51 protein-coding genes and 1 pseudogene are annotated in these 52,797 nt (G+C 51.3%); 26 read left to right on the top strand and 26 right to left on the bottom strand.

Annotation, left to right across the window (positions count from 1 at the left end; genetic code table 11):
* The coding region (locus ACO0LI_RS28310) for an IS3 family transposase (protein ID WP_423034746.1) at window positions 1-93 on the top strand (93 nt) is incomplete at its 5' end.
* A gap of 18 nt (window positions 94-111) precedes the next feature.
* Here ACO0LI_RS28310 and ACO0LI_RS28305 read toward each other — a convergent pair.
* The 8 genes from ACO0LI_RS28305 to ACO0LI_RS28270 all read right to left on the bottom strand — a co-directional run bounded on the left by ACO0LI_RS28305 (window position 112) and on the right by ACO0LI_RS28270 (window position 7,557).
* Window positions 112-576, bottom strand: a complete 465-nt coding sequence (locus ACO0LI_RS28305; RefSeq protein ID WP_423036965.1) for a tetratricopeptide repeat protein — start codon at window positions 574-576, stop codon at window positions 112-114.
* 175 nt (window positions 577-751) lie between these two features.
* Window positions 752-1,507, bottom strand: coding sequence for a hypothetical protein (locus tag ACO0LI_RS28300; protein ID WP_423036963.1), 756 nt, complete (start codon window positions 1,505-1,507; stop codon window positions 752-754).
* Window positions 1,507-2,316 carry a hypothetical protein gene (locus tag ACO0LI_RS28295; RefSeq protein WP_422954062.1) on the bottom strand — a complete coding sequence of 270 codons (810 nt, stop codon included), beginning with the start codon at window positions 2,314-2,316 and terminating at the stop codon, window positions 1,507-1,509. The genes ACO0LI_RS28300 and ACO0LI_RS28295 overlap by 1 nt, the downstream gene beginning before the upstream one ends.
* A complete protein-coding gene (locus ACO0LI_RS28290; RefSeq protein WP_422954063.1) occupies window positions 2,313-3,209 on the bottom strand; it encodes an ATP-binding cassette domain-containing protein in 897 nt (298 codons plus the stop codon). Before ACO0LI_RS28290 ends, ACO0LI_RS28295 begins: the two co-directional genes overlap by 4 nt.
* A 283-nt stretch (window positions 3,210-3,492) precedes the next feature.
* Window positions 3,493-4,011, bottom strand: a complete 519-nt coding sequence (locus ACO0LI_RS28285; protein WP_423036961.1) for a hypothetical protein — start codon at window positions 4,009-4,011, stop codon at window positions 3,493-3,495.
* Between the two features lie 122 nt (window positions 4,012-4,133).
* Window positions 4,134-4,982, bottom strand: a complete 849-nt coding sequence (gene dapF / locus ACO0LI_RS28280; RefSeq protein ID WP_423036959.1) for a diaminopimelate epimerase — start codon at window positions 4,980-4,982, stop codon at window positions 4,134-4,136.
* Between the two features lie 88 nt (window positions 4,983-5,070).
* Window positions 5,071-6,387 carry an energy transducer TonB gene (locus tag ACO0LI_RS28275; protein ID WP_423036957.1) on the bottom strand — a complete coding sequence of 439 codons (1,317 nt, stop codon included), beginning with the start codon at window positions 6,385-6,387 and terminating at the stop codon, window positions 5,071-5,073.
* Between the two features lie 213 nt (window positions 6,388-6,600).
* Window positions 6,601-7,557: a quinone oxidoreductase family protein gene (locus ACO0LI_RS28270; RefSeq protein WP_423036955.1), complete on the bottom strand. Its 957-nt coding sequence runs from the start codon at window positions 7,555-7,557 to the stop codon at window positions 6,601-6,603.
* Window positions 7,558-7,657: 100 nt separating this feature from the next.
* Between ACO0LI_RS28270 and ACO0LI_RS28265 the strand changes: the two genes are divergently transcribed.
* The 3 genes from ACO0LI_RS28265 to ACO0LI_RS28255 all read left to right on the top strand — a co-directional run bounded on the left by ACO0LI_RS28265 (window position 7,658) and on the right by ACO0LI_RS28255 (window position 9,158).
* Window positions 7,658-8,110: a MarR family winged helix-turn-helix transcriptional regulator gene (locus ACO0LI_RS28265; RefSeq protein WP_162042761.1), complete on the top strand. Its 453-nt coding sequence runs from the start codon at window positions 7,658-7,660 to the stop codon at window positions 8,108-8,110.
* A gap of 81 nt (window positions 8,111-8,191) precedes the next feature.
* Window positions 8,192-8,344, top strand: coding sequence for a hypothetical protein (locus ACO0LI_RS28260; protein WP_423036953.1), 153 nt, complete (start codon window positions 8,192-8,194; stop codon window positions 8,342-8,344).
* 319 nt (window positions 8,345-8,663) lie between these two features.
* Window positions 8,664-9,158 carry a hypothetical protein gene (locus tag ACO0LI_RS28255; protein WP_423036951.1) on the top strand — a complete coding sequence of 165 codons (495 nt, stop codon included), beginning with the start codon at window positions 8,664-8,666 and terminating at the stop codon, window positions 9,156-9,158.
* 79 nt (window positions 9,159-9,237) lie between these two features.
* Here ACO0LI_RS28255 and ACO0LI_RS28250 read toward each other — a convergent pair whose 3' ends face one another.
* The 4 genes from ACO0LI_RS28250 to ACO0LI_RS28235 all read right to left on the bottom strand — a co-directional run bounded on the left by ACO0LI_RS28250 (window position 9,238) and on the right by ACO0LI_RS28235 (window position 12,314).
* A complete protein-coding gene (locus ACO0LI_RS28250; protein WP_423036949.1) occupies window positions 9,238-10,485 on the bottom strand; it encodes an amino acid--tRNA ligase-related protein in 1,248 nt (415 codons plus the stop codon).
* Window positions 10,486-10,599: 114 nt separating this feature from the next.
* Window positions 10,600-10,758, bottom strand: coding sequence for a hypothetical protein (locus ACO0LI_RS28245; RefSeq protein ID WP_423036947.1), 159 nt, complete (start codon window positions 10,756-10,758; stop codon window positions 10,600-10,602).
* Window positions 10,759-10,766: 8 nt separating this feature from the next.
* The gene (locus ACO0LI_RS28240) at window positions 10,767-10,928 is read right to left on the bottom strand and encodes a hypothetical protein (protein WP_423036945.1); all 162 of its coding nucleotides are present in this window, start codon (window positions 10,926-10,928) and stop codon (window positions 10,767-10,769) included.
* Between the two features lie 222 nt (window positions 10,929-11,150).
* Window positions 11,151-12,314: a serine hydrolase domain-containing protein gene (locus ACO0LI_RS28235; RefSeq protein WP_422954074.1), complete on the bottom strand. Its 1,164-nt coding sequence runs from the start codon at window positions 12,312-12,314 to the stop codon at window positions 11,151-11,153.
* Between the two features lie 173 nt (window positions 12,315-12,487).
* Here ACO0LI_RS28235 and ACO0LI_RS28230 point away from each other — a divergent pair, with 173 nt between their 5' ends.
* On the top strand, window positions 12,488-13,531 hold the full coding sequence (locus ACO0LI_RS28230) for a hypothetical protein (RefSeq protein ID WP_423036943.1): 1,044 nt from the start codon (window positions 12,488-12,490) through the stop codon (window positions 13,529-13,531).
* 99 nt (window positions 13,532-13,630) lie between these two features.
* Here the strand turns inward: ACO0LI_RS28230 and ACO0LI_RS28225 are convergent, their stop codons facing one another.
* A complete protein-coding gene (locus ACO0LI_RS28225; RefSeq protein WP_423036941.1) occupies window positions 13,631-14,272 on the bottom strand; it encodes an FMN-dependent NADH-azoreductase in 642 nt (213 codons plus the stop codon).
* Window positions 14,273-14,385: 113 nt separating this feature from the next.
* Between ACO0LI_RS28225 and ACO0LI_RS28220 the strand changes: the two genes are divergently transcribed.
* Together ACO0LI_RS28220 and ACO0LI_RS28215 are read left to right on the top strand one after the other, a co-directional pair.
* Window positions 14,386-15,300, top strand: coding sequence for a LysR family transcriptional regulator (locus ACO0LI_RS28220; RefSeq protein ID WP_423036939.1), 915 nt, complete (start codon window positions 14,386-14,388; stop codon window positions 15,298-15,300).
* Between the two features lie 481 nt (window positions 15,301-15,781).
* Window positions 15,782-18,688 (top strand): ligand-binding sensor domain-containing protein, encoded by a 2,907-nt coding sequence (locus ACO0LI_RS28215; RefSeq protein ID WP_423036967.1) that lies wholly within the window; start codon window positions 15,782-15,784, stop codon window positions 18,686-18,688.
* 192 nt (window positions 18,689-18,880) lie between these two features.
* On the opposite strand, the gene ACO0LI_RS28210 is transcribed toward ACO0LI_RS28215, so the two are convergent.
* Window positions 18,881-19,471, bottom strand: a complete 591-nt coding sequence (locus tag ACO0LI_RS28210) for an ester cyclase (protein WP_423036937.1) — start codon at window positions 19,469-19,471, stop codon at window positions 18,881-18,883.
* 378 nt (window positions 19,472-19,849) lie between these two features.
* A complete protein-coding gene (locus tag ACO0LI_RS28205) occupies window positions 19,850-20,746 on the bottom strand; it encodes a LysR family transcriptional regulator (RefSeq protein WP_423036935.1) in 897 nt (298 codons plus the stop codon).
* A 136-nt stretch (window positions 20,747-20,882) separates the two neighbouring features.
* Between ACO0LI_RS28205 and ACO0LI_RS28200 the strand changes: the two genes are divergently transcribed.
* A complete protein-coding gene (locus ACO0LI_RS28200; protein ID WP_423036933.1) occupies window positions 20,883-21,098 on the top strand; it encodes a hypothetical protein in 216 nt (71 codons plus the stop codon).
* Between the two features lie 302 nt (window positions 21,099-21,400).
* Here ACO0LI_RS28200 and ACO0LI_RS28195 read toward each other — a convergent pair whose 3' ends face one another.
* The 3 genes from ACO0LI_RS28195 to ACO0LI_RS28185 all read right to left on the bottom strand — a co-directional run bounded on the left by ACO0LI_RS28195 (window position 21,401) and on the right by ACO0LI_RS28185 (window position 27,770).
* The gene (locus tag ACO0LI_RS28195) at window positions 21,401-25,639 is read right to left on the bottom strand and encodes a hypothetical protein (RefSeq protein ID WP_423036931.1); all 4,239 of its coding nucleotides are present in this window, start codon (window positions 25,637-25,639) and stop codon (window positions 21,401-21,403) included.
* Between the two features lie 590 nt (window positions 25,640-26,229).
* Window positions 26,230-27,171 carry a hypothetical protein gene (locus ACO0LI_RS28190; protein WP_423036929.1) on the bottom strand — a complete coding sequence of 314 codons (942 nt, stop codon included), beginning with the start codon at window positions 27,169-27,171 and terminating at the stop codon, window positions 26,230-26,232.
* Window positions 27,172-27,443: 272 nt separating this feature from the next.
* Entirely contained in the window at window positions 27,444-27,770 is a 327-nt protein-coding gene (locus ACO0LI_RS28185) for a hypothetical protein (protein WP_423036927.1), read from the bottom strand.
* Window positions 27,771-27,960: 190 nt separating this feature from the next.
* Here ACO0LI_RS28185 and ACO0LI_RS28180 point away from each other — a divergent pair, with 190 nt between their 5' ends.
* Entirely contained in the window at window positions 27,961-28,185 is a 225-nt protein-coding gene (locus ACO0LI_RS28180; RefSeq protein ID WP_423036925.1) for a hypothetical protein, read from the top strand.
* Here ACO0LI_RS28180 and ACO0LI_RS28175 read toward each other — a convergent pair.
* The 6 genes from ACO0LI_RS28175 to ACO0LI_RS28150 all read right to left on the bottom strand — a co-directional run bounded on the left by ACO0LI_RS28175 (window position 28,172) and on the right by ACO0LI_RS28150 (window position 32,629).
* Entirely contained in the window at window positions 28,172-28,435 is a 264-nt protein-coding gene (locus ACO0LI_RS28175; protein WP_423036923.1) for a hypothetical protein, read from the bottom strand. The two genes, ACO0LI_RS28180 and ACO0LI_RS28175, sit on opposite strands and share 14 nt — an antisense overlap.
* A 204-nt stretch (window positions 28,436-28,639) precedes the next feature.
* Window positions 28,640-30,022 carry a hypothetical protein gene (locus ACO0LI_RS28170; RefSeq protein ID WP_423036921.1) on the bottom strand — a complete coding sequence of 461 codons (1,383 nt, stop codon included), beginning with the start codon at window positions 30,020-30,022 and terminating at the stop codon, window positions 28,640-28,642.
* Window positions 30,023-30,265: 243 nt separating this feature from the next.
* Window positions 30,266-30,778, bottom strand: a complete 513-nt coding sequence (locus ACO0LI_RS28165) for a DUF2247 family protein (RefSeq protein WP_423036919.1) — start codon at window positions 30,776-30,778, stop codon at window positions 30,266-30,268.
* A 230-nt stretch (window positions 30,779-31,008) separates the two neighbouring features.
* Window positions 31,009-31,548: an SMI1/KNR4 family protein gene (locus tag ACO0LI_RS28160; RefSeq protein ID WP_423036917.1), complete on the bottom strand. Its 540-nt coding sequence runs from the start codon at window positions 31,546-31,548 to the stop codon at window positions 31,009-31,011.
* Window positions 31,549-31,744: 196 nt separating this feature from the next.
* On the bottom strand, window positions 31,745-32,095 hold the full coding sequence (locus ACO0LI_RS28155; protein WP_423036915.1) for a hypothetical protein: 351 nt from the start codon (window positions 32,093-32,095) through the stop codon (window positions 31,745-31,747).
* Window positions 32,096-32,122: 27 nt separating this feature from the next.
* On the bottom strand, window positions 32,123-32,629 hold the full coding sequence (locus ACO0LI_RS28150) for a DUF4240 domain-containing protein (protein WP_423036913.1): 507 nt from the start codon (window positions 32,627-32,629) through the stop codon (window positions 32,123-32,125).
* Window positions 32,630-33,767: 1,138 nt separating this feature from the next.
* Between ACO0LI_RS28150 and ACO0LI_RS28145 the strand changes: the two genes are divergently transcribed.
* The 4 genes from ACO0LI_RS28145 to ACO0LI_RS28130 all read left to right on the top strand — a co-directional run bounded on the left by ACO0LI_RS28145 (window position 33,768) and on the right by ACO0LI_RS28130 (window position 39,643).
* On the top strand, window positions 33,768-36,059 hold the full coding sequence (locus ACO0LI_RS28145; protein WP_422954089.1) for a pre-peptidase C-terminal domain-containing protein: 2,292 nt from the start codon (window positions 33,768-33,770) through the stop codon (window positions 36,057-36,059).
* 414 nt (window positions 36,060-36,473) lie between these two features.
* Complete coding sequence (locus ACO0LI_RS28140; RefSeq protein WP_423036911.1) at window positions 36,474-38,192, top strand: SH3 domain-containing protein; 1,719 nt, start codon at window positions 36,474-36,476, stop codon at window positions 38,190-38,192.
* Between the two features lie 190 nt (window positions 38,193-38,382).
* Window positions 38,383-38,847 carry a hypothetical protein gene (locus ACO0LI_RS28135; RefSeq protein ID WP_423036909.1) on the top strand — a complete coding sequence of 155 codons (465 nt, stop codon included), beginning with the start codon at window positions 38,383-38,385 and terminating at the stop codon, window positions 38,845-38,847.
* Window positions 38,848-38,911: 64 nt separating this feature from the next.
* The gene (locus ACO0LI_RS28130) at window positions 38,912-39,643 is read left to right on the top strand and encodes a hypothetical protein (protein ID WP_423036907.1); all 732 of its coding nucleotides are present in this window, start codon (window positions 38,912-38,914) and stop codon (window positions 39,641-39,643) included.
* 327 nt (window positions 39,644-39,970) lie between these two features.
* On the opposite strand, the gene ACO0LI_RS28125 is transcribed toward ACO0LI_RS28130, so the two are convergent.
* Complete coding sequence (locus ACO0LI_RS28125; protein WP_423036905.1) at window positions 39,971-40,990, bottom strand: DUF6891 domain-containing protein; 1,020 nt, start codon at window positions 40,988-40,990, stop codon at window positions 39,971-39,973.
* A 462-nt stretch (window positions 40,991-41,452) separates the two neighbouring features.
* Here ACO0LI_RS28125 and ACO0LI_RS28120 point away from each other — a divergent pair, with 462 nt between their 5' ends.
* From ACO0LI_RS28120 to ACO0LI_RS28060, 13 genes are all read left to right on the top strand, one after another.
* Window positions 41,453-42,100 (top strand): LysE family translocator, encoded by a 648-nt coding sequence (locus ACO0LI_RS28120; RefSeq protein WP_423036903.1) that lies wholly within the window; start codon window positions 41,453-41,455, stop codon window positions 42,098-42,100.
* Window positions 42,101-42,432: 332 nt separating this feature from the next.
* The gene (locus ACO0LI_RS28115) at window positions 42,433-43,152 is read left to right on the top strand and encodes a paraquat-inducible protein A (protein WP_423036901.1); all 720 of its coding nucleotides are present in this window, start codon (window positions 42,433-42,435) and stop codon (window positions 43,150-43,152) included.
* Window positions 43,145-43,801 carry a paraquat-inducible protein A gene (locus ACO0LI_RS28110; RefSeq protein ID WP_423036899.1) on the top strand — a complete coding sequence of 219 codons (657 nt, stop codon included), beginning with the start codon at window positions 43,145-43,147 and terminating at the stop codon, window positions 43,799-43,801. Before ACO0LI_RS28115 ends, ACO0LI_RS28110 begins: the two co-directional genes overlap by 8 nt.
* Window positions 43,794-45,539 carry an intermembrane transport protein PqiB gene (locus ACO0LI_RS28105; protein ID WP_423036897.1) on the top strand — a complete coding sequence of 582 codons (1,746 nt, stop codon included), beginning with the start codon at window positions 43,794-43,796 and terminating at the stop codon, window positions 45,537-45,539. The genes ACO0LI_RS28110 and ACO0LI_RS28105 overlap by 8 nt, the downstream gene beginning before the upstream one ends.
* Entirely contained in the window at window positions 45,536-46,153 is a 618-nt protein-coding gene (locus tag ACO0LI_RS28100; protein ID WP_423036895.1) for a PqiC family protein, read from the top strand. Before ACO0LI_RS28105 ends, ACO0LI_RS28100 begins: the two co-directional genes overlap by 4 nt.
* A gap of 53 nt (window positions 46,154-46,206) precedes the next feature.
* Entirely contained in the window at window positions 46,207-46,527 is a 321-nt protein-coding gene (locus tag ACO0LI_RS28095; protein WP_423036893.1) for a hypothetical protein, read from the top strand.
* A gap of 427 nt (window positions 46,528-46,954) precedes the next feature.
* The gene (locus tag ACO0LI_RS28090; RefSeq protein ID WP_423036891.1) at window positions 46,955-48,082 is read left to right on the top strand and encodes a hypothetical protein; all 1,128 of its coding nucleotides are present in this window, start codon (window positions 46,955-46,957) and stop codon (window positions 48,080-48,082) included.
* A gap of 93 nt (window positions 48,083-48,175) precedes the next feature.
* Window positions 48,176-48,679, top strand: a complete 504-nt coding sequence (locus ACO0LI_RS28085) for an ankyrin repeat domain-containing protein (protein ID WP_423036889.1) — start codon at window positions 48,176-48,178, stop codon at window positions 48,677-48,679.
* Window positions 48,660-48,992 (top strand): DUF2185 domain-containing protein, encoded by a 333-nt coding sequence (locus ACO0LI_RS28080; RefSeq protein ID WP_423036887.1) that lies wholly within the window; start codon window positions 48,660-48,662, stop codon window positions 48,990-48,992. The genes ACO0LI_RS28085 and ACO0LI_RS28080 overlap by 20 nt, the downstream gene beginning before the upstream one ends.
* 106 nt (window positions 48,993-49,098) lie before the next feature.
* Window positions 49,099-49,521, top strand: coding sequence for a hypothetical protein (locus ACO0LI_RS28075; protein ID WP_423036885.1), 423 nt, complete (start codon window positions 49,099-49,101; stop codon window positions 49,519-49,521).
* Between the two features lie 272 nt (window positions 49,522-49,793).
* Window positions 49,794-50,921, top strand: coding sequence for a hypothetical protein (locus ACO0LI_RS28070; protein WP_423036883.1), 1,128 nt, complete (start codon window positions 49,794-49,796; stop codon window positions 50,919-50,921).
* Between the two features lie 79 nt (window positions 50,922-51,000).
* On the top strand, window positions 51,001-52,128 hold the full coding sequence (locus tag ACO0LI_RS28065; RefSeq protein ID WP_423036877.1) for a hypothetical protein: 1,128 nt from the start codon (window positions 51,001-51,003) through the stop codon (window positions 52,126-52,128).
* 87 nt (window positions 52,129-52,215) lie between these two features.
* On the top strand, window positions 52,216-52,638 hold the full coding sequence (locus ACO0LI_RS28060) for a hypothetical protein (protein ID WP_423036875.1): 423 nt from the start codon (window positions 52,216-52,218) through the stop codon (window positions 52,636-52,638).
* Between the two features lie 52 nt (window positions 52,639-52,690).
* On the opposite strand, the pseudogene ACO0LI_RS28055 reads toward ACO0LI_RS28060, so the two are convergent.
* A pseudogene (locus tag ACO0LI_RS28055) lies at window positions 52,691-52,797 on the bottom strand (IS110 family transposase); the annotation flags it as partial.

The raw sequence follows: 52,797 nt of genomic DNA, 5'->3' as shown, positions 1-52,797 counted from the left end.
GATTATATTCACTACTATAATCACGACCGGATCAAGGTCAAACTAAAAGGACTGAGTCCTGTGCAATACAGAATTCAGTCCTTGGCTACTTAAATAATTAAACGTCCAACTTTACGGGGTCACTTCAAAACTGCATGGCGTCGTTTTTTTGTAGGGTGCGTCTTGACGCACCATCTCTTCAATGATCAGGAAAGCGTAGAAAAACGGTGCGTCAAGACGCACCCTACTGGCTGACTTGCGAAACCAGTTCAATGCTTCGGCATCGTTTTTTGTCACGCCCAAGCCTTGGGCATACATAGTGGCGAGATTGCTTTGCGCGACTGCATCCCCTTGCTCTGCAGCTTTCCTTACCCATTTCAATGCCTCGGCATAATTGGCTTTTCCGCCTATGCCTTTAAGATGCATTGTCGCAAAGATGTTCTGCGCATCAATGTCGCCTTGCTCTGCACGCTGATGCAAAATATTGTAAGCAGACTTGTCACCAGCACTTGCCCTGGCAATCAAGGCCCGTTTTTCAGCATCGCTTGTTTGCGCTAGTCCAGGTAGGGATGCCAGCCGGATAGCGCTACTATGCATACAACACACAAGGTTTTAGACACAGGAGCAATCTTCATATGGCAAAGCCTTTAAAAAATACCCGTTGTCAGGGAAATTAATTGCCATAAGTCACCCTGACTCTGGAGCACAGGCAAATGAATTGATGCTGCAGCAAGATTAAAACCTGCTGCAGCATCATTTCACTCAGCTCTACTCAGGATTTGTCGGGCACAAAACGCGCCAATTTAAAAAACTCGCGCCTGCCGGATATCTGCACATCTTCCCCCACATCCAGCAGGATTTGCTGTGGCAAGCGCTCTGGATGTATATCCAGGTTACCAAAAGGCATCTGCACTTCAAGCTTTGTGACCCGCATGTCTTTGTTCAAAGAATAAGTCATCGAACAGCATTCTTTTGTCGGTGGTGGCACACAGCGAGACACCAGCCTAAGCTGGCTTACCTGCAAATCTCCGATGTCGGTACGAGAGCCGCAATCTCGCATGGACAATTCCAGCGCAGTCTCAGGTGCAGGGAAGCTACCCGAGATTTCTGCGCCAGAATCACCTGCAAATTCCAGCTTTCTGACGCTCACTGGCAAGTGGATTTCTATTTCCTCAGATCGATGGTACCTCAATTCTGACTTACTTGAACTTAGTCTAATATGAAAAGCATCACTGGCCGCCTGCATGCTGACAGCAATCTGCAAATTGGGATTATTGACTTTTACCTGCGTCAAGCCAGGCTCAAAGATGAGTTTGAGCTTACCCACATCCCGGCGGCTATCAACCTGAGTATCCAGCACCACCCTGGTATGGTTGCCCAGATCAGCATATTGTTCCCTGACATGGATGATCTCAGCTTCAGCCAACCGCTCTTTGCTCAGGTGGTCAAGCATATAATTGCCTGCGAGGTACCAGACAAAGGCGAGAGCAAATAACCAGGCACCTGCTTTAGAAAAATGACGTGACATCATGCGACCTCCCTTTCCCGGATATGGAAATAGAGTGCACCCCATAACAACACGGGCACGCCCAGCCACAGACCAAAGGAGAGTACATATTCCACCGGCCTGTGAACGTAAGCTTCGGTGTAGCGCCAGTTCCTCATGAATATACCCGCTTGCGGCACAATACCTGTCAGCAGGGTCAGTGTGCCCAAAAAGAACGTGACCAGTGCCGTACGCAGCACGGGAGAGCGTCTGAAATAAACCGCCCCACCAGCAACAAGTGCCTGCGAAAAAGAGAGTAGCAAAAACGAATAGGTATGGAACAAAAAGGAGTGGTCATCCCCCGTTGTACTGCCGCTTGTCAGGAAAGGGAAGAAAAAACGAAAATCGCGGTCACAATGCTCACAGACTGGCATGTTGGCCACGACAGCCTTGGCCAATTGCACAGCAGGATAATGCAATATGACGTACAGCAAACTGTAAGCCAGCGGATAAAGAAGACCGATGACCAGAAACGCCATGAGCCATTTTTCAAATACCGAAGCCGGGCGCATCAGGCCGATCAGACAAGCGCCGGGGTTTTGCAGGTATTTGAAATACCGCCATGTAAAGATCGGGGCAGAGCACCACAGGCCGGTAAAATACCAGAATGACTGCGCATTATATGTAAACTGATCATTTCGGTGCTCGACATCAAGAGCAACCATCACGACCATGATCACCAAATCCAGTATCGCCAGCACCCCCGCAAACCACGCATATTCGCGCCAGCTCTCGGCCCAGTGTGCGCGCAGCAGGCGGCCAAAACGTTGTATGTCAAAAAAATCTGTCATTGCAAATCCTTGGCAGCTTGTAACTGAGGTTGAGACTGAAGCTGGGATTGAGGTTGCCGATAATTCGCCACCGCATCCAGCACACCCTGTTTATTGATGCTCAGCGCCTTGTACAATAATTCGAGATTAACAGCGCCCGGTTCACCCGTGGTATTGCGCGCTATATACGCCCATTGCTGGCCATAAGCTTCCTGGTAAATGCTGCCGGCGGTATCTGCCTGGTCGTCTGCGACGCCGAGTTGCAGCGCATGTTGCAGTGTCTGCATGCTGGCCGACAGGGCGAGTTTGCCGCCATCGACGAACAGCACATGGTGCATCAGGCTCTCAAGATCATGTGCCTGATGGGTGCTGATGATCACGGTACGGTTCGCATGTTCATTGCCACCAAGGATAGTCTTGAATTGTGAGCGTCCGACAATGTCGAGGCCATTGGTGGGCTCATCCATCAGCAACAGGGGCGTGTGGGTTGCCAGGGCAAAGGCAATCACTGCCTTCTTCTTTTGCCCCAGGCTCATCGCGGCAAAGCCCTTGTCGCGCGGGATTTCAAAGATGTCGGCATACTGCGCAAAATCACTGCCTGAAAAACGCGGATAAAACGGTGCATGCGTCTTTTGCAGCACGGCCATGCTGATATCGGGCAGATGAAATTCTTCCGGCACGACATATACCTGCTCCAGAAAAGTCGGCAAGCGCGCTGCTGGCTTGTAGCCCAGCACCTCCACCTGCCCACCATGCGGGAACAGCAAACCTGACAAAATCTTCAGCAGCGTCGATTTGCCACTGCCATTGCGGCCAAACAGGCCATACACGCCGGGCTTGTCCAGCGTCAGCGAAAACTCGTCATAGACGCGCTTCTTGCCATACTCAAATTGTAGTTGCGAGACTTTGATCATCAATTTCCTTAAAGTGCTTTTTATATGTCATGTTGCGTCATGGTGCATGTTGTGCATGAAGCTGGCCGCGAAAACAATGGGATGAATATAAGCATCCATGCCGGCAACAGTTTGCGTATCAAAGGCAGAAGTGTATTACTATTTTGAAAACAGTGGGAGATTTTGGTCGCAGTTGCGATCATCGAAGTTGACAAGCGCGAGACCAATGAAAGCGCCATCCCCAATGAAAACATTGATCTGAACGTGTGATGATCTCAAATGGTGTTGTGGGATGTATGCTGAATCAGGGATTTTCTATCATCTCAAGCCATGCAATATCTGCGCCACAGCGCTGCATCCTTACGTGAAGACCATCTCTCAATATCCCGCCATTGCCTGCGGCCTGGTGAAAACCGTGTGAGGAATCAAAAGCTGAGTAAGCCAGGTGGGCATTGCCAACGTCAAAACTTTCATTTCCCTTGCCTTTCGCATGCAGGCCTGGATGAAAATTTCTTATCGTGCCATCAATCAATTCACAGCTTCTGCTCTCGTAGGCCGAACGCAATGACGCGTATTCGTAATATGTTTTTGCAATGATCAGCACACTGAGTAGTGCACCTGCACCCATGACCTTGAACGGGAAAGCAGGTCCAGACTCAGCTCCCCGGCGGCGCCAATTCATACGAGGATAACCAAGGCGTTTTCGCCATGCATCGACAAAGAGCATCAAACACGCAATTACAACAAGGACGAACCCGGCGTTGAAAAACAGCGTCACATCATAGCTAGTCTTTGTTATATCGAAAAGGACAATTGAGCGCATGTTCTTGTGTCTTGCAAAAATTCGTGATCTAGCAATACGATAGGTCAGGCTACCACGGAGCGCAAGAGAAAATTACGACACAGTACGATACGATGTGGGCGTCATTTGCTGCGGCGAGTAAGTCAGGCTGACTCCCGCGTTACAAGCTCGCCACGGCATACCACAAGCACAGGCCCGGTCATAGTCACTTCAAATTCAGGCGAGATGGCAATCGTGATGTCGCCACCCCGCATGCGCACCGTCAGGTTAGCATCAACCAGCCCCAGCCTGTGCGCTACGGCGGCAGCGGCGCAACTGCTGCTGCCGGATGCATGGGTGTAGCCTGCGCCACGTTCCCAGATTTCCAGTTGTATATTCTGGCGATCAAGCACGCGCAGGAACTGCACATTGCTCCGGTTCGGGAAGAGTGGATGATGTTCCAGCAAAGGACCAAGTTCTCTCGCCAGGGCTTCAGTAGGCTCTGTTCCCAGCGTATCCATCAGCACCACACAATGCGGATTGCCTATGGTCGCGCAAGATACCTGTACGCTGCGTTGACCAACAGCGATTTCTTCCAGCAAAACTTCCCGCGCAGGCCCCAGCACCGGTATCTGCACAGCATCAAAACTGACCTGCCCCATCGACACTTCCACTAACTGCTGCTCAGGAAAAACCCTGGCCCGCACGATGCCGCCCCTGGTCTTGACAGTGAACACCTGCGTGCCGACCAGCTTCTGGTCATACAGATACTGGCAAAATATGCGCAAGCCATTGCCACTCTTCTCAGCTTCGCTGCCATCCGGGTTGATGATGCGCAAACCAAAATCTGCATCATCAGGATAAGTAGGGCCAAACAACACACCGTCGCTGCCTATGCCAGTACGAAAATCGCACAGACGCCTGATCTCGTCTGTGCCAATTTCCATTGCAGAGGCATCCACAACCAGATAGGCATTGCCGAGTGCCTGGTATTTTGCGAAACTGATTTCCATGCTGGTATCCACCATTTGCATCAATTGTATATTCAGGATATGTGCAAACTGTTCAATACTTAACCGTTCCTTAAAAAAATACGGCACGCTACTGCGACTGACTGATTTTTTCTTTATCGGCAGCCTGCTTACGGATAAAACGCATGCTCGCCTTGTTGCCTCTCACTTCACCATCAATCACAGTTGGTTTGAACCTGCATTGTAGGAGTACGTCGAGTAGTTCACCATACAGATTTCCATTTCCTTTGAAGTTCCCGCTGTGCATACCGTGAGGCTCTCCTTCAATATTGATCTTGAAGCTGATATCGTTGTCTTGCGGTTTGCCAGTGGCGAGTGTCACTTCAAAACCGTCTGATTTACAACTGGCGTCGATCAACTCTGGTTTTGGATAGGGCTTGCCGCCAGGATTGGTCTTCCATTCATATTCATAATACGCCCATCCCACGGTAGGGCGGCCTTCATATGTTGGCACAGTAAATTTGCATTGGGCTATGGTCTCGAGTGCAAGATCATCCAGGCGCTTCCAGTCACTGCTTCTGGAAGCATATTTACCAACCACCTCGCCATCTTCTGCGATCAGGAAATTCAAGCTCATCGAACCATCCATTTCGTATCGGGTAGTTTCAGGCGGAAACGGCGGATTCTTGCAACTCTCTTTGACCAGGGTCGGGCCTTTGTATTTTGGGTCGAGCGCTACTTTCCATATGACAGCCGGGGGATTTAACAGCTCTTGCTTATCAGCTTCCACCTGCTTTGCCAGGTCACCACGCTTCGTCTCTTGATAAACCTTGATCAGATCAAGCGTCGCGTTTTTTTTGTAAGTATTATCCACGGCAGACCCTCGTTTTTCCTTGTTAAGAAAAACGGCAAGTCTCAAATAACTCTCGGCTTTATCCCACTCTTTCTGGCGCATGTATATGCTACCAAGGAAGGCAAACTCTTCATCCAGTCTGGTTCCTATTTTTTCACTGCTGACTTTTCCAAATCCATCGATAGCTTGAAGAGACAGCTTTTCTGCTTCTGGAAGCTGCCCCTGTAGTACGAGCAATTGAGCATATTTGCTCAAGAAATCAGAATACGAATAGCCTGCCATTTGCGGTTTTTTCTCTTTAAAAGCAAGTATCTGTGTACAAACTTTTTGAGCTTCATCAAGCTGCCCGGATTTGATATACAGATCCATTTTTTGGGTAAGGACTCTTAGCAGCAATAGAGGTATTTTGTCCTGCACCTTTTCAGCAATGACGAGTGCCTGCTGATTCAATGACCAGCTGTTGTCAGATTTCCTCGCATTGCGGGCCCACTTCCCTGCCGTCGAGAGCAGTTCATTAACATTATCTATCGTATTTGCACTAGCAGTGTTTGATAATAAGACGAGTGTGGATGCAAAGAGAAAATTCTTCATCATGGAAAGAGGCGTTTTTAAAAAATAGAGATAGGAAGGCAGTAATATATCTCAAAACACCAGACATAAAGACGCAAATTTGTGAGAAATGGAAGCTGCAAAATAAGTCACGCGATTGAAAATTGCTTTTCAATCGCAATGACAGCATGTGCACCCTTGAGATAGTGAAATTTTGAGTAAGTACAAAAAAATAAAACTCAATTCTTTAAAAAGTCATCACGTCATCGTAAACACCAGCCTCGGCATGTTGGCATCTTTGGCCCAGTTTTCTGCCACCGCAGACAAGGGTGCCGTCTCTACCGCAATGTCGAACCCGCCTGGCACGGCAGCATGCAAGACTTCGCCTATCGATTTGAACAGGCGCTGGGGCGGGATGCTGCCTATGCCGCTGCCCATGAGCACGATAGCGGATGAACGCAGTACCGCACTTGGCAAATTGATGTCTTCGCCACTGACCGAACCCACCTGCACAAAGCGCACGGGCACGGCTTCTTTGCCTGCCTTGGCAGCGGCGATGAGCAGCAATTCTGCGCTCTGCCCCCACAGGTAATCGACGACCACATCAATACCTTGTGCAAATTGCTGTTTGAAGACTTCTTCCATGGCTTGCTTGTCATCATCCAGAGGGATCACCACGTCTGCACCTATGGTTTGCAGTGCTTGCAACGCCTGTTTGTTGCGGCCCGTGGCAATCACCTTCTTTGCGCCCAGGTACTTTGCAATCTGCACTGCCAGGCGGCCTGCTGAGCCAGTTGCGCCATTGATTAACACGGTTTCGCCGGCCACCAGCTTTGCCCTCTCCTGCATCGCGGCCCAGGCAGACATGCCAGGATTGGCAATGGCTGCCGCCTTGATATCATCAAGCGCATCTGGCAAGGCGATGCATTGCGCAACCCTGACTGCGGTCTTTTCTGCCATGCTGCCAAACGGCGCTTGCGGCAGGGCAAAATAGACGCGGCTGCCGTCTTCCAGACGACCTACGCCATCAATGCCCACGACAAATGGCAGGCTGCCTGCAGAGCTGTAATGCCTGCCCGAGGCCCGGCTTTTGACCACAGGGCTGAGCGCTGCTGCCGTCACACTGACCAACACCTCGCCGTCACCTGCGGCTGGTTCCCTGAAATCACCATAGACGGGCGGCTTGCCTGCTTCTACTACTATTGCTGCTTTCATATCTGCTATCCTTTGCTGAAATTATTCAGGCTTGCTCAAATTGGACGCACTGAATATCCGTGCATTATACACATATATTGACATACGCAAGGACTACCACATGAAGAAAGAAATTGGCGAACTGCGCGGTGCCCTGATGGATATCACCGGCGTGCTGAATCGCCCGCAGCCAGATGCCGCCCTAATTGCGGCAGCGGGCATTGATCTTGACCGCGCTCTCTTCCCCTTGCTGGTACGCATAGAACGCCTGGGGCCCATAGGCATAGTCGAGCTGGCAGAACTGGTGGGGCGCGACCACAGCACCGTCAGCCGCCAGATCGCCAAGCTCGACAGCCTGGGCCTGGTCAGCCGCTGCCCCAGCCCGCAAGATGGCCGCGTCAAAGCCGCCATCATCACCGAGCAGGGCCGCGTCATGACGGATGCGCTCGACAGTGCGCGACAAAAGATCATAGAAAAAATGCTGAGTGACTGGAAAAAAGAAGACGTGCGCGAACTGGCGCGCTTGCTGCGACATTTTGCGGATGATGCACTGGCCTGGGTGGGGACTTTGTGACGTTGCGATGGCGTTGATGATGCTTGTGGATGAACGCAAGATGCAATTGCCGCTGCATATGATTAACCCGTAGGGTGCGCCATGCGCACCGTTCGTATTTTCAAATCGGCGGATTTAAAAACGGTGCGCACGGCGCACCCTACTGCGGAAGGATACGGCAATAACAACGATATACCAATGCGACGAACGCCGCTGGCGCGCCAGCCCGGTAGATTCCAGCCTGCGCTGGAATGACGACTTTAAGTTCAAGGGCAGATTAGCACCATAGAGTTTGCTGATCCCCACCCATCGCAATGTCATCCCAGCGCAGACTGGGATCCATCGGCGTAAAATCCATATACATAAAATGGCAAATGATTTTGCAGATCGACTATCTACCACTTCCAATCTGCTCGCACAAACGCACATCCTTGACGCCACTTTAGCATCAAGATAATATCGCGCAAAATTTTATCCTGCTGCAGGATAGATAAAAAAATCCAGCCCCCTACCCACATCAAGGCCAGCCAGTGACATCCCTATCTCCATACGCAAGACCCCTCGCCTGGGCATGTTGCCTGATCAGTTCGCTGCTGGTGAGCTTGGTCAACGCCATCATCTGGCGTGGCACCGGCCTGAATCTTTTTTCATTTTCTTATCTGGTGTTCCTGCCCATAGGTGCGATCCTCATGGGTTTTGTGCCCTGAGCGGGTTTTACCTGATCGCCAACCATTTCAAGTTTCCAGCCAGCCGCATTGACTTTGCCTTTTTGCTGCTGGTTGCCGTGGCTTTCGTCTTGCAGATTTTCTTGGGTATTTACCTGTCATTCTACTTCATGGGCAAGGTCGCACATCCATCACCCGCCTCATTCGTGGAATTTATTTCCCTCTATGTGACCAGGGTCAAGCACGCCATGCGCCTCAATAGCCATACCCAGGACGCCGTTGCCGCCGGCGAAGCGGGATGGTATCTGTTGATGATACAGCTCATGGCACTATGTGCAGTTGCGCGCACCATTTATGGCGCGACCAACAGAAGCGGCAATGCGCAATGGGAAACGAAGTTTTAAACCAGGATGCAGGTGCCTTACTCTGCACCTCCCATCTGCGTTTCTTTAAGCGCCTTGAAAATCAGCGAACGATTCATGCTCAAGGTGACAAGCGTCCTGGCCCCCTGTGGATAAACGTCGCCTCTTTAATCCCCGGCAAACCCAGGAATAGCGCGGTCAAACGTGCCAGGCCCAGGCCAAAGCCGCCGTGTGGCGGTGCTGCCAGTTTGAATGACTCCAGATAAAACTCCAGGCCCTTACCTGTCAGCCCCTTCTCTGCCAATTGCGCCATCAGGACATCGTATCTGTGTTCGCGTATCGCCCCCGTGGTAATTTCAACGCCGCGATACAGCAATTCAAAACTCCGTGTCAGGCTCTCTCCTTCGCGCATATGGTAGAACGGTCTTTGCTTCCACGGTACACGGGTCAGTGCTACCAGTTCATGGCCTTGTTCTTGCATCATCGCCCCGAGTTTTCGTTCTTCTTCGGCGCTCAGTGATTCGTCGCCGGTTACGCCCAGCAAGGCCTGCGCTTGGGCAAATTCGAGAATATGGCAAACGGCTGGCACTGTCGCTTTTGGGTAATGCAAAGCCAGCTCAGGACCCATTCTGACTATCACCTGCGCCAAGGCTTCAGTGATCATCGCACACTCAAGAGCGATGATCTCAAGCTCGCTTTTGACGCCTTCGAGCTCCACGTCGAAGGAGATAAACTCAGTCGCGTGGCGCGAAGAAAAACTCGGTTCTGCCCTGAACACCGGGCCGACTTCATAAATCTTGCCCAGACCTGCCATGATGGCAATTTGCTTGTAGATCTGCGGTGACTGGGCCAGATAAGCGCGTTCACCAAAGTACTTGACCTCAAACACCTCTGAACCAGATTCAGACGGCGCACCCATGAGCTTGGGCGAATGTATGCCAATGAAGCCCTGGCTCCTCAGATAGCCGGTCATTTCACTTTCGATTTCGCTTTGCACTATCAACGCCAGGGCCTCTTTGCGATCACGGAAACGCGCTGCCGGCCATGCCAGCCTGGTGCCAATTTCACTATCGCTGGATATTGGCCACTGTATCGTTAGTGACAGCAGCTCAATCGACTCTGCCTGTATCTCAAAGCCGCCAGGTGCCTGCGCCGATGCAACGACTATGCCTTCAACTGCCGCATACGACTGCTGCATCAAGGCCTTCGCCTGTTCACGCGCCGCGCCCGATGACACGACCTGCACCTTGCTTGCACCAGACTGCAAAATGACGAATGCCATTTTGCTCTGTATGCGGGTGGTCGCCACAAAGCCTTCTACTCTTACTTTTTTACCTGCCTGTAATGCGATTTCCTCGAATGTAAACATGTCCTGCTCCTTGATTGCGGGTTGATAAAAATGCCGCCTTCGGATTCCGGAAATGAAAAAAGCCCGGAATCTCCGGGCTTTTTTGAATCGTGGTTTTCGCTATTTGATCAAATACTAATCAGATACAGCGAAACGACTCCAGCCCGGCTTCGAGTTGGAATCATTATTATTGATGCGGGCAACAAGCGACAAAACCTTGCGGCCACAGGCGAAGCTACGCAAGAAGCGTGGCTCCGGCGTACTTGCTATGCGTGGATACAAAGTAGTTTGCATGATTGTTGTCAAAAATTATTGGTGGTCTGGATCAGACTGGACATCAAGGCTATATCAAGACTATCACGCTTGTCAAGCGCACCGACGGTGGTACTAAAAGCAAGTAGGGTGCGTCTTGACGCACGTTGTTGCGTTGAACCATTCTGATTATTGACGATGTGGTGCGTCAAGACGCACCCTACTGACTGGCAAGGCTCGCACATCATACTGTTTCAAGCTTGTGATGCAGTGCGCATTTTCTGTAGGAGCGGCTTCAGCCGCGAACCGCTTTACCGTATCGACCATTCGCGGCTAAAGCCGCTCCTACAACCAGCCCGTAGGGTGCGTCTTGACGCACCGTTTTTGCGTTGAACCGTTCTGACTATTGACGATTTGGTGCGTCAAGACGCACCCTACTTTCCTGACATACTCTCCAGCACAGCCGCAATGCGCCCCGCCAGCGGTTGCTGACCTGGCTCATAATTCGACAGCACGACCACGGTATAGCCCGCATCGAGATACATGTCGAGCTTGCTATACACCCCGGTGAACTGCCCGCTATGTCCCACGACTTTGCCCAGCTTGCCCGCACTTAATTCGAAGCAGTATCCATAGCTGCCCTTGTCTGCACGGCCTGCGGTCTGGTCTTGCCAGAACAGCTGGCGTGTCGCTGGTTTGAGCAGTTTGCCTGCCTGCAGTGCATCGGCAAAACGCAGCAGGTCATGCGTGGTCGAATAAGCCAGGCCATACGGCCCGCCGCGCAATGGTATGAGGACAGTGTTTTCTTTTCTGCCTGCCATCGCAGCTTGCTTGCCCAGATAACCGGTGGCGAGATTTTCTGCTCCCTCATCCCTGACATAATTATCTGTACTGTTCATGCCTGCTGCCAGGAACACATGCTGGCGTACATAGTCATAATAATTTTGTCCCGAGACTTTTTCTATGATGACACCAAGTAAAAACGTACCCATATTGCTGTACAAATAATTGCTGCCGGGTGCAAACTCCAGCCTCGCATCACGTGTGAATGGCTTGTAGTCATCCAGGTTTCGCAACGCGACCATCTGCATATACGGGCCGTTGAGAAACTTGCTATTGAAAAGATCGCCCAGGCCCGATGTGTGCGACAGCAACTGGCCTATGGTGATTTTTTTCGCCACTTCAGGCGACAACCAACTGGCATCCACATAGTTGCTGACCGTGTCTGCATACGACAAACGCCCCGCCTCTGCCAACTGACCTATACCCACTGCCGTAAACATCTTGCCGACCGAGGCGACATTAAACCTGGTGTCTATCGTATTGGCCACATGGTAGCGCTTGCTGGCTTCACCACAGGCGGCCTCGCTGATGATCTTGCCAGCTTTTGCGACCACATAGGCACCAGAGAATTCATCCTTGCTGCAGGCGGTGTTGAATATGGTTTGCAGTTTGTCTTTCAGTTCAGCTTCAACTGCGGGCGACAAGACTGTATTTTTATCAGGCATTGCAGCCGTAGTAGCGGTATTGGTTTGCGCAGCTGTAAGGGATGTCAGAAACAAACTCAATATGGCGGGCAGTGCATGGCTGGTGCGCATTCGTTTCCTTATCGGGTGTATGGATGAGAGGCTGGCAAAATTTATTGGTCGCTATTGATAGCGTTGTGGATTTTATATGAGTATGCCCTTAAAATGAACAGCACCACCTTACTTTTCTTTCGCTCATGCACGCATTAGACAGATACAGAAACACCCGCGACCACTGGGGCGAATTGGCACCAGATTTCAGTCAAACCATGAACACGGAAGATTTGGCGATCGATCTCAATGCAAAGCAAAGATACGCTACCCTGCTTGCAATACAATATGATTTTCAAGAAATTGACAAAGAACTGATTCGCTATCTGTTTGCACAAGAAATAGATTCTCTCATTAATGACGACACCAGCGGCACCACTTACTCGCTATGGCTGGGTGCCTATTTGCTGGCAAGTTACCGGGACCCACTTGATATTCCCTCGTTCTATAAAGCAAAGAATATAGACATGGATACACACGGTGGATTTGACACTGAATTCATGTATTGGGCGCTAAAAACAGAAACACACGACTACGTACGCACTCACTTCCCTGATCTGTATAAAAAAATCCAGGACGATACAGAATCAGAAGAATTTTATGAGTGTCTGGATAGCTGGTGGGCAAATCGCTGCTCGGAGCATCCTGCCCACCCTGCTGATGAAAATGACTATGCCCTTTATGAACGTCACTTATATTTTGGTGACCTGAAGCAAGCGCGCAAGCATATAGATAACTGGGCAAGAGACCGCAGAGATGAACGTGAAGTTTCAGTCACGCTAGAGTATGCATATAAGGCACTGGGTGCATATCGGGAAGTCATCAAAATTCTTGAAGTAAATCTGAGTCAGGCAAAAACAGACCGAGACAAAATCATTATCATCAGTGATTTGTTACAGATGTATGCTGCACTCAATTCACCGCCTGAAGCCTTTGCTTATTTCGCGCAGGCAGATGCAGAATTATCGACTTTTCAAAACTGGAAGAGCGTGGGGTTAGGCAAAATGTTGGTTCACGCCGCCTTCGAGTATGCCGCTCTGTGTGATGACGACCAGATAGCAGTGTCTTCATGCGGATTCGCCTTGTCCTGGTGCCAGGAACTGACTTCTCATCATTATACTTTGCTCGTCGCTGGCGAGAAGGCAACAAGACGGTGCCAGCTTATTTCTCTCGCTGAAGATTTCAGACACAAGGCCGAAACAGAACGTCAACGCATAGATGCTTTATTCCGGAAGTGAAGAACTATTGCTGCATCTGATAAGGCCCGCTCCTGTGAGAAGCTTTAAGACGTCATGCGGCGCATTACAATGCGCCCTACGTCAGGGTAATGACGTGCTCTACTCGTTGTTCGCCTGCACACCCGCTGCATGTCTGATATCTGCCTCGAGCTTACCCACAAAGTCATCCATCGTCTCCTCCCCCAGGTCCACCCTCTTGGCACCGCCACCCGCAACAAAAGTCACGTCAGTGATGCCGATGACACCAAGAATGAGGCGCAGGTATTGTGTAGCGATGTCGCGTTCACGTATTGGTGAGCCCTCGGTATAGACGCCGCCAGAGGCGATCAGCACGGTGGCTTTTTTTCCGTGGACGAGGCCGCTGCCATCAAAGCCCAAGGTCAGGCCTTTGCGCACGATGTGGTCTATCCATGCCTTCAATAGCGCGGGCACATTGTAGTTATAAACCGGTGTCGCGATAACGATGTGGTCTGCGGCCAGCAGCTCTGCGACCAGTTCGTCGGACAAACTCAATGCATCGGCCATGGTGGCGGTATGCTGGGCGGGTGGTGTGAAGTAGGCTTGCAGCCAGGCGGCGTTGGTGAACTGCAGGCCGGTTTGCATTAAATCGCGTTCGACGACTTTGCCATTGGCATGCGCGCTGCGCCATTCCTGCACGAAGCAGCGCGTCATATTGCGTGAGACAGATGCATCGCCGCGCGGGCTGGTTTCAATGACCAGGAGTTTTGTTGGTTGTGTCATGAGATATCTCCTTGAAAAAGGAACTCACTATATCGCTGCAGCGGCGTTTTCAATAGAGATTAAATTGTGATAAAGTCCATCATAATTTATGATAGATGATAAGGAGAAGCATCTTGATAGGCAGCCTGACGCTGGACCAGTTACGGGTGCTTGTGACCATTGCCGACACTGGCAGCTTCTCTGCCACGGGCCGCAAGCTGGGTCGTGTGCAGTCGGCCATCAGCCAGAGCATTTCGACGCTGGAAGATGTGCAGGGTGTGGCCTTGTTTGACCGCAGCGGCCACAAACCCCGCATGACAGAAGCCGGGCGTGTGCTGGTAGAACAGGCGCGCCATGTATTGGCCAGCGCTGCCCGTTTTGAAGCAATGGCGGCAGGCACGCGCGCAGGCCTGGAACCCGAACTGGTCATCGCGATAGACCCGCTGGTGCCCAGCGCACCGCTGATAGATAGTTTATCGATGCTGAGCAAGACCTACCCTGAGCTGCCCGTCAGTTTTTCTACCGAAGGGCTGGGTGGCTCATTGAGGCGTTTGCGTAGCGATGCTGCTGCGATTGCGATTTGCCTGCTGCTGCCAACCGTGCCTGACGATATTGCCGCTTACCCCTTGCTGCGCATAGACATGCAGGCCGTGGTTGCGGCCAGCCACCCGCTGGCAGCACTGGCAAAAATGGCAACGCAGGGCCGCCCGGTGACACAGGCTGATCTTGAGCCCCATGTACAACTGGTGCTGTCTGACCCGATCGCACCTGAGAGTGAAAACTATGGCGTCGCCAGCGCCAGGCTCTGGCGCTTTGTCGATCTGGGCCGCCGCCTCGATTTCCTGCTCGGCGGTTTTGGCTGGTGCCGCATGCCGCTACACCTGGTTGCCGGGCACATCAACAGCGGCGAGCTAGTCGCCCTGCAAATCGAGAACGACCCCACGCCCAAAGAAGGCCTGACGATTTATGCCGCCCATAAACGCAGCCGCAGGCCCGGGCCTGCGGGGCGCTGGTTGCTGGATGATCTCAAGAACCGTTTGCAGTCCTAACGTTTTTAACAGGCTCGCGCATGCCAATAGAGATGCGCAAGTCCATGCTTGCTTCATCAAAAACTGCTGAACCGATTAGTGGCCTGTAATAGTGAAATCGGAGTGCCTGCCATGTGCGCGACGATCATGGCTGCGTTACAAATGCTCGCGATAGTCCCACTATCGCTGTGCTGTGCGCCTTGCCCTGATACGCCGGGCACATGTCCTTCACTCTCGATTTCACTATTACAGGCCACTAGCATCTTTACCCTTTTTGTGACATGCTTCCGCCCCGCTGAGAAAATTTCCTGACCATGGAAAATCGGTAGCTTTCATACCGGCAACTCTATGACATTTGCGTGACCAAAAATTTCGCTTGCATGTCAAATCGCACCAGATAGTCAAAAAAATGACGCCTAGTCAAGTTTAAGGAGTTGCGAAATTGTATTGCTACACAGGTCAATTTTTACCTCGTTTTGCCCGCTGCAAGATATTGAAGTTGATGGTCGTATCGAAGTTGATGTTCGTGCTGTTCATATTAATGCTGACGACATGGGTAACACCGGCCAGCTCTCAACAGATACCGCTGCGCTACTACACCCAGCTTGATGGCCTCAGTAATCTGTCTGTCAGCGCAATGGCGAGCGATGGTGATGGTTATATCTGGGTCGGCACAGAGAATGGGCTGTTTCGTTACAACGGCACTGAATTTCGCCGCTACGCCAAAGCAGAGGGCTTGCCCGAACCCTTCGTGACTGCTCTGCATGTAGATGCGCAACAGCGGCTCTGGGTAGGCAATAGTGATGGCCTCTACCTGAAAAAGGGCGAGCGCTTTGAACCCATACTCCACAATGGCAAAAAACTGCCAATTTCACCCGGCCAGAAATTCAATACATCGCCAGACGGCACCCTGTTTTTCATCAGCCAGCAACGCCTGTATGCACTGAATTTGCCACTGAAGATGGTGCAAGGCCAGCCGCAATTGCAAGTACTTTTCCCCACGCAGCAAAGCCTGTCACAACAAGCACCAGATACCCTGTTGAGTGTTCACCGTGAAAAAAACGGTGACTTCTGGCTGGGTTGCGGTTCATCGATCTGCCAATACTCAGGCAAACAAATCCATGTCTGGGATGCAGCTCAGGGCGTGCCAGACGACCAGTGGCTGAGTTTTCACCGCGACAACAGCGGGCAACTCTGGGCCAGGGGCGAGCAGCATATTGTAGTTCTCAAGGCCAGCGAAAAAAAATTCACCGACAGAACACCACCAGGCGACATCCTGCATAAAAAGGGCCTGGTCACCTGGATATCTGCCGATGCAGAAGGACGCATACTCAGCAATGCCAACCAGTCACTGATACGCTGGAACAAAGATCATTGGGAAAATTTTGACCGGAAGAATGGCCTCAAAATAGCAGGCGGCCTGACTGCCCTGCTGTATGACAAAGATGGTGGCATGTGGCTGGGTTCACGCGGGCTGGGCCTTATCAAATGGCTGGGTTCTGGCAATTGGGAGAGCTGGACCATGGCCCAGGGCATGCCTGACGATGTTGCCCTTTCCATGGTCAGGGACAAGGACGGGGTTTTGCATATAGGTACACGCTCTGGCCCGGCGCAACTGCGTCCGGGCCAGCGTCAGTTCAACAACGTCGCCGAGAAACAGCAAACCCTGAACCATCAATGGTCAGGCATGGTGGTCGATCAGTCTGGTACGGTGTGGGGCGGCACTTATTCAGGGCATTTGATGCGCTACGATGCAAAGACCAGGCTCTATGCGCAAGTGGCAAGCCTGCCGCAAATTATCCGCATGCTGCCCGATAGTCAGGGAAATATCTGGCTGGCCACCACAGACGGACTGTTTGTGTTTGACAGCAAGGCCAGCAAGATCAATGTCATGCGCCCTGCCGGGCTCGACAGTTTGCAGATACCCAAAACCGAGAATTTTCGTGATCTGTGCCTGAGCCCGAATGGCCATGTCTGGTTCATTGCGCGCAATCAGTTACTGCGTTTTGATGGCAGGAACTGGGCTAATTTCCCGGTCAGTTTCAATGGCCAGCCACCCAATATGTCTTCCATTACCTGCACTGCAGAGAATGACTTGTGGCTGGGCACGCGCCAGGCGGGCTTATTGCGCGCCAGTGTCAGCAATGGCGTCTTGCAGTTACGGCAGCAAGAATCACCGGTGCTCAAAGACAAAGTCATTTTCTCTTTGCTCGAAGACAGCCGGGGCTGGTTGTGGGCAGGTACCGATGCCGGCATCGCGGTCTGGAATAAAAAACAGTGGCGGCTATTCAATCAAAGCAATGGCTTCGTCTGGAACGAAACCAATGGTCACAGCTTTTATGAAGACAGCGATGCCGCCATGTGGGTGGCTACCAGCAATGGTATCTCATACATACTCAAACCTGAGAATCTGTTCAAAGAGCATGAACTCAATACCCTGATAGAAAGCATCCATAGAGATGGCAACAGCTACACCAGCGATAAACCGCTGGCGCTGGCCTGGTCACCTCAACCGCTGGAACTGGTGCTGGCCAGCCTTAATTTCAGAAACCGCAGCGCGCTGGAATTTCATTACCGCCTCAGTGGCCTGGAAGAAAACTGGTCAAGTTCAACGACACCCAAAGTACGCTACACCGCGCTTGAACCAGGCAACTATCGCTTTGAATACTTTGTCAGCAATGCCGATGCCCAGCAAACCTCGGCGGTCAAATCGCTGGAACTGCGCATACAGCCGCCGTGGTGGAGAACCATCTGGTTTTACATCTTGATCGCTGCAGCCCTGATGCTGCTGGTTTTTATCCTGCACCGCTATCGCTTGCGCAAACTGACCGAGCTACAGGCACACACCGAAGCCATCGTCAAAGAACGCACACGCGAACTGGAAATATCTCGCGAACAACTCAAGGTACGCGCCTTGCGCGATGGCCTGACATCTGCCTGGAACCGTTCTGCCATGATGGAAATGCTGGACATGGAAATCGGCAAGGCACAACGCCAGCAAACGCCCTTGCTATTGGCCTTGCTGGACCTCGATCACTTCAAGCGCATCAACGACACCTACGGCCATCCCGCGGGTGATGCCGTACTGATCGAGGTGGTGCGCCGCCTGAATGCCACAGTGCGCCAGTCAGACGCGGTTGGCCGTTATGGCGGTGAAGAATTCCTGATCATCATCCCCGGCCTGGACATTGCGCATGGCAAGAGCCTCATCGAAAGACTGCTCAAATCAGTCCGCGAAAAAGAAATCACCATCAGCGAACACCAGTCCATCGCCGTCACCAGCAGCTTTGGCGTCATCGCCTTTGATCCACAAAACCCGATGACAGCCGCTGACCTCATCTCGCATGCCGATCAGGCTCTTTACCGATCCAAACAACAAGGCAGGAACAGGGTTGAGTATGTGGAGTGAAGATAGAGCAGTAGAGCGGTAGGTACGATTAGCGCAGCGTAATCGTACAATTCGTAGCAAATTATGCAGTCAGGTTTGGATTGTAAGTCGCCAGCCGATCAATGATGATAATGACGATCAGCTGGCAGCATCATCACATGGATCACATGCGTACGATTACGCTGCGCTAATCGCACCTACGACTACAACGCATTAATTCGCGGCCGCTGCCTGCCCAAACTTTAACTGCGTCAACAGGCTTGCCGTATCGGCGTGCAGCCAATAGTCTTTTACTTTACCGCCTTCGATGCGGAGTATGTCTGTGCCTGTGAATTTCAGCGGTGTCCCTACGGCTGCACCTGTGCCGGGTATGCCACCACCATAGTTGCCCGTGGCCTCCCAGCGCAACACTGCAAAATTGCCATCGACAATGGGGCCGACTTGTACCGTGAAGCGCAGGTTTTTGAACAGCGCGTGGCTTTGCGCAACCCAGGCTGCCAGCCCGGCGGGGCCACTGATCGCGGTGTCGGGGCGACCATCCAGCAGCGTGGCATGCAAGGCAAAATCGGGGGCAATAATGGATTTGGCCAAATCCAGGTCGCCATTCCACAGTGATATCCATTGATTAGTCAGTGCCTGATGTGCTGTGGTCACGCGGGTTTGGTGCGTTGGTGTGATTGCGACAGGGGCAGATGCCTTTGTCTCAGCGGTCGCGCCAAAAGCCGCAGTCAGGCTCGTGCCCAACAATGCAATTGCGGCGGCCATCTGTATGGCTTTGCGGGTAAATTTTCTAGTTGTGTTCATGAAAAGCTCCTGAAATGAGTTCAATGTATAAAAAAATTAGTAGTTGATTGCGTCAGTCATCGCCGGTCTGTTGAAATACTTCTGCTTGCATTAGCAAAATCCCCGATGAGACTTTGCCGCTCGGCAGCCGTATTGCGATGGAAGAAGTATGGGCGAATGCCTGGGTAAAAGAAATTGCAGAAAGCCGACTAGCGGCTATGCATTAATGCATAGTCATATGGGATATGCCAAATGAAGATGAATGGGAAGATTGATAGTTTGCTGTAGCCTATTCCGGCGACCAGCTATTTTTTACTGCATGGTCTTGCATACGTTTTGCAACAGGCGTGCCAGGCATGTGCCCGGTTTTAAACTCCCTCAAGCATGAAGAAATGCACATCAAGCATGCTTCTTGACATAGTCCTTCAAACCCGCCGTGAGCGCAGCAAATGTCACCGCACAACGCGGGCTGTCGCGCAGGTCTTCGTGCATGGCGACCCATATATCAAGGTTGACCGAGAACTGTGTTTTCAAAACGCGGACCAGGTCTTTGTCCCTGGCAGCCAGCGCAGAATGGCAAACCCCTATGCCATAGCCTGCGCGAATTGCCGCCAACTGCGCCAGGTCACTGTCGGTGCGCAAGGCAAATGACGAAGGTTCAAGCGTGGGGAATTTTGACCTCAGTTTACGCAGGAAGGCATTTTCCTGGTCAAAACCAATGATGGTATGCCGCGATAACTCGTCCATCGTTTTTGGCATGCCAAAATCAGCCAGGTAACTTTCGTGGGCAAAAAACCCAATTTCAATTGCACCGGCACGTTTGGCGATCAAGGCATCTTGCTCTGGGTTGACCATGCGCACGGCGATGTCTGCCTCTCTGTGCAAGAGATCATCGACACGGTTCGATAATACCAGCTCTATCATCAATTCAGGGTGTTGCCGCCGCAGTGCCGTCAAAACAGGCGGCAGCACTTCGACACAGGTGACTTCACTGGCAGTTACCCGCACCGTGCCACGCACACCTGTGCCATGGCTGCTGGCAACCCTGCGAAGTGCCGCAGCAGTGGCGGCAACATCGGCCGCATAGGGCCTGAGTTCCAGGGCGGCCTCCGTTGGTGCGAAGCCATCAAACGTGCGCGTGAACAGTTTTAAATCCAGCGCTTTCTCCAGGCTGTCTATATGGCGTCCAACAGTAGGCTGCGTCATGCCCATCGCCCGCCCTGCAGCCGACAGCGAACCGGTATCGATGACCATCAAGAAGGTGCGGTACCACTCCCAGTTCGGCTCAGTATTCATGGCATATACATTTATTTATAGCGACCATGCGATTCTAGGCAATTTTCATTTAGCTGGCAATACCGCACACTGACGTCTATTGCAGTAAAACTGCGCCAGTTAATACTAATGCAGCATTGATGAAAGAGCCCATACCATGAATATCGCTACCCATTTAACCCAGCTATTTTCCAGTCACGCAGAGTGCGCAATCGCCTTACGCCCCAGGCAACTGGCGATATCGGTTTTTGGGCTGGCGGTGCTGGTACTTGAATTTTGGTTGAAGGTGCCTGTGAAGCCGGTGCTGGATACTTATCTGCAAAAACTGCTTGCCTGCATCGCACCCACAACATCCTCGCAGGCTGCGTTGTAAGGCAGCCGACAAAAAAGCCCCATCAACGAGTCGATGGGGCTTTGAATACCGTTTTGAAAGCTAGATCAACGGCACGATGATCTATGCAGCTTAGAGACTCACCGCACTCTTGATCGCAATCGCCGTCACTGCCCAGTGAAGTAGGGTGCGTCTTGACGCACCACTTTTCGGTCAAAAATTTCAATGTGCACGTACATAACGGTGCGTCGAGACGCACCCTACAAAAAAGCCCCATCAACGTGTCGATGGGGCTTTGAACGCCGTTTTGAACGCTACATCAACGGCACGATGATCTATGAGGCCTACGGACTCACCGCACTCTTGATCGCAATCGCCGTCACTGCCCAGCCCAGCCAGCCATTTGGTTGCGCGACACTCCATGCCATGGCGGATGATCCCAAAGCCGTCACCGGTGCATGTTGCGTGCCAAAGGTCAGGGTATTGGGATTGGCATAGCTGAGCGCGCCCATGCCGTAAGTGGGGACTATGCTTTGCGCATAATCGCCGCCATAGACACCAAATACCAAAGAGTTCGATTGCAGCGTAGTTTTGGTGGCGCTGGCTGAGGTGCTGATATTGCTGGCGGTGACAGGGTTACCATCAAATATCGTCGGGGCGAAATTTGATATCTCATAAGCTGCCATCACCACGCCTTGCGCTGCGCCGCCATTGGCATTGATGGTGAACGAAGTGCCGCCGGTTTTTGCAACTGCATAGAACCACCCGGCACAAGAAGATTTGCAGGCATCGGTTTTATACCAGGTGTAGTTGCCTGCGTTCTTGTTATCGGTGACGGTAAAGTTATAGGTATTGCCCTGGTTGCTGGCCATCGCCACCAGGATCAGATTACCTGCCTTGACCGGGTTGGCAAAACTGATAGCCGCAGGCCTAGTGTCGCCATCTGCATAGGCCGGGGCAGCCGTTTGCACGACCACGGCAGATGCGGGGGTCTGCACGGCACCCGGCAAGCCCTTGATGGCGATGACCGTTTCTGACCAGCCTGTCCATCCTTTGGGCTGTGTTACTTTCCATGATACCGGAGTGCTACCCGTTGTCGCTGCGGTGGCAATTTGCGTACCGTAAGTCAGGGTATTGGCATAAGCAGCATTGAATGCGCCTGCGGCATTGCCGGGGGTGATGACTTGATCTGGGTCGCCGCCATAGACGCTGAGTACCAGTGAATTGGCCGAGGCAGTCTGCTTGCTGGCACTTGCCGTGGCACTAGTGTTACCAGTGCCGACAATGCCATTAGCAGTAACTGGCTTGCCATCAAATATCGCGGGGTCAAAATTACTGACCTCGATCGCCGACATGACCAGCGATTGCGCAGCGCCGCCTGTTGCGCTGATGGTGAAACTGCTACCACCCTTTTGCGCGACCAGGTAGAACCAGCCAGCGCAGGTGTTCTGGCAGGCATCGGTCTGGTACCAGGTGTAGTTGCCCGCGTTCTTGTTATCTGACAGGGTAAAGTTATACGTGTGGCCCTGCGTGGATGCCATGGAAACCAGGATCAGGTTGCCAGCCTTGACAGGATTGGGGAAGCTGATCGTGACCGGGCGGGTCGAGCCATCAGCAAACACCGGAGCTGCAGTCTGCACAATTTGCGGTGGCGTGATTGGCGCTGGCACCAGGCCAGTCACTGCATCTGAAACAGTGCTGGCAGAACCTGCACTATTCTTTGCGGTGACTGTGCAAGTCAGCGCCTGCCCTACATCTGCCGTGGTGACGATATAGTTGGCGGCAGTCGCACTGGCGATCTGGGCAGCACCGCGCTTCCAGCGATAGGCATAGCTCGTTGGTACATTGCTCCAGGTGCCTGTTGAACAAGCCAGTGCGCTGCCGACGAAAGGCGTGCCGGAAATGGCAGGCGCTATGGAATTGACCGGGGCCTGCACACTGCCGAGGTTGGCGCTGCAACTTGCCGTCGTGCCGCCGTTGGAACCGGCACAAGTCCAGGTCCATGGGCCAGCGCCTTTCAATAAAGACGCGACACCAGCGCTGCACAAACCCGTCGTCGGTGCACTGCTGAAGCTTGCGCCGTCAGCACTGCCGCAACTACCATTGACGGGCACAGCAACACTCGCCACCGTGACTGAATTGCTCATGACCGAGACAGCGCCCTTGGCATTGCTCGCGGTAACGCGCCATGCGATGACCTTGCCCGCATCCGTGCTGGCTGGCGTAAAGCTGTTGCTGGTACTACCTGCAACATCGGCACCATTGACTATCAATTGGTATTGATAGTTCGTCGGGCTATTGGTCCATGTGCCTGTACTTACACTCAAGCTGCTGCCGACTTGCGGCGTCCCCTGTATGGTTGGCGCGATGCTTACCGCTGGCAAGCCGGTATCGCTGGCAGCACCTGACTGATAGGCCCCCACATCCATGGCCTGCGGGTTGCGGGTTTTGAGATCATAGTCGTTGGTCACCAGAGAGGTCACTGCTGTCGCTATCGAACCCGCACCGCGTGCGGCGCTGTTGGTTTGCAGGTGGAAGTCAGCACCGGCCTGCACAAACAGCGGGTTAGCCATGATCGCAGTGCTATCTAGCCCAGGGCTGCCAGAGCCGTTGAACCACAGGTTGCGCGCAAACGTGCCTGCGCTGGCCTGCACGCCATTCGAACCTGAGTTATACGGCGTGCCGGTAGCGACATAGAAGATATTGTTTTCAACATCCATCGCGCCTTTGGGCAAGTTCCAGTCATTTGTCAACGCGCCATAATTGCTGTTGCCAGCAGTGTTGGTGTTGTAGAAGGTGTTGTTATATATTTTTGCGCCAGCGATGTCGGTGGTGTTAAAACGCACTGCCGCATACTGGATGTTATAGACAACGTTGTTCCATACCTTGACATTGCCCGCCGTACCATCGGCCAGGTTGATGCCATGCTTGCGCACATCGTGGATCAGATTGTGGTGCACATTGATATTGCCTATCGGCGTGCCAGAAGAACTGTAGCTCTGCACACCGTTGCCACCAAAGATATTGCCGACCTCGTTATACGCCACCTCGTAAGAACCGGTACCATCAAAATAAAAGCCATGGTTTTGCAAAAAGCTGCTGCCATCGTCCGGCCCACAATACACATCATGCACATGGTTACCCAGCACTACCACGCCATTGCCGCTGCCTGTGACACCCGCGCCCTTGGCATTGACATTGTGCACGGCGGTATAGGCAGTCAGCTCATTGTTGACCACGCGCCAGTTGGCACCTTTGTATTTGTTGAGTTCATACCCGGCCTGCACGCTGATCATGCCATCGCCACGGCCTGACTCTATCTTCAGATTGGTGACGGTGATGCCGGCGCCGCAACCTATCTCCTGGCGTGCACTGTCGGCAGAAGTAATCACACCGCCTGAGGCATTGTCTTTGCTGCTGCTCAGTGCCTGGGACAGTTGCGTGGTTTCTGTCGGAAAGCCCATCAGCGTGATCGGGCCAGATTGCACGGCGCCTGTTGCCGGCGTGCCGGATTTGTTTTGCGCCCTCAGGAAATAATTGTCACCTGCCTGATGCACATCAGTCCAGACACCGCCACGCATGACGATGAAATCACCCGGCAAGACGATGCCCCATACACCAGCAGTCGCCACTGGCTGCAAGCCGCCTGCTATCGTGCAGCCGACATTGATGTCATTGGAGTTATTGCTGACGGCGAGTTGCACATGCCGGTAAGGGTGGTTGATGTCATCCGGCTGACCGGTGCTGTCATTGCCATCGAGGCTGACAAAATAGATCTTGCCGGGGTTGATTTTAAAGCTCAGTTGATTTGCGTCTGTCGCGACATTACCGTTGATGACCACCTTGACAGGCAGGTCACTGCCATTGGCCGCGCTACCGAGTGCGCCTATTTGTGCCGTGATCTGCTGTATGTCTGCCCTGCCGCGTGAAGCGCCGATGGAACGGTAATTATCCACCTCGATATTATCGAGATACACCTTGGCATTGCTACCCGCCCCTGTCGTACCAAAGTTCTGCCCAAAGACCGACAGGTAAATGCCCTTGTTATTCTCGCCGCCAGTAGTGGGACCAGAGGTGATGTCGGTATAAAGCTGCTGCGGCAGGGATCCCACTGCGCCACCAGAAGAAAAAATCGCCGTCACATATTGGGTATCCGCTGTTTTGGTAAAAGTGCAGTCTGCCGTGCCACTGCAACCCGTGCTGACAGCGGCCACACCCGGCCCCGACCAACCAACAAAGCCACTGCCAGACGCATGCAGAGTCACGGTCGCATTCGTCGCAAACAACTGGCTGCAACTGCCGGTGTAGCCAGGCACGTCACTGGTACAACTCACTGCGCCCGGGCTGCCAGCGACAGTCGTCACCGTACCGCCACCGGCGACGCTGACATTCAGCAGCGAATTTGCATCACCTGATGACGCAACCGCATTCATCATCGCCTTCAGGCCAGAAGCGTTGGTCCCTCCGCCACCTGCTGCGCCAGCGTTCAACCCAGAATTCGCACCACCCAGCACGACGAAGGCACTGGCCGCAGTCGCCACGACGGCTGCCACCAGCAGCGTGAGATATTTTCTGGTTTTCATTTTTATTCTTACCTTTCCGGGGCGCAGCGACAGTTTAAAGTCAGACAGCGGGGATGGGGGACAGCTTTATCAGCAAGGCAACCTGCCGGATAAATGCGGCAGGCTGATGATCATTTGGCAAACATTGATTCTAGGTAAGACATCCATGGTTTAGCAACCCATAGATGTGAGAGGATTTGTATCTGGTGTATCAGGATGTAAGTTGTGATGGCCGGGGGCTTTGCCCTTAAGCGTGACCATCTACAGCGATGCACGACGAGGCATATAGTAGGGTGCGTCTTGACGCACCGTTTTTCGATCGGAAAAATTCAAGGCACACGCACATAATGGTGCGTCAAGACGCACCCTACTGACCAGGATTTGCGTATATTCCAGGGCAACCCATTGCTGTGAAATAGCCGTCATGTAGGAGCGGCTTCAGCCGCGAACCGCTTAGCCGTATCGGCCATTCGCGGCTAAAGCCGCTCCTACAGGTAATACGTCATAAAAAGATAAAGCAATCCCATGCCGTAAAGTAGGGTGCGTCTCGACGCACCAGATCGTCAATATTCATAAAAGCAAAAAGGTGCGTCGAGACGCACCCTACTTCACTATTTCTTTTCCGCCGGCATCTGATCCACCGCCTGCGTTATCGCTTCCTTGAAATTCAACTGGCCTTCCAGATAAGGCTCCCACACCTGGTCTATCAAATCCAGATATTCTGGCCAGGCTTTTTGATACAGGCCATTCTTCAATGCATAAGGTTGATAGTCCAGATTGGCGCTCTGCTTGAGTACATCCTGGGTCACTTTACCCACCGTATAAAATTGCAGCACATGCCATAAGTCAGATTCGCCTTCACGATGTGCAGCCTTCATCCTGTCATTGATGGTAGCGACCAGGGTGTCAGTAACGGTAGTGTGCGAGGCCTCGTGATACAGCATTTCCAGCGCCGCCAGGCCCTGATAATCTGGACGTCCACTGGGCATGACGATCTGTTCATCGGTATAGGCGCCCTGCCTTGTACCCGTCATCACGACGATATCACTGCGTATGGGCTTGGCCGGAAAAGCATGCACCATATACTTTTCTATTCGCGCCTGTATTTCCTTGCCATAGCTTGCATCCAGCTGTTTGGTCTGCTTGATCCAGTCCTGGTTGCTTTTGTTCTGCGATGCCCAGATGCAGCGGGCATACACAGGAGCAACCCGGTTCAGCACAGCAATGAGCGGTGCCGGAATAGCCAGGCCGCTGGCGTCGCGATGCTGGTCATCCACACTCAGGCCACGCTTGATGCCTTGCATGGTCGCATCAAACAGCGGATCGCGTTTGGCATAATCAGCCTGGTAAAAATCAACGGCGTCTTTCAGGATAGCGAATTCTGCCTCGCCAGGTTTGTTATCCCAGGGCAGCTCTTGCAATGATTTTTTTCTGACCGACACATCCAGCAGAAAATGATGCAGATTCATTAAAAACGCGCTGTGATACTCAAAACTGGCACGCTGCATGGGCAAACCCGGCTTGCCGTTTTCTGCACTGTGGGCGGTTGTCAAGAATGAACAGGCGAGGGAAAGAGAGAGGAATAACTTCAGAACAAGGCGCATAGTAATTCGATGGGAAAGGTAACAAACTGCTGACTTGGCTCAGGACTTGAACATGCTTAAAGCATGCAAATTCTCCGGCGGTGATTCTAGCTTAATTTTGCTGGCCCCTGTATTTTTATGCAATACCAAATCCACAACATTAAGAATGGAATTCAATTTACCAGCGATATTGAAATATATTCGTCAGAATTTTCATCAAAACAGAGAATTTTACACGGCCATTATTTACCCATCCACTTCTTCAAAAAACGCTTTTTCAATGCCGCCCGCTCCTGCGGAGTACGCCCCAGTTGATTGGCACCGATCTCAGCAGCAGCGGCCATGTCACGCGCAGAATGGTAGGAATGCCCGTCCTTACCCATCTTCCATACATTGCTGACTTGCCGCTCCAGCACCGGCAAATGAGCGTCCAGCCCTGCTGGTGTTGCACTCGCGAGCGCCACACGTTCAGTGCTACGCCAACGGCTGTGCCAGCGCTTCTTTTCTTCCTTCTCGCTTTGGCAAACACATTGGCCCCAGACAGGTTTTTTACGGCGGCTGTTACTCATGAGCTGATCTCACTCCTCAATTTTCTGATAGCTGGTTGCAGTAAGTCCGAACTACACACACTACCCGCCTGACTGTATAGTTCTGTAGCAATCAAGAAATCCGCCATCACTCTTGATGGCGAAGGATGCTATTTCCTGCAGCGTCCAGATCGCAGAATAATTATCATCGACAACCCCGGTCAAGATACTAATGAGCCGCAGCGCGAATGCACTGGCATCATTCACACCTTTGTTGGCACTAGTGGACTTTAACAGTGAAATCGAGAGTGAAGGACATGTGCCCGGCGCATCAGGGCAAGGCAAGGGTGGAACAAATGAGCACAGCGATAGCGGGGCTATCGCGAGTATTTGCAACGCAGGCATGATCGTCGCGCACATGGCAGGCACTCCGATTTTCACTGTTACAGTTCACTAACCCTGCGCATCTCAATTGCCAGCGATACGCCTGGCATGCCCTGGAGCGCCTCTGTGACGCTGGCTATGTTTTCAGGCTCATACTCAGTGAGCATGTCATCATAAAAATAAATAGTCAGGGTATAGTCTTCTCTATACGGGTATCGCCATGTCTGTTTTTCATACTCAATGGGACTCGCCATATGATCAACTACCTTAGTAACTAACTGACGGTCTTGAGTACGAAGATGGACTATGATGGATTCTGCCATGGTGAATTTTTCTGGTTGTCAGCGGGTACGATGGGTAGTTGCGATGGTAGGTACGTTTAGCGCGGCGTAATCGTACAAATCGAGTTCACATCATATCGCCATTTCCAGGAAATTTTTCTCCGCATCCCAATGACGTCAATGTTTCTTTTTTGGATCAGACTGTATATATAGTCTGCACAACATGCCTACGAGGGCTGCACGGGTTCAACGCAATCCCGGTAATTCTGCGTGAACGATTGACTGCATTTCAAACCATTCTCTACCATTTTTGTAAGTGTTATCTGAAAAACTGTGATTTGGTTTCCAGAGCAAATTCAAGGATATCTTTTGCTGGTCAAAGCTCGCATCAACAAGAGTGAAATCTGTGTTCATGTCTGAGAAAGCTTTCGGCACTTTGAAATTGACGATCCAGGCAAGCATGGGTTTTCCGCTAAAGTCTCGCTGCTCTATAAGAAATGTATGCAAGCCTCTGGTTTGTAGCTCCCCAGGCAGAATTGCGAGCCAGGAATCTTCACGTTTGATAATACTGTGCACTTTCATTAGATCAAGTTTGTTTTCGTCTGCAGTGCCAGGCAGACAGGTGGCATATGAGTTTGAATACTTGATGTCGTCCAGAGTGCAGTTGGTGAGTGAAGTGATAGAGTCACGTTGTTTCTCGTATCGAACTTTTCGAGGGTCACCCTGACTAAGTTCTGTCTCGGCAAACCGGCCTGTTGCAGGATCGCCGAAAGTGGCAACTACAGGAATGTAATGAAATGGCATTCTGTATGAATAATTCTGCTTAGGCCCTTCATCAAATAAATCAGGTCTGTTCAAGGCTTTGCGCAAGAAATCAATCATCCCATATTTGGGTTGCGGCCCCAGACAATAACCACGGCGAAGTGAAAGGTCTTTTCTATGCGCGATTTGAACGCCATCGATGACGCGTTTGACTACAATATCAACTGTCGATGTGCGAACCTGATACTTTGGTATGGAGCCTATCATCAGAGGTGTCGTATATGTCACGACAACGTCAATAGCATCCAGGCCGGGTAACTCGTCTGGTGCTCTGGGATCAACACTCACATCTCCGGGCAGCTTTTTCAGATCAAGTACCAGTTCGGATGGCAATCTGTCGATTTTTTCTTTTCCAACGACTACAACCGAAATTTTTTCTTTGCCAGTCAGCGCAATATTGAATTTTTCTTCTCCTTGTGACAAACACTGCTGCACCATATTCTCTTGTGTAGTGTTATATGCCTGATCTCTTTGCTCCGTTTCTTCACGAGCGTCCCTGGTCCGTTTCCCAAAAAATATTATTCCGCATAACAGGACGATTCCAACTCCTATTGCGCCAAATGTCCGCCAGATAACAATAAGGATCAGCAGCGCAACAATGCCAACTACGCCCAAAACAATCCAAATAATTCCATATACTGCCCCGACCATTACCCCTTCGGCATAAGCTGGCGCGGCAGCACACATAGTCAGGACGGCAAGCGCTGCCATGTAGATCATTTGCCTGGAATTAGTTTGCAATAATCTTTTACCGAAGCTCAATACCGTCCCCTGTTTTTTACGCTGGATATCTTCTTTGTTTCGCATGATAGGATTTTTCTAAAAAAATGCGAAACAGAATACTTTGCGTTTTGCATTGATGAATCATGAACAGCTTGCGGCAATGCCCGCTATCCCCTGCGTATCAGCGCAGCGTAATCGTACATATCGCACACATATTACATCAGCATTTTCAATACACTTAGTCTTCGCATCCCAATTACGTTCATGCCTCTTTTTTGGATCAGACTGTATAAAGAGCCTGCGTACCATGCGCATTATTATGCTGGGTTAATCGTAGTTACGCGGGATGAGACAAGTTCGCTCTTTCTGCAGCCATTGTTGATGTTCTTCAATGACATGCTCAAAATGCGCTTTTGAGTGATATCTTTCGGATGAAATATCATTACGCTTCCCAAGCATGGAGGGTGGCGCGTCTGATGACCATTCATGTGCAGCCCAAAATCCAGACAACTCTATCAGCCCATAAACCGACTCAGTAGAAAGTTGCGCAAGCAGATATTCCATTGCAACCAGACGCCATTTGCGTTTTGATAAATCCAGATTGAGCGCTTTGGTATTACAAATTTTTTCTACTTGCTCACGTAATACTATAGTGCTTATCTCACTATCTAGTGCCAGGCATGCGACTACGTCGAACAAGTCTTCCCCAGACGAGATACTCATCAGTTCATGAGCTGCGAAGTTTGCGATATCCGAGGCATACAATCGTCCTTCTATGCCAGCGATATCATCAAGCCCCAGAAGTATGACACCCCAGTCCACAATATCAAGCTTACGCATTGACTCAAAAGCGGCTGTCGATCTCAGGCAATTCATTCTTCACTTACCTATCCATTTATTGAAAAAAGTGTTTTTTAATACAGCACGTTCTTGCGGCGTATCACAGCGATACGCTAAGCATCCTGTTAAGTATTTTTGTTACGCTGGACATGATATTTGGCTCTATGCGCGGTGAGCATATCGTCATAAAATAAATGGTCAAGGTATAGGCGACTTACCTATATCAATGATCAATATTTCTCCAAAATACGCATGACAAATTTCTCCCGCTCTGCAAGTTTCCGCGCATTCTTTCTACCGATATCAAAGTTTTGATTACCCAGCGCAAGCGAAAGAACGAAGTCTTCCAGAAAATGCCGGAAAGAAGCTGCAACTTCAATTTTAGCCGGATGACCAAAATCATCCTGAATATTAAAAATTGGCCCTTCGGGATTGCTCCTTTCAAAGACCAGTTCCCGATGATATTTTGACTGACTTAAATAGACGTATTCACCAGGGAAAGTTTTATGCAGAAAAATGATATGCGGTTCATATAAAACACCCAGCAAACTCTCATCATCGCCAAGCAAGGCAAAGTAAGTCGTATAAGCATCACATAAGCTCGCAAATGCAATGAAGTCGGCAGGCAAATTGCAGCCAATCTCCTTTTGAATTTTGGCTAGCGACGAAGACTTTGGAGGTGATTTTACAAAATCAGTGTCGCCTTCCTGTAGAAGTCCATACTCATACAAAGTCACAAGATCAGAAAGCTCTACACCTATCATCGTCATAAGCCTTTTTCCACAATAATGAACGCGATGTTTGAACCCAAATTAACATGCACATCACCGTTTCAATAAAAATAAATTGTCGGCTTTCACATGATACCGTTACTTCTTGTACCCGCTCAATGATGCGAATGCCTTTTTGCCTCTACTGCTCATGCCGCAGAGATCATCGACAAACAAGGCAACGCAAGACTTGTACCTATTCGTTCAGGTCTTTGTCTGCCATATCGTGCACCGCTGAAAGCCGCGATGACAGCCGAACACGCGCGACGATACCGCAGATGATTGCGCACAGCGCAAAAAAAATGAAGCCTATTGCACAAACTGTAAACAGCATGGCAATACCTGTACCGCAAACGAATTCACCATTCTTGCTTTGCTCACGCGCCCAGACAGAAAATTGCCAGTATTGGTAAATTCCAAAAAATATGGGTAACAAGGACATCATGCCAAACACCCGGGACCAGCCGCGCCATGATTTAAAAAAATTGGCCATTATTTTTATCAGATATTTTATGTGAAGCCAAACGAGGCTGAGCGGTTTTACCAAGCAGCCTCTTTGAATGTCAGGTCAGTTTCAAAAAAACTTCTCGCAGAGTTTAGGGAATAGTGTCTCCAGATCGTCTTCGTCCCAGTCGGTTCCAGTGGGGTCAGCATGGTATGCGATAGCATGTTTTGGGAAGTCCTTGCTGGTCTTTCCTGTCTTTTCTTGCCAGACCTGACGAGCGATATACTGGAAACCCTCCACCTGGCAATCACCATCTTCGTCCCTGACGACGTCGGCCAGAGATTCGGGATCCAGCAGGGCTGCCTCATAAACCTTTTCGCCTCTGGATATCAGCCAGTCCCGGAAGTCCATGAACCCATCATCTGAGCAGCCGCCGCCTATCAGGTAGGCCGCGCCCCACAAGCCCCAGTCGTAGGCCCGGTTATGGTATTCGCTGAAGATGCGGTCGAAAGCGACGATGTCGTCTGGTGCCAGTGCAGACACGGCTGCTTCCAGGGTGTCAATTTGTTGTTCTGCATCGTCTTTGGCGGCAAGGCGTGATGCGTCTATCAGTGTCCAGAATGTCGTGTTTTCCATAGGTAATCTGTTTGCATGATGGGTGATTTAATAGGGATGTCAGCATGCAGTGCGATAAACACCAGCATCGATTCCCACTTGAGGGGCATTATCGCGCAATCATCTAGATGGCACCATGTGTACGTGGTTCACGGCACGGATATTTTTCCGATGATTAGAAAATCCTATGCGGCGCATTGCACGGCACCTCCCGTTACGGCTACGTTACGGTTTCAAGTTGCAAGTGCTTGCCAAAGTCATTCAAAGACCAACTTGATATTTCCGCTGCCTTGATAAAGTCAGCAAGATTTTTGGCATGCGGGCGATTTATCAAAACCGGAAATGGCACATTAAAAAAAGCACGACCACACACTTGCATGCTGTCTTTGTTTTTACCCGCAAACGCTGCTCAAGCCACCGCACCGAGTACATCACCCACCCGCCAATTTAGAGGCGAAATTCTAATTCTGCGTCTGTTTAGTTGATGTGATTCACGCAAAAAGCAATCCGTTAAAAAGCTGTATCACAACATCCATTTTTGCCTGCTTTTTTTACATAAACGACGCCAAAAAATGCGCAAACCAGCACAGGAAATGGGGATGCATATGCGCTTTTTGCGACGGTTCTGTTGCAATTTCACAACCACTTTCTACTGCTCACACATTCCTTTTCAGTAATGAAAGTATATCTTTTCCTCTATGAAAATAAGTTTTCATAAATTTCAAGGTAAATGATTAAAAAAATTTGTCTATACATAAACACTTATTGCTTTTGACATATTGTTAAAGAATGTCAATAATTTGGCTCTGTTACAAAATGGCAAACTGGTATTGAATACTTCCAGTGCCTATAAAAAATTCGGCAGTGAATATCGTCTTGCGCGGCTTTTGCCAAGCGCAAGTGGTCTTACTATTGCCTGAAAGAATTGTTGTGCGGGGAAAATGATCAATTACCTGCATGGCAATATGGGACCAAGGGCGGGCCTCGCGCAGCTTGCCTGGATGTCTCTGGATGTAGGGTAAAAGCGGTGCGGATACACCGCTTTTGTCTGTGCATCCACCCCTGTTTTGGGAAGAACTGGGGTGAGTACCTGGAAAGACCGACGCCGCCAACAAGCATCGGTCACATACTTCGTATCAAAAAAACAAGGAGAGAAGTAATGCGTATCAGCAGTAATCTACAACTACTCACTGGTGTTTCCATGGCTGTTGCCATGCTGTTCAACACGGCACAGGCTTCTGCAGAGCAATGGGCGCCAACAGCGACCAAAGCAACCAGGATACCAACAACGGTGTCATCCAAGTCAGTGGCAACACTGATGCAGGCAGGCACACCAACTCAAATATCGGTTGCACTCAAGCTGCGTAACAAGGCTGACCTCGATGCCATTACCACTGGCATCCTGAACGGCAAAAACGTGAAGACGATTTCGAATGCCGAATTCATGAGCCGCTTTGCACCGACCACAGCCCAGGTGCAATCCGTCGTGAATTACCTGAAGGCCAGCGGTTTCGTCAACGTCACGGTGTCTGACAACCGCTTGCTGGTAACTGCAGATGGTGCGGCAGCAACGGTAAAAACGGCGTTCAACACTGACCTGCAAACCTTTAGCATCGATGGCCGTACTGTGCATGCCAACACGACAGATGCACAGATCCCGCAATCGCTGTCTGACATCGTGCTGGCTGTGCATGGTCTGCAAAACGTGCACACCTACCGCACTCACCTGGTCAGGCCCAATGCCAATACACTGGCAAGCACCGGGCATAACCCTACCGAGTTTTCGGCGATCTATAACGCCAATGGTTTACCCAGCGCTGTGAATGCCACCATCGGCATTATCACGCAAGGCAGCATGACACAAACCATCAAGGACTTGAACACGTTCACAAGCAAAGCAGGTTACCCGACTGCGAATGTGGAAACCGTGACGATAGGTTCACCCAGCACTGACACTTCCGGTATCGGTGAATGGAATATGGATACGCAAGATGCGCTGGCAACTGCAGGCGGCACGATCAAAAAGATGGTGCTCTACACAGCCAACACACTGAACCTGACTGACATCACGGCAGCCTATAACCGCGCGGTCAGTGACAACGTGGCCAAGGTCATCAACGTGTCTTTGGGTATGTGTGAAAACGATGCGCAAAATGGTGGTATCACGGCCAGTAATGACCAGATATTCCAGACAGCGGTGGCACAGGGCCAGACTTTTGCAGTCTCGTCCGGCGACTCTGGTGCGTATGAATGCGGTGGCCCAGGTACTTCGCAAAGCTATCCATCGGCTTCACCTTATGTGATCTCGGTTGGTGGTACCTTGCTCAATACTTCTGGCACAACCTGGGTATCTGAATCGGTATGGTCTTGCACCACGGCGGCAAATTGCCAGGCATCTGCAAGCGGTGGCGCTGGTGGCGGGCCATCCCTGACAGAAGCAGCACCTAGCTGGCAAATCAGTTCCGGCGTTCTGGGTTCTGCAACCAAACGCGGCACGCCAGACATCTCGTTCAATGCTGACCCTGCCAGTGGTGCTTTGGTGATTGTCAATGGTTCCAACCAGCAGATCGGTGGTACCAGCCTGGCGGCACCTATCTTCACCGGCTTTTGGGCTCGTGTACAGTCGATGAACAATAACAGCCTGCCCTTCCCCGCTGCTGCGATCTATCAAAAAGCAGCCAGCACACCGGGCATGTTCCACGACGTGACAACTGGCAGCAATGGTGGTTATACCGCCAAGGCAGGCTGGGATTATGCCAGTGGTTTTGGTAGCCTGAACATGGCTAACTTTGCCGCCGCCATGGGTTCTACACCGCCACCACCAAATGTACTGGTCAAGGATGTACCGATCACAGGCATCAACGTGGCAACCGGTGCCAACCTGGTCTACACCTTTGCAGTGCCAGCCGGTGCGACCAACCTGAGCTTCAAAACCACAGGTGGCACAGGCGACGCTGATCTGTATGTACAAGTGGGTTCTGCTCCAACCACCACGACCTACCTGCAAAAATCTGATGGTTCTACCAGTACTGAAACCGTGACTATCGCATCACCAACAGCAGGCACTTACTATGTCCTGTTGAACGGTTATACGACATCCAACGGTGTCAACCTGGTGGCAACTTACCAGACCGGCACACCAGGTAATGTATTGAACAATGGCGTACCAGTCACAGGCATCAGCCTGGCCTCTGGCGCATCATCGGTCTATACCTTCGTGGTACCTGCGGGCCGCCCAACAGTGACATTCAAAACCAGCGGTGGCTCTGGCGACGCTGACCTGTATGTCAAACTGGGCTCTGCACCAACGACCTCGTCTTACCTGCAAAAATCTGATGGTGCCAGCAACAACGAAAGCATCACCATCAATTCACCAGCAGGCGGCACTTACTATGTTCTGGTCAAGGCCTATAGCGCAATCAGCGGCCTGAGCCTGGTAGCAACAGACTAAGAAAGCTCTGATGTTGATTTAAAAGAGTAACGGCATTAAGGCCCCGGGTTAAAAACCGGGGCCTTATTTTTTGATGCTTGGGTGTTTATGGTATTTGAAGACCTCTCACCACAGAGGCACAGAGACACAGAGCAGGCACAGAGAAAACTTTCATTCGCGTCCTGCATCGCAGAAAATGGATGGTCGTGGCCGTGACGTGAGATGGATTGTAATGCTTCGTTTACGGCAAGGACATATTCACACTGCGTGCAACCATTCCATGCGGCGCATTGAAATGCGCCCTATGTCACTACATTACGGTCATGTCCTCATTCGCTTGTGAGTGCGATGCAGATTTGCAGGCCACGACCACAGAATGCTAAAGTGCTGTCTTTATATGCCTGCCTTGAGCGCAGTGCAATTTTGTCCGACATCATGAAATCACCTAACTTCTTAGCCGTAAATTTCTTTCTGCTGGCCGCCATGGTGCAAGCAGATGCCAGCGCCAGACGGGCAGAACAGCCGCCGCGCTGGGTCACGGCGGATGAAGTGCGGGTGCGGCAAGGCCCTGACATGACGCAAAAAGTAGTAGGCGTATTACACCGTGGCGTAGCCCTGATACTGAAGGACACGACCGAACAGGCTGGTTACTGCTTGATTGAAGGTGAAGGCCAGTATGGCTATGTAGCCTGTAAATACCTGAGCGCCGACCGCATAGCCAGGCCCATGGCAGGTGAGGCAGGCGTAGACGCGGCGCAACGCTGGGTCAGTGGCACGGCGCTGACACTGCGTCAGGCTGGGCAGGCCGATGCGCCAGTGATAAAAAGCCTGTCCCTCAACAGCATCGTCAAACTGCTTAATGAGGGCACAGGCAATACCTATTGCGAAGTACAAATCACTGACGGCACACGTGGCTACACAGCTTGCCGCTACCTGGCCAAGACGCCAGTGGTGGTGGCGCACATCCAGGGTGTCACCTACGGGGATGGTTCTCGCCCTGCAAACTATGATCCGGTGAAGGCATTCTGGCTGGACCCAGGCTGGCAGGCACTGGAGAACTATGCCAACTATCTCAAGGAACGCCACCCTGAAATAACTGCAGCAGGACCGTGGCCTCGCGATGAAGCCCTGGAAAAAATGAAAGCACATCTGGCACTGGGCCTGAAGGGCAAGAAGCCTGAGCCCTATGCCGACTGGCAAGAGATCAAGCGCAAGGCCGCGCAAAACCTGGAATTCAAACGGGAAAGCACTCGCCTGGCCGCAGAGGGGAAAAAAATCCCGGCTGATATATGGGAACGCGAAAACCGCATGGAGAATCTCGCCAATGAGCTCAGCACGACGACAGGCTTGTGGGATATAGACAGATCAGCAGGTGAAAATGATATGGGATATATCTTCCGCCTGCTGCGCAAGCTTGAATTTCCTGCCGTGCGCCCCTCCTTCTTTCGTAGCGAGGCCGACCTGGCCCCGCCGAATGTGACGCCTGAACAAGCAGGCGGCCGGTTTGACATCATCTACCGCCAGTTGACCACGCCGCGCCGTGCACCCAAACAAAACGAAGAAATAAACTATGCAGGTCTATACGATATGCGCAGTCGCGTCCAAGTGCTGACGCGACCAGTGCAACGGGTACAATTATTCCGCGATGGCCGCCTGATCAGCAACCCCAGCTATATGCGCGTCAGTGAAACCCTGTGGCGTGACGTCGATGCGACAGGGTGTGAAAACTTCATTCCTGGTTTCCCTTATGGCGATTCCGACAAATCGATATGGAATTATTTCGATGATGGCGGTTCATCAGACGCTTATATAATCAGTAGTCAAAAGGCCAGTTCAAAATTCAATCCACCAGGTAGTGTATATGCCTTTTATACTACGTCAACATTGCCAGCCGCCACGGCAAAAATCACGACAAGCTCTGTGAAACTGGACCGGCAGCAAACCGGCTTTATCGCGGGCACTTATCTGAACTATGATCTGGATGGCGACGGCATCGCCGACATCGCCATCTGGGAAGGCCAGGGCAAAGGCCCCGGCCACCTCGGTGGCTCAACGAAGACAGACGACCGCTGGATTCGCCTGGCGCTAGTCAATATCAACGGTGCATGGAAGCTGCTGGGTAGCGACAGGTTCATCTATGGTTGCGGGTGTTAAGCGGGTAATCCAGCCAGACCTGACGGTCAGCAGCCAGTAGCGCAATCAGTGATAGAGGCGCGGCCTGCATCAAGCTTATGTCTCGATCCGTCTGTGATTAATAGGCAGGTGCGGGCGAATACGAGATGGCCATCCTGCCTGCACAGGCAGACTCTCATTAACTCATCGTGATAAACACAAGTGGATGAATATGGAATATGTTTTAAAACCAGATGATTTTGTACATATACCGTTTTTGCGTGAATTGATCATGGAATCGGCTGAAAATTCTCCAGACCTGCTTGATCTGCGGTATCAGCTCATTGGGGATATTCTTTTAGAAAACCTCAAAAACATAAACATTGATGAAGACATTCTCAATTTGATGCGCTTTTCTGTAGGTTTGACTTCAGAGGTATCACCTCTCTTATTGTCCAGAGGAAGTCTCGGCGCTGCACACTGGAGCTGGCGGCCTGTTTGTCTCAAGGTGTCAGGAATAAATAGTGCCCGCAGTGACGTCAGGCCCATCGAAAAGCAGGTTGCGGCAATGGTGAATGGCCTGACCATGCAGTTGCAGCGCGATCCGGAATATGAACCTGGCGCCAGAGCATTATTTCAGTACGTCAGAGAAAATTCTCTTTGGAGCAGATCGGATGAACCGGATATTGAGTTCTAGTTCTGTCCTTGCATGTACATTAAAATGGCGCGCGCTACTCTGTCACGCCCAACAAAGGAGATGAATGAGCAACACAAATCTTGCCATAGAAACGAAATACGAACACGGTGGCGGCTATGGCATCAACGAAGGTGAATTGCTGTACGCGCTGAGGAAAAAGAGCAAGTTAACGATGCTCAAGATCGTCATCCACGATGTCTCGCTGTGGTCAGTGCTGGTTGGCCTGTTTTTATGGGGGCCGCTGCTATGGAGCCTGATGCTGTATCCGGCCTTCGTGCTTCTGGCTCTGGTGCTGCGCATTTTCATCGACATCCCAAATTCATCTGTCAATATGTACGCTGTCGGGCTGGCCTATGCCACTGGCGTCTGGCTGTCACTGCGCAAGCAAACTCCGGTACGTGATTACATGACCAGGAAGCAGCATGCCGCCACCAAAACCCTGCATCTCGATTGCAGCCAGAAACTGCTGGTGGCAGAAGAAGTCTATCGTTTTGCATCAGAAAAAAACCGCGTAGTGAGCGTGCCGTTTGAGCATATGTACGCCTCTGCAACCTGGCAGCAGGCGGATAAAGAACTGGCGGATGACGACACTTATCTGGACTCCGTCAGCATCTTTCTCAGGCTCAGACGCAACAATAACAGCAGTCTGGATATGGAGTGGGTCAGGAAAAAAATCGGTGACCCGGTTTTTTATCATCAGTACGATAGTAGCAATGCCACGCAAAATGCGCAGGCAAAAGCGAAGTTTGATGAAGTCATGGCTTTGTTTGCGGATTGTGGGATAGGGCAGAAATGAGATTGCTATTTTTTTTGGATGGGCTTGCCAAACGATAGACCACACAAGAAACACAAAGAAAAACTGCTGCCATCAAATGCCCCGCAGTTTGTAGGGTGCGCCATGCGCACCGTCACGGCAATGCAAATAAACACGATGGTGCTCACGGCGCACCCTACCAATCCACAACATTCATCGTGCACGGCACCGGCATCTTACCGCAGCATGCGGGCATCTCATGCGGCGCATTGCATTGCGCCCTACGTCACGATCACATCATGAATAGCTTGTTATTGGGAGACAAATGCGGGCAATAGCTCTGCTGATTTTAAGAACAAGAATCATGATCTATGATGTTCTCAATTTTCTTTGCCAAATCATCCGGGGAATACTGATTCTTTTGTTTGTGTCGCCATCCCATTCAACAAACAAGCCATGAGATTGCAATGTTTTTTTGATGATTTCAGCGACCTCCAACTTCCCCTCTTCGGTGTCACGCATGTCGCCAAAGCCAAGAAATATGCCCTGCCCCGCAACCGCCCTCTCAACATCTTGTCCATGATAAAAACAATATCCACGGCAGGTTCCCGGTGGCATTTTTGAGTGAACTTCACTGACGTCTTCATGGCCATCACTCGTCGTGTATCCAGCGTTGTGGATGGCGATGATCCATTTGGAGTTCAACTCATCGAAGGCGGCATCAAGCCTGTCGCAATCCGTTGTATCGGGCCATTTCCTCTCTTGCTTTCTTTTCTCAGAAAATTCCCGGTTAATCAATGCCCGCATATCCATTTCATCGACATCATCTTCCAGGATATCGTCAAGCATGTCGTTGACGCGGCTGGCATCATAAAACCCCGACCAAACCCACGCATGGATAGCCTTTGCAATATAGCGCTCATTGTCGTTCTGGTTCACATTGTCGATTTCTGACATTTCCGGTAAGAGTTCATCCTCTGTTTGTATCTCGGCTGAAGGCTCGGGTGTGGGCATATTCAGTCTAAAGATTTCACCGTTGAGACTATATTGACCAAGCGTAAAGAGCCGGGTGAGAATCAGATCGACTACATTGGCAAGCTCGGCAGGCGCTACTGAAACAAACGACCACGTAGCATATTTCATTGGTTCCCAGGAAATCAAATTTGCCTTCGGTAGCAATTGAATGATGTCATGCAGCTCTTGTTCTGGGGAATGACTCAGGGGGTAAGCAACGTTTAACTCTGTAGGAGTGACTTGCGCCCACACATCACTCGCTCCTGCAACCTCGAAAGATGCACACAGAACAGCGCTGCTCTTTGAAGTCACCTGGGCATGATTAAAGACCTCGCGGACGAGAGGAATAATTTCAGCGATTTGATCTGCACTCATGGATAGTTCACAGTTGAAAATGGCAGGTAAGGATAGTATGTGGCTTAGCAAGTTAAATTATAACTTGAGTCCTGGCCATACATCGCGACAGGTATGCAAGCATCTCATGCGGCGCATTGCATTGCGCCCTACGTCACGGCTATAGCACAGAGAAATCCGCTGGCCTCAAATGACCTGCAGCTTGTAGGGTGCGCCATGCGCACCGTTACGGCAATGCAAATAAACACGATGGTGCGCACGGCGCACCCTACCAATGCTCAGGCACAGTATCCATCGCAGATTGACACAGCTCAGCTTTAACATTCACACATTGCCAGCCTGGGGGATATTTTCTGCTCATCGTATTCTCTGCCAATCGCCCTGCACGCTTGTTGCTGTTGACAACGGAGCGGTGAAAAAGAGATAAACTATGCCGTTGAAGGGCGCACATTACACCTTCTCGCATATCTATCTGGAGATCCAATGATCACACCAACTGAGCTGTTTACGTTCATGGCAGTCGTTCTCGGCATGTTTCTCGTTCCTGGACCAGCCGTCCTTCTCGTCATTACCCGAACCGCACAAAGCGGCCGGCGCACAGGCATTGCAACAGGACTGGGTATCGCTACAGGAGACCTGATTCACACCCTTGCAGCTGCCATCGGGCTGTCAGCGTTGCTGGCGACATCTGCGCTCGCGTTCACGGTCGTCAAGCTGGCCGGGGCTGCTTATCTGCTGTACCTCGGCGTTCGCGCCATCATGGCAAAACCCGCTCCTGAAGAAGCATCTGCAACTCAGCGCCTGGTGCCGTCAATGCAGCTAGTGTCACCGCTACGTGCATACTGGCAAGCGGTGCCGGCAGAGTTGCTAAACCCAAAGACTGCGCTGTTCTTTCTCGCGTTTTTGCCGCAGTTTGTTCATGCGGATCGCTCAGCACCTTTCGCGCAGTTTGTCATTCTTGGTCTTGTGTTTGCAGCGATGAGTGCGGTGTATTCGACGCTGCTGGTTTTCGCGGTCGGGCCGCTTGGCCAGGTTTTGAAGCGCTTGACGTGGCTCGTCAAGTGGCAGGGAAAAATCATCGGCTCAATCTTTATCTGCCTGGGACTAAAAGTAGCAATGCAAAAGCAATAAGCACATGGGGCAATAGACGCCATCTGTAAGCTCAGAAAGTAGGGTGCGTTTCAACGCACCATCTCGTCAATCATCAGTAGCGCGAAGAATGATGGTGCGTCAAGACGCACCCTACTGGCTGCATGGTACGTTGCAACGTGCCACTCCTTACGTTCAGAGACAGGGCGCATTACAATGCGCCCTACGTCACGCCCATATCGTGATCTGCCTATGATCCCGCACCGGGGAAACAAGATACTTGCACGCCATAATCCCCGCTTTAGCTCCTAAAACCCCGGCAAAGTCACAATAAAATGCTGCCACCGCCGTTATTCTATGATTAATCCCCAAAATTGATTACACTCATATTATTTTCGCCTTATTTTCCTGATATCTACCTGAGCCTGCACCATAACGTGAAGCCCGCCATCAAGCCTGCCCATCAATTTATTGTCTGCCATGAATGCGACCTGGTCTGTGCGGATGTGCCGGTCGCCACGGGTGAGGCGGCGAGTTGTCCGCGTTGCCGGGCTATCTTGTACCGCAATGGCAGTGCCAGTATTGACGTGGCGCTGGCGCTGGCGGTGACCTCAGTGATCCTGTTATTACTGCTCAACAGCTTCCCGCTGCTGTCGCTGAAGGTACAGCAGGTCACGCGGGACACCACGCTTTTTCATGCGGCGCTGGCGATGTGGGATGATGGCATGCACATCCTCTCGCTGCTGGTGATTATCACCACCATGCTGGCACCGGCCCTGCAAATCTCGGTGGCGGTCTATCTTTTGTATGTGATCCGTTTTGGTGATGCCGGGCTGGCGCTGGGTGCGCCACTGCGTGCGCTGCAGACCCTGCGACCCTGGAGCATGGTCGAGATTTTCATGCTGGGCTTGCTGGTGTCGCTGGTCAAGCTGCAGCATATGGCCGACATCGTCATTGGCCCGGCCCTGTGGTCTTGCGCTTCGCTGATCTTTTTTACGGCAGCGCTGACCTCGGTGCTAACGCCGCGCAATATCTGGCTATGGGCACATGCCGCTAAAGCCAGCAAGGCAGCCACCGGGGTGAGCCATGTCTGAGCAAGAATACCGCCACATCCCCGCTACCGGGCTGGCAGGCCAGACCGGTGCCTCTGCCGGGCTGATCACCTGCGACATTTGCGAAGCCCTGTGCTGCACCCATGACGAGGCCGCTACCCACTGCCCCATCTGCGGTGCCGCCCTGCATTTGCGCCATAAAGACAGCCTGACCAAATCCCTGGCTTACCTGGTTGCGGCGACGATACTGTACATCCCCGCCAACCTCTTGCCGGTCATGCAAACCAATACCATCTTTGGTACGCAGGACGACACCATCATGAGCGGCGTGCTGGTGCTGATGTATACAGGTTCGTGGCCGCTGGCGCTGCTGGTATTCTTTGCCAGCATCGTCGTGCCTTTGTTGAAGCTGTTTTCGATCAGCCTGCTGCTTTACACCTGTTCAAAAAAATCGACCTGGAACCCGCTGCAGCGCACCCAGTTATTCCGCATGATAGAGGCGGTGGGCCGCTGGTCCATGCTGGATGTGTATGTCGTCACGGTGCTGGTGGCGCTGGTGCAGTTTAAATCCCTGGCAGCGATACACCCTGGCGGCGGTGCGCTGGCCTTTGGTGCGGTGGTGGTGTTGACGATGCTGTCGGCACAAAGCTTTGATTCACGTTTAATCTGGGTAACAAAGACGCATGAGTGATCCAACTTCAGAACATCCTGGCCCCGAGGCAGGCAAACCCGCCAATGCTGCCAGCAGTGATGCCGCTGCTGGCACAAGCAATGCAGCAGCCAGCACTGTAGAAACCGTCGATGCAGTCGATGCCATCGTCCCCGTCGTCAAGGTCAGGCCACGGCGACGTTTGCCCTCGTTTGTGTGGGCCGTACCTGTCATTGCTGCTCTCATCGGTATCTGGCTGGTGGTGCAAAGCGTGACCAGCCAGGGGCCGGTCATTACCATCACCTTTAAATCTGCCGAAGGGCTGGAAGCGGGCAAAACCAAATTGCGCTACAAGGATGTGGATGTTGGCCACGTCAAGGCAATTGCCCTCTCGCCTGACCGCAAGCGCGTGCTGATCACGGCGCAGCTGATCAAGAGCGCATCAGACATCCTCGCCACCGATACCCGCTTCTTCATCGTCAAGCCGCGCATCTCTGGCGGCTCGGTGTCTGGCCTCTCTACGCTGCTGTCCGGCAATTACATCAGCGTCGATGTCGGCACATCATCAGAGACCACCAATGAATTCACCGGGCTTGAAGAACCACCACTGGTCAACCGCGATTCACCCGGTCGTGAATTTGTCTTGCATGGTGCGCAGACCGGCTCGGTCAATTATGGCTCGCCTATCTTCTTCCGCCACATCAATGCCGGGCACGTCACCAAATTCCAGCTTGACCGTGACGGCAAGGGCGTGACCATACGCGTTTTCATTGATGCACCGTATGATCAATACGTGACCGAGGACACCCGCTTCTGGCATGCCAGCGGCGTTGATATGCAGCTCGATGCCAATGGTCTGCGCGTGACGACAGAATCACTGACATCACTGATAGAAGGCGGCCTCGCCTTCCAGGAACATGATGATGCCCTGCCCGGTGGCAAACCCGCGTTTGAAGGCAGCGTCTTCCCCTTGTTTGAAGACCGCGAACATGCCATGCGCGCACCGGATACCAAGGTGCGCAGCTTCCTCATGTATTTCCCTGAAAGCCTGCGTGGTTTGTCCAAAGGTGCCCCTGTCGATTTGCGCGGCATTGTCATCGGCGAAGTCAAATCCCTGGGCGTGGAATTTGCCGAGAATGGCCGCCTGCCGCGCTTCCCGGTTGAAATCAGCCTCTACCCAGACCGCCTCAAGGCCAGGGTCAGGACAGGCACGCGCCTGCCTGATGACGATACCGAAGCCAAAGAAAGATCACTGCTCGACCACCTCATCACCCGCGGCTTGCGCGGCCAGCTACGCAGTGGCAACCTGCTGACCGGCCAGCTGTATATCGCCCTCGATTTCTTCCCCGATGCACCGCAGGCAAAAATGGACTGGCGCACCGACTACCCCGTGCTGCCCACCGTCGGTGGTGGCCTGGCCGAAATCCAGGAAACCGTAGGCCGCATCGCCAAGAAAATCGACAAGCTGCCTTTCGATAAAATCTCTGGCGAACTCGTGCAGGCGCTCACCAAACTCAACACCACTCTCGCCAGCACAGAAAAACTCGTGCACCGCCTTGATGTAGAAGTCACGCCCGAGCTGACCTCTACCCTCAAAGAAGCACGCAGCACCCTGAACAGCGCCAACGCCCTGCTGGCAGAAGACGCACCGCTGCAACAAGACATGCGCGAATCACTGAAGCAAGTCGCCAAGTCCGCCCGCGCCGTCGCCAACCTGGCCGACATGCTGGAACGCCATCCAGACGCCCTGGTGTTTGGCAAACAAAAGGTAAAACCATGATGCGAAGCACACACGTCCTGACGATTTCCCTGGCCAGCCTGGCGACCTTGTTACTGGTCGCCTGCGCCACGCCACCTGTAGAACACCTGTACCGCCTCGACTACCCGCTCGCCAGCAGCAGCCAGGCCGAGGCACAGTATGAACTCGTCATCGCCACCATTAAACTGCCAGAGGCAGTCAATCGCCAGCAACTCGTCATCCAAAAGTCTGCCACAGAATCCATCGTCAGTGACGAACAACGCTGGCTGGCCCCGCTCGACGAACAACTGACCAACGCCCTCACCGCCCACCTGCGCAAAAACCTGCCCGACGCCTGGCTCTCCTCCGACACCGGCATCAACGCAGGCATCGCCACCACACCAGGCAATAGCCTGCCCCGCTACCAGGTCAAGGTACAAGTCGATCAGTTAGTAATCAACAGCGGTGATCAGCTCACGCTCGAAGCCAGCTGGGTCGTGCTCGACAGCAGCCGCAAACTGCTAAAACGTGAACACCAGGTGTTTACCGTGCGGCTGAATGGCATCGCCTATGAGGCCGTGGCTCCCGCCATGTCAGAGGCAGCGCGGCAGTTGGCCGAGCAAGTTGGTGCGAGCGTGGCTGGCGTGCGCAAGTAAAGCAAACCTGTCACCGCGTACCTACACAAGCTGTAATATTCGAAGGACTCATCATGCATGAATGGATTAAATTGACAAGCCGCTGGGGCGTGGAAAAGCAGAACCCGGAGCTTACTGATCTTAAGAATGCGCTCAATGAATTATTTGCTCCGCACGATGACGAACATCCAGACGCGTGGCTGGAATGTGGTAGCGAGAACGGCCCTCTGTATGTAGCCTCGGTATTTTCAATTGGGTATGCAATATTCACCAAATATAGCGATGCAGATATGGGAGAGGAATTGCAAAAAACAAAAATGGACAACATCAATCTCGAATCCGGTTTGAGATTATGGAAAAATCTTATCGCTGAAAATTATGAAGTAATTTCTTGAACATTTCCCATCCAAAGACCGTAGGTATGATTAGCGCAGCGTAATCGTACGCATGAGATGTCTGAAATAGCTACAGGCCTCAAGCAAATCCCATGATCACCGCCCATCCTTCTTTGCATAAGTGTGATGTATACTTGATTCAACATCATAAAGCAGCCATGCTTTTGAAGCAGCTTAAAAAATTACGGCGGACCATGCGTACGATTACGCTGCGCTAATCGTACCTTGTATTATGACGCCTTCGGTAGTTATTCGTTAATATAGCTACCAACAAGTTCTTGGTAGGCATATCAAGATCGAGTGACTGGATGCCGGATCGTACCTTAGGTTTGAAACCTGCGACGTAGATTTCTGCACCAGTCACTCACCCCTCGTTTTAAATCGAACAGTATCTACGTATACTCAAAAAAAACGAAAGAAATAATCGATGTACGCATTCAAATTCACCGCCAAAGACAGTCGAGGCCGCGTCGTCACAGATCGGGTAGAGGCCAGCTCCATTGAGGATGCCTACGACAAGCTGGAGAAGCAGGCTTATCGTGATATACGGGTCATAGACAGCAAAGAAACCGCAATCAATCTTGACAATGCTGATTCAAGACTGCAACTGAGGTTGAGTGCAGACCATGCGCTGCAGTTGCAAAAGCAATCGAGCTTGCTGGTCAGGCTTGGCATGTTGTATGCCAACAATGCGGGCATCTGGGGCCCTTTATTGGTGTGGTGGGCGATCGCAACGGCGGTGAGTGGCAGCCACAGTGTCGCGGCGCTGATACCGGTGCTGTTGTTCATTGTCCATTTGATCTGGTTTCTGTGGGCGACGACTCCCCTGGTTTTATATAATCGCGCCCTCGAAGCTGGTCATTGGCGACGCTGGGCCGAGGTCGAGCGCACCATGCATTTTATTGCGCGCTGGAAGTCTTGGTTCAAGACGCCGTTTCCTGAGCATGAAATCATTATTCGCCTGGCTATTGCAGAGGCCGGGCAGGGTCGCCTGGAAGCAGCGCTGGCGCGGGCTGCGGTAGTCAAGAGTGACGATACTCTGGCCCCCGGTTTTTATGAAGGGCGACTCGCCTCTATCTATTTTGCGGCTGGCAAATTCCAGGAAGTGGCCATCACCCAGCAGGCTGCACGCAAAATCAACCCCAGTGCAGCCAATACCGTCGATCTCGCCACCACGCTGGTACGCAGGCTGGACAATACCAAAGGCGCGGCCTTGCTGATGGCAGAGATAGAAGATGCCAAACTGTCGGATTTGCAGCGCGTCATCGTGATGTATTGCCAGGGCTTGATACGGCTCAAGAATGATGAGGCCAAAGAAGCACTGGATTTATTCACGCAGTCTCTGGAACTGAGCAAAGACTTTGGCTCACCGAGCATGAAATATTTTGTGGTTGAAATCCAGGTCCACCTGGCCCTGGCCTTGTGCGCCTGCCAGCGTCACCAGGAAGCCGCCCCGCTTTTCTCAGCGGCACGCCCATTTATAGAAATATGGAAGGATACAGACTTGCTGCGGCTATGTGATCAGGCGCAAGCTGGTGGGAAAAGGAATAACTGATTGTGCAGCCCACATGCGTACGATTACGCTGCGCTAATCGTACCTACAGGAGCTACCATCCAGAATCAGTGAATGCGAACAGTGGACATTGCTATGAATAAAATTAGTCGTAATGCTGAGATCTTTCGAAAACTGCGAACGCAAAATAAGGAGGAATTTTTTGCTGATAAGGAGTTAGATATCTTCATCATTGGTGACTTTCATAGAACCTTGTTGCAGGAGGCTATTGCTTTCAAGAAAAATGACATTGCTGCCGAATTAATCGCACGTTCGATTGATGTTAACGCAACCGACAGCAAGGGTCAGACAGCACTACATTATGGAGCAGTTTACGGTGCCTACGAAGTCGTTCGCGATATCCTTTTGAGCGGTGGGAATCCGAATATTCCAGATAAATTTGGTAATGGCGCGGCATGGACAGCTGCGCTTTCGGCGAAAGGTGACTATAGTATTTTAAAGTTGCTTGTTGCTTATGCTGCTGAAATTGATTCCAAGAATAGGGCGGGAAAGTCAGTATTGGATTTTGCAAGGCAGTCTGACGATTTGGATATGTGGTTAGCGTGTGGAGAAAGCGAAAATGATTTCAAAAAAATTTAAATTATCGAAGGATCAAATTGCCCCGGTTGCAATGGGACGAGGCGGATGTCTAGCGACGGACCGCATTGTTGTGGATGGTTGTAGAGTTGGATATATGTACCGCGAGTTACCATCCAACACGGAAGACAGTGGCTGGAGGTTTTTTGCTGGGGATGAGAACGAATATTACATGGCGAATCTTGACCAGCATGGGATATTTGATGTTAATACATTGGTAAATTACGATCCAGAGATAGTGCCTTTTTTAGATGCAAGCTATGGAAGTCGTTTCGAGCGCGATTCCAATGGTTATTTTACTCTCCTTGATGACTGATCTGTAGCTCGCGTAGATACGATTACGCTGCGCTAATAGTATCTACTTACGCTTGAATATATGACTAAAAAATTTGGAGAAAAACTCTAAAAAATGCAAAGGAATCATGATTAATTCGAACGAGATATCGCCTGGCAAGCTCAAAACCTTACGTATCATCAACGCCCTGATTATCGCAGGAAAATATACAGCTATTTTTCTTCCGCTATTTTTTTTCTATCTTTTTGCAAGCATATTGATGGTTGATGGTGACGGTCATGGCAATGCGCTCGTGAGTTTAACAGGAGAGATTATAGAAATTACTGAAAAACTTTTAAACTTAAGTGGAAAAGGAGCCGCATTCCCAGCTTGCTTTTTTTGGTCACTGGTATTGTATGCAGTTCTGTTTTTTATGAACTTGTGCTTCACTAGCTTAGCGTCAATGAGTGAAGAAGATGCTGCAACAAAATTCAATCAAATGAAATTTCCTGCATTGCTATCCCTTTTATTCGTGTTTATTTCATTGACGATTTTAGTCCGATGGAAATAGCAAGCGTAGGGGGCCGTAGCTAGAATTAGCGCAGCGTAATCGTACGCATGCTGAGCCAGAAAATGACGATAGCCCTCAACAATATCCAGACATCATTTCCTGTCCATTTCAACGCAGGTGTGGCCTATACTTTATACTTGCCAGACAGCCATATAGCCTGTCGTATTGCAGGAGTGCTTTTCAAGAATAATATTGGTAATGAATGACATGCGTACGATTACGCTGCGCTAATCGTACCTACGTATACTCAAAAAAAACGAAAGAAATAATCGATGTACGCATTCAAATTCACCGCCAAAGACAGTCAAGGCCGCGTCGTCGCAGATCGGGTAGAGGCCAGCTCCATTGAGGATGCCTACGACAAGCTGGAGAAGCAGGCTTATCGTGATATACGGTTTATAGACAGCCAAAAAACTGCGGTCAATCTTGACAACGTCAACTCTAGACTGCGACTGAGAACAAGTGCCTACCATGAGCTACAGTTGCAAAAACAATCCAGTCTGGTTGTCACACTCGCCATGCTCTATGCGAATAATGCGGGCATCTGGGGCCCTTTATTGGCGTGGTGGGTGATCGCCGCTGCGATACTTGGCGGCCATAGTGTAGGGTCACTAATACCCGCGCTGTTGTTTGTCATCCACCTGCTCTGGTTTATCTGGGCGATTACTCCAACGGTTTTATATCATCGTGCACTGGATGCCCGCACAATGTTACGCTGGGCGGAGGTCGAGCGTACGATGCATTTTATGGCGCGATGGAAGTCTTGGTTCAAGACACCGATCTCCAATCATGAAATCATTTTTCGCTTGGCATCGGCAGAAGCCGGTCAAGGCCGACTTGATGCGGCCCTGGCCCGTCTTGAGCCACTAAAAGGCGACCACACTCTGGAACCTGGTTTATATGAGCGAAAGCTCGCTTCGGTCTATTTTGTGACAGGTCAATTTCAGCAAGTGGCAATAGCTCAGCAAGCTGCCTACAAGCTCAAACCTAACTTGGCCAATACGGTTGATCTCGCCACGACGCTAGTGCGCAGGCTGGACAATACCGAAGGCGCGACCTTGCTGATGGCAGAGATTGAAGGCGCCAAACAGTCGGATTTGCAGCGCGTCTTCGTGCTGTATTGCCAGGGCTTGATCCGTCTCAAGAATAACGAAACCAAAGAAGCGCTGGATTTACTCACACTCTCACTGGAGCTGAGCAAAGACTTTGGTTCACCGACCATGAAGTCTATTGTGGTTGAAATCCAGGCCCATCTCGCCCTGGCCTTGTGCGCCTGCCAGCGCCACCAGGAAGCCACCCCGCTCTTCTCAGCGGCACGCCCATTTATAGAAATATGGAAAGATACAGACTTGCTGCGGCTATGTGATCAGGCGCAAGCTGGTGGGAAAATGAATAACTGATTGTGCAACTCACCATGCATACGATTACGCTACGCTAATCGCACCTACGTATACTCAAAAAAAACGAAAGAAATAATCGATGTACGCATTCAAATTCACCGCCAAAGACAGTCGAGGCCGCGTCGTCACAGATCGGGTAGAGGCCAGCTCCATTGAGGATGCCTACGACAAGCTGGAGAAGCAGGCTTATCGTGATATACGGGTCATAGACAGCAAAGAAACCGCAATCAATCTTGACAATGCTGATTCAAGACTGCAACTGAGGTTGAGTGCAGACCATGCGCTGCAGTTGCAAAAGCAATCGAGCTTGCTGGTCAGGCTTGGCATGTTGTATGCCAACAATGCGGGCATCTGGGGCCCTTTATTGGTGTGGTGGGCGATCGCAACGGCGGTGAGTGGCAGCCACAGTGTCGCGGCGCTGATACCGGTGCTGTTGTTCATTGTCCATTTGATCTGGTTTCTGTGGGCGACGACTCCCCTGGTTTTATATAATCGCGCCCTCGAAGCTGGTCATTGGCGACGCTGGGCCGAGGTCGAGCGCACCATGCATTTTATTGCGCGCTGGAAGTCTTGGTTCAAGACGCCGTTTCCTGAGCATGAAATCATTATTCGCCTGGCTATTGCAGAGGCCGGGCAGGGTCGCCTGGAAGCAGCGCTGGCGCGGGCTGCGGTAGTCAAGAGTGACGATACTCTGGCCCCCGGTTTTTATGAAGGGCGACTCGCCTCTATCTATTTTGCGGCTGGCAAATTCCAGGAAGTGGCCATCACCCAGCAGGCTGCACGCAAAATCAACCCCAGTGCAGCCAATACCGTCGATCTCGCCACCACGCTGGTACGCAGGCTGGACAATAACAAAGGCGCGGCCTTGCTGATGGCAGAGATAGAAGACGCCAAACTGTCGGATTTGCAGCGCGTCATCGTGCTGTATTGCCAGGGCTTGATACGGCTCAAAAATGATGAGGCCAAAGAAGCACTGGATTTATTCACGCAGTCCCTCGAACTGAGCAAAGACTTTGGTTCACCGAGCATGAAATATTTTGTGGTTGAAATCCAGGTACATCTGGCCCTGGCCTTGTGCGCCTGCCAGCGTCACCAGGAAGCCGCCCCGCTTTTCTCAGCGGCACGCCCATTTATAGAAATATGGAAGGATACAGACTTGCTGCAGTTATGTGATCAGGCACAAGCTGGTGGGAAAATGAATAGCTGATTGTGCAACCCACATGCGTACGATTACGCTGCGCTAATCGTGCCTACTTGCTGTGGTAACCTGCTTTTCAAATCAAATGATATCGCCATGACATTCACATATAAAGATATTACGCCTGAAAAGCGCACAGAATACAGAAAGCAGGTATGCGGACCCATATTTGTGTTTCAAACTTCCTATGCTGAAGATGAGGATAGAGACATCGTTTTTTTGAGTCTTGGCGGTCAGGGTAATCAGCCACCAGAAAGAGGAGAAGGGCCAAGTTATTACAACTTGATATGGCAGGGATGTGCAATAGCTTTTGAAGCCTACCATGCCATTAAACGTTCTGATGACGGGGGAAGTTTTTTTGAGTTCACCATTACAAAGGTGCAGGTACCAACAAAATCGACGAAAACTTTGAATGACATCAAAGATGCGATTATTGCAGGCGCCCAATGCTATTGGAGTGGCATTTGGGAAGAAACACTGTTGTTGAATGTCAGTTTTTCAGGTATTGAATTTTACTAAGCTAGCAAATTTATTCCATTTCCCTCAGCCCGCGTAGATACTGTTATTCCAGTCAAGCTAAATGCAAGCTAGCATCGAATGGCTTTCCGGACTTCAACACCCCCAAAGCGACATGTATCAACTTTCTCATCATAGCGCCAATAATGAGCTTGGCAGGTT

The sequence above is a fragment of the Undibacterium sp. Tian12W genome, from assembly GCF_049339405.1.
Taxonomy (GTDB): domain Bacteria; phylum Pseudomonadota; class Gammaproteobacteria; order Burkholderiales; family Burkholderiaceae_D; genus Undibacterium.
This window is presented reverse-complemented; position numbering and strand designations above follow the sequence as displayed.

Excerpts from the sequence above, each read along its gene's own strand:
- ACO0LI_RS28305 (WP_423036965.1), bottom strand. The coding sequence starts at position 576 with ATGCATAGTAGCGCTATCCGGCTGGCATCCCTACCTGGACTAGCGCAA.
- ACO0LI_RS28300 (WP_423036963.1), bottom strand. The coding sequence starts at position 1,507 with ATGTCACGTCATTTTTCTAAAGCAGGTGCCTGGTTATTTGCTCTCGCC.
- ACO0LI_RS28295 (WP_422954062.1), bottom strand. The coding sequence starts at position 2,316 with ATGACAGATTTTTTTGACATACAACGTTTTGGCCGCCTGCTGCGCGCA.
- ACO0LI_RS28290 (WP_422954063.1), bottom strand. The coding sequence starts at position 3,209 with ATGATCAAAGTCTCGCAACTACAATTTGAGTATGGCAAGAAGCGCGTC.
- ACO0LI_RS28285 (WP_423036961.1), bottom strand. The coding sequence starts at position 4,011 with ATGCGCTCAATTGTCCTTTTCGATATAACAAAGACTAGCTATGATGTG.
- dapF (WP_423036959.1), bottom strand. The coding sequence starts at position 4,982 with ATGGAAATCAGTTTCGCAAAATACCAGGCACTCGGCAATGCCTATCTG.
- ACO0LI_RS28275 (WP_423036957.1), bottom strand. The coding sequence starts at position 6,387 with ATGATGAAGAATTTTCTCTTTGCATCCACACTCGTCTTATTATCAAAC.
- ACO0LI_RS28270 (WP_423036955.1), bottom strand. The coding sequence starts at position 7,557 with ATGAAAGCAGCAATAGTAGTAGAAGCAGGCAAGCCGCCCGTCTATGGT.
- ACO0LI_RS28265 (WP_162042761.1), top strand. The coding sequence starts at position 7,658 with ATGAAGAAAGAAATTGGCGAACTGCGCGGTGCCCTGATGGATATCACC.
- ACO0LI_RS28260 (WP_423036953.1), top strand. The coding sequence starts at position 8,192 with ATGCGCACCGTTCGTATTTTCAAATCGGCGGATTTAAAAACGGTGCGC.
- ACO0LI_RS28250 (WP_423036949.1), bottom strand. The coding sequence starts at position 10,485 with ATGTTTACATTCGAGGAAATCGCATTACAGGCAGGTAAAAAAGTAAGA.
- ACO0LI_RS28245 (WP_423036947.1), bottom strand. The coding sequence starts at position 10,758 with ATGCAAACTACTTTGTATCCACGCATAGCAAGTACGCCGGAGCCACGC.
- ACO0LI_RS28235 (WP_422954074.1), bottom strand. The coding sequence starts at position 12,314 with ATGCGCACCAGCCATGCACTGCCCGCCATATTGAGTTTGTTTCTGACA.
- ACO0LI_RS28225 (WP_423036941.1), bottom strand. The coding sequence starts at position 14,272 with ATGACACAACCAACAAAACTCCTGGTCATTGAAACCAGCCCGCGCGGC.
- ACO0LI_RS28215 (WP_423036967.1), top strand. The coding sequence starts at position 15,782 with ATGGTCGTATCGAAGTTGATGTTCGTGCTGTTCATATTAATGCTGACG.
- ACO0LI_RS28210 (WP_423036937.1), bottom strand. The coding sequence starts at position 19,471 with ATGAACACAACTAGAAAATTTACCCGCAAAGCCATACAGATGGCCGCC.
- ACO0LI_RS28205 (WP_423036935.1), bottom strand. The coding sequence starts at position 20,746 with ATGAATACTGAGCCGAACTGGGAGTGGTACCGCACCTTCTTGATGGTC.
- ACO0LI_RS28200 (WP_423036933.1), top strand. The coding sequence starts at position 20,883 with ATGAATATCGCTACCCATTTAACCCAGCTATTTTCCAGTCACGCAGAG.
- ACO0LI_RS28195 (WP_423036931.1), bottom strand. The coding sequence starts at position 25,639 with ATGAAAACCAGAAAATATCTCACGCTGCTGGTGGCAGCCGTCGTGGCG.
- ACO0LI_RS28185 (WP_423036927.1), bottom strand. The coding sequence starts at position 27,770 with ATGAGTAACAGCCGCCGTAAAAAACCTGTCTGGGGCCAATGTGTTTGC.
- ACO0LI_RS28180 (WP_423036925.1), top strand. The coding sequence starts at position 27,961 with ATGAGCCGCAGCGCGAATGCACTGGCATCATTCACACCTTTGTTGGCA.
- ACO0LI_RS28175 (WP_423036923.1), bottom strand. The coding sequence starts at position 28,435 with ATGGCAGAATCCATCATAGTCCATCTTCGTACTCAAGACCGTCAGTTA.
- ACO0LI_RS28170 (WP_423036921.1), bottom strand. The coding sequence starts at position 30,022 with ATGCGAAACAAAGAAGATATCCAGCGTAAAAAACAGGGGACGGTATTG.
- ACO0LI_RS28165 (WP_423036919.1), bottom strand. The coding sequence starts at position 30,778 with ATGCGTAAGCTTGATATTGTGGACTGGGGTGTCATACTTCTGGGGCTT.
- ACO0LI_RS28160 (WP_423036917.1), bottom strand. The coding sequence starts at position 31,548 with ATGACGATGATAGGTGTAGAGCTTTCTGATCTTGTGACTTTGTATGAG.
- ACO0LI_RS28150 (WP_423036913.1), bottom strand. The coding sequence starts at position 32,629 with ATGGAAAACACGACATTCTGGACACTGATAGACGCATCACGCCTTGCC.
- ACO0LI_RS28145 (WP_422954089.1), top strand. The coding sequence starts at position 33,768 with ATGCGTATCAGCAGTAATCTACAACTACTCACTGGTGTTTCCATGGCT.
- ACO0LI_RS28140 (WP_423036911.1), top strand. The coding sequence starts at position 36,474 with ATGAAATCACCTAACTTCTTAGCCGTAAATTTCTTTCTGCTGGCCGCC.
- ACO0LI_RS28135 (WP_423036909.1), top strand. The coding sequence starts at position 38,383 with ATGGAATATGTTTTAAAACCAGATGATTTTGTACATATACCGTTTTTG.
- ACO0LI_RS28130 (WP_423036907.1), top strand. The coding sequence starts at position 38,912 with ATGAGCAACACAAATCTTGCCATAGAAACGAAATACGAACACGGTGGC.
- ACO0LI_RS28125 (WP_423036905.1), bottom strand. The coding sequence starts at position 40,990 with ATGAGTGCAGATCAAATCGCTGAAATTATTCCTCTCGTCCGCGAGGTC.
- ACO0LI_RS28120 (WP_423036903.1), top strand. The coding sequence starts at position 41,453 with ATGATCACACCAACTGAGCTGTTTACGTTCATGGCAGTCGTTCTCGGC.
- ACO0LI_RS28110 (WP_423036899.1), top strand. The coding sequence starts at position 43,145 with ATGTCTGAGCAAGAATACCGCCACATCCCCGCTACCGGGCTGGCAGGC.
- ACO0LI_RS28105 (WP_423036897.1), top strand. The coding sequence starts at position 43,794 with ATGAGTGATCCAACTTCAGAACATCCTGGCCCCGAGGCAGGCAAACCC.
- ACO0LI_RS28100 (WP_423036895.1), top strand. The coding sequence starts at position 45,536 with ATGATGCGAAGCACACACGTCCTGACGATTTCCCTGGCCAGCCTGGCG.
- ACO0LI_RS28095 (WP_423036893.1), top strand. The coding sequence starts at position 46,207 with ATGCATGAATGGATTAAATTGACAAGCCGCTGGGGCGTGGAAAAGCAG.
- ACO0LI_RS28090 (WP_423036891.1), top strand. The coding sequence starts at position 46,955 with ATGTACGCATTCAAATTCACCGCCAAAGACAGTCGAGGCCGCGTCGTC.
- ACO0LI_RS28085 (WP_423036889.1), top strand. The coding sequence starts at position 48,176 with ATGAATAAAATTAGTCGTAATGCTGAGATCTTTCGAAAACTGCGAACG.
- ACO0LI_RS28080 (WP_423036887.1), top strand. The coding sequence starts at position 48,660 with ATGATTTCAAAAAAATTTAAATTATCGAAGGATCAAATTGCCCCGGTT.
- ACO0LI_RS28075 (WP_423036885.1), top strand. The coding sequence starts at position 49,099 with ATGATTAATTCGAACGAGATATCGCCTGGCAAGCTCAAAACCTTACGT.
- ACO0LI_RS28070 (WP_423036883.1), top strand. The coding sequence starts at position 49,794 with ATGTACGCATTCAAATTCACCGCCAAAGACAGTCAAGGCCGCGTCGTC.
- ACO0LI_RS28065 (WP_423036877.1), top strand. The coding sequence starts at position 51,001 with ATGTACGCATTCAAATTCACCGCCAAAGACAGTCGAGGCCGCGTCGTC.
- ACO0LI_RS28060 (WP_423036875.1), top strand. The coding sequence starts at position 52,216 with ATGACATTCACATATAAAGATATTACGCCTGAAAAGCGCACAGAATAC.